Source organism: Flavobacterium sp. GNP002, from assembly GCF_054343795.1.
In genome coordinates, this window is sequence record NZ_JBTGUW010000001.1 from 2,422,201 (window position 1) to 2,479,871 (window position 57,671).

The window sequence follows — 57,671 nt, forward strand, 5'->3', positions numbered from 1 at the left end:
ATGATATTAGACCTAAATATAAATTAACAATACAGTTGATATTATCTTTTATAATTGCTTTATCCGGAATTAGAGTTTTTTCCTTTTATGGCTTATTTGGAGTATATGAAATTACTATTTGGGCACAATATATTCTTACTATTTTAGTCATTACTGGTGTGGTAAATGCTTTTAATCTAATAGACGGTGTTGATGGATTGCTTGGTGGACTATCATTGTTGGGGTTTACCATGTTTTTACTGGCCGCAATTTATTATAAAGACTATCATTTAGGATTGTTGTGTGTTATATTTATTGGAGCGATTATTGGTTTTTTAAAATTTAATTTATCAAAAGAAAAAATCTTCATGGGTGATTCCGGATCTCTTTTTTTAGGTTTTATTTTAGTGACCATAGGTATTCAATTTATGGGTAAACAAGAAATAGGTAAAGAGTATAGTTATGGGTATGTTTTTCTGATTCTAGTAGCTTTTTTCTCTATCCCAGTTTTGGATTCCATGCGTGTGTATATGGGTAGGATAAAACGAGGTAGTTCTCCCTTTATAGCGGATAAATCTCATTTGCATCATTTATTATTGGGAGCAGGATTGACACATAAAAAAATAGCACTTTCAGTTGTTATACTTTCTTTAATTTTCTTTTTTATTGGATTTGGATTAATCTCTTCTTTCTCCATTACAATAATTATTTTATCAATTATGATTGTGTTTTGGATAGTTATTCGGTTGTTATTAGTGATCAATGATTTACACAAATGGAAAGGAATTATAAAAAAGCTGGAGCAGAGGTAAAATTTCAGTGTTATTTTCTTTCTATTCGAATGAGTTTAAAAAGCCAAGTTTTTTAGGCACATCAAGATTGTAAGTAAGTCGAAAGTTTAAAAAGCCTAAAAACTAAAGAAATAATAATATGTAATAGTTTAAAAGTAGTTACTTGTAATCGCTCGTGATTTTAGAATACAACATTATTCGATTACTACTAAACCTATTTTAACGATTGCGTGATAATTTTTGGGAAAGTATAATAGTTGTTTAAAATTTTTTTTTTCCACTCTTGCACTCATTCAATAATTTTTTGACAGAAGCTATAAAAACTCTTCCGTATTTTGGAAAAAGAAAACAATTACTAAATAGTAAATTAACTGATAGGCAACGTGTTGTTTTTTTTAGGTATAGTTTTTACTTAAAGATTTAATAGAAAATGTTTTAATAAAGTAATAAATTAATCAAATTAGAAATGAAAAATTGTATTGAATATATTTTGTCAAAAAATGAACAAAGAAATATAGGATTAGATTTATTAAGATGTTTTGCCATATTAGTAACCGTTTACGGACATGGAGTTTTATTGGTTTCTCCTAAATATCGTTCGATTCATAATGTGTTCACTTCGGCTTTTGACGGAGTATCGCTATTCTTTGTTTTGAGCGGGTATCTTATAGGTGGGATTTTAGTAAATGAGTTAAAAAAAAATAATTTTTCAATAGGGCAATTTTGGATGAGGAGGTGGCTTCGTACCTTACCTGCTTACCTTTTTACTTTTTTAATTTTGATATTGTTTGCTTTTGCAAATGGTACATTTCAAGTTGCTTATCTAAAATATTTGTATTTTTTTCAAAACTTATTTAGCCCGGCATTATTCTTTTTTTCAGAATCCTGGAGTTTATCCATTGAAGAATGGTTTTACTTATTATTTCCTTTATGTATTTTATTTTTTTTATTTTTTATGAAAAAAATAAAATCAGCTCTTGCCATTACTATTGCCTTATTTTTTATAGCTCCAATACTTTATACTTTCTATCAATATCATAACGCAATAGGTCTTGATAATTGGGATGCTTATTATAGAAGAATTGTTGCCACGCGTTTGAATTCAATATCATTAGGGATTTTATTAGTTTATATCCAAACGTATTTGCCATCGATGTGGTCGAAATTAAAAAAAAGCGGTCTCATGTTAGCGATTTTTTGTACTGTTTTATCATTTATTATACCAAAAATTAATTTTCACACATTACTTTATAATGTCTTTATACGAGCACACTTGGAGTGTTTGATCGCTTTCTTCGCCATTCCATATTTAACGACTATTAAAGAATTATCCAATCCATTTTTGACAAAATGGGTACGATTAATCAGCATAATATCTTATTCTATGTATCTTTTAAATCTATCCTTTATACTTCGAAATGTATTAGTTCCTTTTCAAAAAACTATGTTTTTTGTTGAACTCGGGAGTTTGGGGTATTTTTTGATTTATTTGGTCTATTGGGTTTCGCTTTTTGTGTTTTCAATTTTAATGTATCGGTACATAGAGTTCCCGTTTTTAAAACTTAGAGATAAAATAAAGATAAAACCTTTTTTTAAGAGCACACAAAGTCAAAATAGTAATATAAATCGTACAGTTGTTTGATTAACTATTTTTAAAACATCTAATTATGTAAGGTTTAATAATATACATGAATTTTAGGGAATCAACACCTTTTTAATGGTGCATTCGTAATTATAAAATACTCCAATAGTCATTAGAGCGCAAGGCCATTAAGTTAAGAGATTTTAGATTGAAGATTAACGATTGCTGATTTTTGATTTGGTGTTGGTAAATATAATACCGTTTGAGTTTTGAATTTACTGTAAAAGGATTTCAACAATTATAATTATTCTCGCAAAGTCGCCAAGACGCAATATAGAATATCTTGATGGCTTTGCGGCTTTTCTTCTTTGTGAGATTTCTTTCTCAAAACCTTTGTAAAAAAAGAATACCGGTATTTTCAAAGATAAATTGGTGTAAGATTGTTATTTTACGGGGCCTATCATATCTGAAATCAAAAATAAGCAATCATTTTAAATGTTTTTCCCTTAACTTAATGGCATTGCGCTCGATGTGACAAAAAAACAATTGGACCTTAATGAACTAATAAATGGTATTATCCTACGGATATTGTTATCTAATCAATGAAAAGTGAGATCGATATTCTTTAGCAATTCCGTTTTCTAAGTAAGTTATAACAAACCAATAATCATCTGTTGGTAAAGGCTGACCGTTGAAAGTACCATCCCAACCATCGCTGTTTATTATTAGTTGTTTTATTAGTTTGCCATATCTGTCATAAATGAATAATTTAGGATTATCTTGATTTTGTAATCCTGCAATATTCCAACTATCATTATAACCATCACCATTTGGGGTAAAAGATTTTGGACTACTGATTAACTTTATTGGTATCAGCATGGGAGTAGAACCACAACCATTGGCATCACTAACCGTTACTGTATGCGTTCCGGAACGAACATTTGTAAAAACATTACTTGTTTGAGGTGTTTCATTATCTATTGCATATAAAAAATTACTTTCGTACCCTGGATAAGGAACCGCATCCATTATAATCGTTTGACTGTCTGAAAACCAAGCGCTTGTTGTGAATGTCACTTGCGCTGGTCTTGATGATATTAATATTGTAAAAGGTATAACTTCTGAGGAACATCCTGAAACAGCTAAGTCACTGACAACTAGTGTGTATTTACCGGGTATTTTAGTCGAAAAATCAAAAGCTGTACTAACTGTCGTGCCATCTTCACTTTTCCATTCAAAGGAATACAAGGAGGGGCTATAATCACAAGTAACATAAGCGTCAATTATTACTCCCGTTTCTATATCAACACATATTGGTAAAAGTGTAATCGTTGGTTTGGGTTTGGATTTTATAGTAATTAATAAAGGCTTTTCATCAAAACATATTTTTGTTGTTGAAGTGCCAGTATCTGCATAGACATAAAGGGTAGTTGACGAAGTAATTACATCTCCCATAAATTTTTCAGTATTAGCTACATTAGGACCTCCAGGTGATGTGAAATATCTAGTCGCCGGAAGAATTAATGCTGGTAATGTGTAAGATTCACAGGCAATTACAGGGTTGACAGTTGCGATTACTGGAGTGTTGTAAATTGTTACTGTAAAAACATCTTGATCTGAACAAGCTATTCTATTATTGTCTTCTGCATATACATATAAAGTGGTGGTAGTTGTTAATGGTGTATAGGGCGGTGTTAGTTTTGTACCAGTACCATTTGGCCCGTCAGGAGCAGTATAATAATCTCCTATACCTATGATTGTAGGTAAATTATAAGTATCACAGGCAAAAATATCATCAATAGGATTGACTTTAGTATTTACAATAGTAACCGCTATACTATATTCTGAAATACAGGTGTTTGGTAAGGGAGCATCAGCATAAACATAAATATTTTTTGATGTTTTTATTTCATAACCAGGGGGTAAAACGGGATTTGTAATTGAAGGTCCGCCTGAGAATTCATAATACTCCCCATTTGTTAAATCATCAAGAGTATAACTCTGATTGCAATTTAAAACCTCTATAGGCCTTGCATCAACTAATGGAGATGGGTTAATAGTAATAAGAAAACTAGACTCTACGTAACAGGACCCAATTGAAGCTTTATCATAAAAATAGATGGTTTGAGTACTGGTAATAGGATAACCTACTGGTCTTATCACTCCAGTTCCTAAAGGTTTCGTATAATAATTTCCTGTATGCGCTACTGGGGGTAAATAATATACATCACATTGTGGGGGCGTATCTGTCAGGACAGGCAATGGTGAAATTTTGATTGTAATTGTAAAAGAGCGATTGTAAGTACAGTTTTGTCCAGTAAAATAAAACCAAAGTGTTGTAGTGCTATTTATAGGAGTTCCCGCCGCTACTGCTACACCGCCACCAGCAGCAGCTGTTCTATACTCACCTACTACCAAACTAGGTAATACATAAGTAGAACAGGAATTTATATCCGATGGGATAGTGATATTTGAAATCCCTACATACGCTGTAAATGATTTTTGAGAAGTGCAATTAATTGGTATTGAACCACTTTCTTTATATACGTAAATAGGTGTTGTGCTGTTTATGACTGTACCCGGCAAAAGTAAAGGAAGCCCTTTGTTAGGACCAGAATAGTAAACACCACCATTTGGGTCTATAGGTAAAGTATAATCATCACAACCAAATTGATTGATATAATCAGGCAATGGAGTAAACGGTAATATTGTGACTTTAAAAGAAGCCTCTTTGGTACAAGAAGGAATAACAGATGTATCTTCAAACCAAACATATATTTGATTTATTCCAACGGTATTAATAACTGTGCCTGCGGTTAATTTTGTATTGCCTATAGTGTTTGCGCCTCCACTTTGCGTATAATAATTTCCATAAGGTAACGCTGGAAGTATGTATTGAGTACAATACGTATTGCTTGGCGGGGTTACTAAAGGTAGATTAACAACAGTTACCTTAAAAAGATCTTGATTAATACAAGAACCAGATTTATTATAAGTATATAAATTTTTTGTTGTATTGATTACATTTCCAGCAAATAATTGGGTTCCGGTACCGTTTAATCCATTCCAATATTCAGTTCCAGGATTAATTAAAGCGGGTAATGTATAGGAGGTGCAAACAAATACATCCGGTAGGATATCTACTTTTGGGAGTGGTATTACACTAAGTTGAAAGCTTGTAGTAACAAAACAACCCGTATTCGAAGCGTTTTGTAATCGCGCCCAGATTGTTCGTGTTGCCGTTCTAATTATTCGAGTTGGAGACGTAGCTAAAATATTAGTATTACTATTAGCAGAAGCTAAAGTGGTGTGAAAGGAAATAATATTATAAGTAGAAGATTGTGACCCCAATATCAATGCTATTTGAGCAGTTAAATCAAAATCAGCTCTTAAATCAGCTAATGTTCTGGCACAAAGAGTATTTGGGCCGGGAACTGCAGCAATATATGGTTTAGGAACTATTTGCAACTGAAAAGACCGAATTTCAAAACAGGGAGACGTAGCACTACTTACTCTCACATAGATTGTTAAACCGTTTTGAGAATTTAAAATGGTATAAGGACTTGATAATGCCCCTATATTAGAAACGGCATCTGTATTAGAAAGATGATAAGTAACGAGTGTATTAGCGGGTAAATCATCCAAAATTCCTGCAGGTGTTGTAGCGGGATTAATCCCAGCCATTATAATAGGGGTGTTATTTGTCAAATCAAAAGCATAGTTTGGATTTCCAATATCGCATTTATAAATATTGGGTAGGGTTGTATTAATGTTTAATTTTGGATACACCTCTACCATAATTTCGTCAGTAATAGGCACGCAACCGGGCTCCGTATAAGTAACGCTGTAAGTTTGATTCCCAGTAGTAAGTAATGGTAAAACGGTGTTCAAATTTAAAGTATTACTAGTTTGTGCAGGAGAAAAAACAATACCAGCTTTTTTCCAAACAAAAGTAGTGCCTGGACTTAAACCTGTAGCTGATAAAGTTGGCAAAGGAGTACCAGAGCAAATACCAGTATTATTTGCAGCACTATAGTCAAGTCCCAAAACATTTTGCCCAATATTAAAACTATTGGCATTTAAAAATATAGCAGAATCATATCCTTCATTATTTCCACCATCAGCTATTACTAGCTTTATGTGATACGTATGGGTAATATCTAATCCTTTTGCCGAAGCGATCATTTTTACTGTTTGTCCGTTAAAATTTATCGCAGGCCCAAATCCAACGCCATTAAATTTATCGAAAAAACTGGCATTAACCGATGCACAATTGGAATTATAGAGATTATTTCTTATCGTTTCCACTGATATTGGGGTGTTGGGTAATGCAGGAGAAGGAACAACGGCTAAATTTTGATTTCCGCCTCCAGTTGTAACATCTTTTAAAAGAAATGCAAATGCATCAGAAAAATTACATTGAGAGGTTCCATATTCTTCAGAAGCAAAAATAAATTCAAAATCAAAATTGGAGGTCTTAGGCTTAAAATCAAACTCTATATAACTAGCATTGACAGACTTAATTGTAATTCCAGATTGAGAAAGTAAATTAGCCTCTAAATCACTGTCTCCTGTCCAGGTTGTACTTCCGTCACTAAGGATTGAAGTGTTAGGGCTAGGAATTTTTGTTACATCTCCCGTTGTTAATACCACACCTCTTGCAAAAGGAAAATTTGGATTTGTATTTTCAAAATAACCAATACCATTTGTCGATTTAAAATCAGTTCCCGTTATAGAAGTCACATTTGTACCAGAAACGCAGGGGGAATTAATTAATACTGAATTTACTAACTGATTTACGGTATAAGTACTAGTATTTACTGTCACTGACTGTGAGCAAATTTTTAAACTAAACAATAATGTTAGTAGAAGATTAGTTATTTTCATGCGTAAACTCTTTTATTGAAACTCTTTATTTAAAGCTAAATCCAATCTTGTTTATCTTTGTTACATTTTATAAATCAATCCACATATTGCATTTATAGCAATTTATATTTTGTTTATTATTCTAAAACAACTTTTTTGATTTTAGTCTAAATCCAAGAATCAATTAATATTCCTTTTTTTTAAATGCTTGAAAATTAGAAAATTAAAAAATCGATGTGATTGAAAATTTTCCAAAAAATGGAAATAAATATTGTTTTGTAGAAAGTAATTTTAGAACGAAACGTATTATATGGCATCACTGTGAATGCTGATAGTTATTATTTGATACTAATTTTCATCAACAATTTTTTTGTAGACAATCTATTTATAATTAAATTTTTTATATTAATATTAATAAATTAAAAAATATGTTTTGTGTTTTTAAACTTTGAACCTTTGTGTCTTAAAATATATCTTTGAAAAATGCAATTATCCGTCATCATTCTCAATTACAACGTTCGCTATTTTTTAGAACAATGTGTTTTAAGTGTTCAAAGCGCTTTAGAGGCCATTGACGGCGAAATCATTGTAATTGATAATAATTCTTCCGATGAAAGTTGTGAAATGATGAAACAGCGTTTCCCAAACGTAAAACTCATTCAAAACAATGAAAATCTTGGTTTTCCAAAAGGTAATAACATAGGAGTTGCTCAAGCTCAAGGAGAATTTATTTGCATTTTGAATCCTGATACCGTTGTCGCCCAAGATACGTTTACAAAAGTATTGGCTTTCGCCCAAAAACAATCGGATTTAGGAATCTTGGGTTGCAAACTCATCGATGGAGCCGGGAATTTTCTACCAGAAAGCAAACGCGGCATTCCAACGCCTTGGGTCGCATTCACAAAGGTTACGAGTTTATATAAATTAGTTCCTAAATTTAGAATATTTGGGAAATATTACGCGCAGTATTTAAGTGAAAACCAAACTGGAAAAGTAGATATTCTCGTGGGCGCTTTTATGTTCATGAGAAGAGATTTATACCTTGAAGTAGGAGGATTTGATGAAGATTGTTTCATGTATTCTGATGATATTGATTTGTCTTATCGAGTTTTGAAAGAAGGAAAAGCCAATTATTATTTTCATGAAACGACTGTAATACATTATAAAGGAGAAAGTACCATTAAGGATGAAACGTATATGAAACGTTTTCAGGAAGCAATGAATTTCTTTTACAAAAAGCATTTTAGTCCTGATGGTTCGGGATCTTTATTTTTCTCGCTTTTTATGAAACTGGGGATTGTATTTTTCTCTCTGGTAAAAATGTTTCAAGGAAAATCCTCCCAAAATTTTGGGGTAAAAATAACTCCAAAATCATATCAGCTGTATTCGGCTAACGAAAAATTAGCAAAAAAACTGGCTTTCGTTTTGCAAAAAAAAGTTGTGTTTCACGATTTGAAAACAGAAAAAATGGTAATTTCGTCTTCTATTAAAAGTAAAATAGGCACAGAAGTTATTTTAGATAACGAATTCATTTCTTTTAAAGAATGTATTGCAATTCTCGAATCTTCAAGGAATAAAAGGTTTACCTTTAAAATTATACCAAAAAACGCTAATTTTTTAATAGGAAGTAACAATAGTAACGGGAGAGGTGAGATTATAGAAATAGAGTAAAAAATTACATTTAATGTAATTTATATTTGAAATATTTAGTAATTTCGCAAACTGAAAATCAATATCACCTTTTAGGTTAACAATATGGCAAGATTTGAATTAAAACTTCCAAAAATGGGAGAAAGCGTTGCTGAAGCAACCATAACAAACTGGTTAAAAGAAGTTGGAGACAAGATTGAAGCTGACGAAGCGGTACTAGAAATTGCTACTGATAAAGTAGACAGTGAAGTGCCAAGTGAAGTTTCGGGAATCTTGGTGGAACAATTGTTTGGTAAAGACGATCTGGTTCAGGTTGGTCAGACTATCGCAATTATTGAAACCGAAGGTGGAGAGCTTGTATCAATTGTTAAAGAAGTCGTAGCTCCTGAGGTTATTGCTGAAGTAACAAAAACAGTGGATGCCGCTAAAGAAGCAGCTCCAGCTGATTTCTCTGATTCTGAAAAATTCTTATCGCCTTTGGTAAAAAACATTGCCAAAGAAGAAGGTGTTTCTGTAGCTGAATTAGCAGCGATTTCAGGAACAGGAAAAGAAGGAAGAGTAACTAAAAATGATATTTTAGAATACGTAAAAAATAGAACAAGCCAGCCTGTAGTTGCGGTACCAGCTGCAGTAGTTCAAAAACCAGTGATAGCTCCAGTAGCGCAAAAAGCGGCTCCGGTATCTGTAAGTGGTGGTGATGAAATTATAGAAATGGACAGAATGCGCAAGCTGATTGCGGGTTATATGGTCGCTTCGGTACAAACATCGGCTCACGTACAATCATTTATTGAAGTTGATGTGACGAATATTGTAAAATGGAGAGAGAAAAATAAAAATACTTTCGAAAAAAGAGAAGGGGAAAAATTGACCTACACGCCAATTTTTATGGAAGCTGTTGCTAAAGCCCTGAAAGATTTTCCTGGAATGAATATTTCTGTAGATGGTGATTATATCATCAAAAAGAAAAATATCAATCTTGGAATGGCGGCTTCGTTACCAAACGGAAACTTGATTGTTCCTGTTATTAAAAATGCAGATCAACTGAATTTGGTAGGAATGGCAAAAGCGGTCAACGATTTAGGAGGTCGCGCAAAAGCTGGAAAACTAAAACCAGACGACACACAAGGCGGAACCTATACGGTTACGAATGTGGGGACTTTTGGAAGTGTTTTTGGTACGCCAATTATCAATCAGCCACAAGTGGGAATTTTAGCACTTGGGGCAATCCGTAAAATGCCGGCAGTAATTGAAACGCCAGAAGGAGATTTTATCGGGATTCGCCAGAAAATGTTCTTGTCGCACAGCTATGACCATAGAGTGGTAGATGGCGCACTAGGAGGCAGTTTTGTAAAAAGAGTTGCTGAATATTTAGAAGCATTTGATGTAAACAGAGATGTTTAATATTATATAATTACAATTTAGACCCGATTGATTTTCAAAAATCAATCGGGTTTTGTTTTTTTGAGGTTTATGGGAACTTTAAACGTAGAACTTTAAACGAAATTAAACCCAAATTTCTATATTTGTATCCACACAAAATTTAAAAATGGAACTTAAACTCAATAAACCAATTTGCTTTTTCGATCTTGAAACCACAGGAATTGACATCGGGAAAGATAGAATTGTAGAAATCTCAATATTCAAAGTTTTTCCAAACGGAAATAAAGAAAGCAAAACCTGGTTAGTGAATCCTACGATTCCAATTCCCGCTCAAACTACTGCTGTTCATGGCATCACCGATGAAAAAGTGGCGAATGAGCCTACTTTTAATGAACTAGCGGCGCAAGTTTACAATATGATTAAAGACAGTGATTTGGCAGGATTTAATTCAGATCGTTTTGATATTCCGTTATTGGCCGAAGAAATGTTACGTGCCGGAGTAGATTTTGATATGAAAGGCAGAGTTTCAGTAGATGTGCAAACTGTTTTTCATAAAATGGAAGAGCGAACTTTAAGCGCGGCACATAAGTTTTATTGCGGAAAAACGCTTGAAAATGCACATTCAGCAGAAGCGGATACTATGGCGACTTACGAAATATTAAAAGCACAATTAGACCGTTATCCTGAACTGGAAAACGACATGAAATCACTATCAGAATTTACTACAAGAAAGAAAATTGCTGATTTTGCAGGAATGATAGCTTTTGATAAGGATGATGAAGAGATTTTTACTTTTGGAAAACACAAAGGAGTGAAAGTGGATAAAATTCTGGAAACAGAACCTGGTTATTTCAGTTGGATACAAAATGCGGATTTTCCGTTGTATACCAAGAAAGTTTTAACTGCAATAAAACTTCGAAAACTGAATAATAAATTAAGCTAATTTTAGAATCAATAAGAAATGAAAATAATTTGCATTGGTAGAAATTACACCAATCATATAGAAGAATTACAGAACGAAAGACCAACAGAGCCAGTTGTTTTTATGAAGCCGGATTCGGCCGTTTTGTTAAAGCAACATCCATTTGTGATTCCAGAATTTTCTGAGGATATTCACCACGAAATTGAAATTATTGTCAAAATAAATAAAGTTGGAAAATACATCGAGCCTAAGTTTGCGCATAAATATTATGAAGAGATTAGTGTGGGGATTGATTTTACAGCCCGTGATTTACAGGCAAAGTTAAAATCAAAAGGCTTGCCTTGGGAAAAAGCAAAAGCGTTTGACGGCTCGGCAGTTATAGGTGAATTTTTGTCAAAAAATCAATTTAGTTCATTAGAAAATATTACTTTTGAATTAACCAACAACAATAAAACGGTACAAAAGGGTAATTCTAGTCATATGTTGTGGAAAATTGACGAACTGATTTCATACGTTTCTCAATTCTTCACACTAAAAATTGGAGATATTATTTTTACAGGAACTCCGGAAGGAGTAGCTGCTGTAAAACCAGATGATGTTTTGGAAGGATTTTTAGAAGGACAACAACTATTTAGAATACAAGTAAAATAATGGCTATAAACTACAACCTTTCAAAAGTGTACGCACTTTCAGACAACGATGCAGAATTTGTAAATGAAATTTTGACATTGTTTGTCACCGAAGTTCCAGATGATTTAGTGCAAATCAAAGAAGGAATAAAAAAGAAAGACCATAAGCACGCTTATGCTTATGCGCACAAGATAAAACCTACGCTTGATTTAATGGGGTTAAACGTGGCTTTTGAGGAGATTCTTCAAATCGAAGCCTGGACTAAAGCAGAAGGTAAAAAGAAAGACATCAAAGAAACTTTTAAGAGCGTAAAAAACCAAGTTAATGACGCTATCAAAGAAATCAAAAAAGATTTCGATTTGTAATATTGGGGCGTGACCCGCTTTAAAAGCGGGTCGGGCTATCCGTTACAAACGAAGTTCACTGAACTCCTATGAAAATAATTATTAGGTAAAGTAATCTCTCTCGTTAAAAAAATCAGAGAGGATTTTCATTATTATTCCTCACGCAAAAAAAAACGGAATGTGCTGTTTTACACATTTTTCTTTTAAGATTGCAATCCCATAAAAAATATCACAAAAAAAATGAAAGCAACCATAGTTACCATTGGTGATGAAATTTTAATAGGCCAAATTGTCGATACAAATTCGGGTTTTATAGCCAAATCATTAGATAAAATTGGTGTTGAAATCAACGAAATGATTTCGATTAGTGATGATAAAAAACACATTTTAGATACGTTTGCAGCACTTCAAAACAAAGTCGATTTAGTTATTATAACGGGCGGTTTAGGACCAACAAAAGATGATATTACCAAGAAAACATTTTGTGATTATTTTGATGATGAATTGATTGTTGATCAAAAAGTATTGGCTCATGTTACGCAACTTATTGAAGGCTTTTATAAGCGAACAATTACCCAAATCAATAAAGATCAAGCGCTGGTTCCGTCAAAATGCATGGTCCTTCACAATCAGGTGGGTACTGCGCCAGGAATGTGGATGAAAAAGGAAAATACCGTTTTTATTTCTCTTCCAGGAGTTCCTTACGAAATGAAGTATTTAGTGGAGCATGAAATCATCCCAAAAGTAGTTCGGGAATACAAACGCCCTTATATTATCCATAAAACAATTCTCACCTACGGACAAGGAGAAAGTATGGTGGCGGAACGGATAGAGGATTGGGAAAATAATCTTCCTGAATTTATTAAGTTGGCTTACTTGCCTGCACCGGGAAGAGTTCGTTTGCGTCTTTCAGCCCGGGGCACAGATAAAGAAAAATTAGAAGATGCTCTTGAGAGAAATGTAAACTCGCTGGATGCTATAATCCATGATATTATAGTTGGTTTTGATGATGATGAAACTTTAGAGGTTGTGGTAGGAAAAATGCTTACAAAGCAAAATAAAACGATTTCCACTGCCGAAAGTTGTACAGGAGGTAAGATTGCGGCAGCATTGACATCGGTTTCCGGGGCTTCAAAGTATTTTAAAGGAAGTGTGGTTTCGTATGCAACTGAAGTTAAAATCGATGTTTTGGGTATTCCGGAAAGCCTCGTAAAAGAAAATTCTGTGGTGAGTAGAGAAGTAGTTTCTGCGATGGCTTTGAATGTAAAAAACATGATGAAAACAGATTATGCTATTGCGACAACCGGTAACGCTGGACCGTCAAAAGGAGACTCAAATGCTGAAGTTGGGTCAGTTTTTATCGCATTGGCAACACCAACCGAAGTAATTGTTGAAGAATTTAATTTTGGTCAACCACGTGAAAAAGTGATAGATAGAGCTGTAATTAAAAGTTTAGAACTATTACAGAAAGAAATTTTAAAAAATGTGCAATAAATTTGTTGCTTAATAGGTTTATTTTTCTTTTCTTTGCACCCTGATTTTGAATAACGATAAAAGATAAGTATAATGTCAAGAGTTTGTGACCTTACAGGTAAAAGAGCGATGGTAGGAAATAACGTTTCTCACGCTATGAACAAAACTAAGAGAAAATTTTCTGTAAACTTAGTTAAAAAGCGTTTTTATCTTCCAGAAGAAGATAGATGGATTACTCTAAGAGTAGCTGCATCTACGATAAAAACAATTAATAAAAATGGAATCGCTGCAGTTTTGAAAAAAGCGCAGTCAGAAGGATTTATTAAATAATCCATTCCAAAATAAAAAAATAGCAAGATGGCAAAGAAAGGTAATAGAATCCAGGTAATTTTAGAATGTACTGAGCACAAGACTTCGGGTGTTGCAGGAACTTCAAGATACATTACAACAAAGAACAAAAAAAATACACCAGACAGATTAGAGATTAAAAAATTTAATCCTATCTTGAAACGTGTAACTGTTCACAAAGAAATTAAGTAATAATTAGAGATTTTGATAAAATCTCAAATGTTCTACATTTGAAAATTTTATTTAAATTTAAATAACATTTTAATCATGGCAAAGAAAACCGTAGCATCGTTACAAACAGCTTCTAAGAGATTGTCAAAAGCCATCAAAATGGTGAAATCTCCAAAAACAGGTGCATATACATTCGTAGAATCTATTATGACACCGGAATCAGTTGACGAATTCTTGAAAAAGAAATAATTAACAATCACATTATATAGAAAAGCTACTTTCATTCGGAAGTAGCTTTTTTATTTTCTATATTTACCGTTAGAAAAACGTATTGGTTCTTTGGACTAAAATACTTCATTCTTAATACTATTTATACAATGAGTTTTTTTAAAAGAATATTTTCATCAGAGAAAAAAGAAACATTAGACAAAGGTCTTGAAAAATCAAAAACAAATTTCTTTTCGAAGTTAACCAAAGCGGTTGCCGGAAAGTCAAAAGTGGATGATGAAGTCCTGGATAATTTAGAGGAAATCTTAGTAGCCTCCGATGTTGGTGTGAATACAACCTTAAAGATTATTAAAAGAATAGAAAGCCGTGTAGCTTCAGATAAATATCTTGGAATAGTAGAACTTAATCAAATCCTCAGAGAAGAAATTGCTGCTTTATTATCAGAGACTAATACGGGTGAAGCTAGTGAATTTTTAATTCCAATTCAGACGAAGCCTTATGTTTTAATGGTGGTTGGGGTAAATGGTGTTGGTAAAACGACTACCATTGGTAAATTAGCATATCAATTTAAAAAACAAGGTTATAATGTTGTTCTTGGTGCAGCCGATACTTTTCGTGCCGCAGCCATCGATCAGTTGCAAATATGGGCGGATAGAGTAGGCGTTCCTATTGTTCGTCAAGATATGGGAAGTGATCCGGCTTCGGTAGCTTTTGATACATTGCAATCAGCTGTGGCGCAAAATGCCGATATTGTTATTATTGATACGGCAGGTCGATTGCATAATAAGATTAATCTAATGAACGAATTGACCAAAGTGAAAAGAGTGATGCAAAAAGTCGTTGGTGACGCGCCACATGATGTGTTATTAGTTTTGGACGGCTCAACCGGTCAGAATGCTTTTGAACAAGCAAAACAATTTACAGCAGCTACTGAGGTTACTTGTTTAGCAGTTACTAAACTAGACGGAACGGCAAAAGGTGGTGTTGTGATTGGAATCTCAGATCAATTTCAAATTCCTGTAAAATATATTGGTGTAGGCGAAGGAATTGAGGATCTTCAGGTTTTTAATAAGTATGAGTTTGTAGATAGTTTTTTTAAATAATAGTTAGAATGGATTTCTCTTCTTTAAAAAATACACCTCCGATGTATCTTTATTTAGTGAGTATTATTTCTTTTATATTGGCAAATCTTGTCCGAGATAAAAGTCTTGGTTTCTATTATTTTTTATTAATAATAGGTTTAGTTTTCTTTGTTTTGGGTTTTATGAGACGGTTGAAAACCAAGTAATTTTATTGATACAAAGCACTGATTTTTTGCCATAAAGTTTCATCAAAATCGGATAAAGCAAAAGTTGGATTATCTGGATTAGCAACATCTCCCATTCTGATAACAACCATTTTCTTGCTTGGAATAACATAGATTTTCTGGTCATTTTTCCCTAAAGCCATATACATATCGGCTGGAGCTGTTGGTATTAAATTACCGTTGAACTGAAGTTGGCTTTGTGGTAAATGATAACTTGATTTTCCGTTTAGCCACCATAAATAGCCGTATCCTAGATTTATATTTTGTGAGGTATTAGTAGCTTCATTAAGATAATTCTCATTCACAATGTTAGCGGTTTCCCATTTTCCTTTGTTGTAGATTAACAAGCCAAATCGCGCCATGGAGCGAGTATTGCTTCCATAAACGGAATTATTGCCTAATTGAAACCACGTACCATCCATTCCTATTTTATCTTTCAATTTGGTGTTGAAATAGGAATTCCAGGTTTGACCACTGGCTTGAGCAATCACATCCTGTAATTTTACATATACATTATGATACGCCCAACGTGTTCCTGCATCGGCTTTGTACTTTAGGCTTGCTGGATCAACATCATCCGTGCTATCATCTAATCCGCAAGTCATATTGAGCAGGTGCTTGTTTGTAATCAAGTTTTCTTTGGCTAAAGGCAAACTCGTCCAACCGGTTCCTATGTATTGCGAAACTTTATTGTTGATATTGATTAGGTTTTCTTGTTGTGCAATTCCTGTTACTGTTGAGGTCAGTGTTTTTCCGGCGCTTGCCCAATACCAAAAAGCATTGGCGTCATGACCATTGAAATAATTTTCCATTACGATTCTTCCGTTTACAAGAATGATGAAAGATTTAGATTTTTTTAGATGCAAATAATCTAGTAATGGTTGAACGGCGGTTTGTTTCCAACCTAAACTTGCAATAGATTTTGTTTCCCAAGTTGTACCGTTTAAAGGCGGGAAATAGAGTGTTTCTGCAGTTGTTGGACTAGGAGTTGGTTCGGTAGTATCGGAACTGCAGCTACTACAAAATAATACGATTAGGAAACTGTAGATTATTTTTGACATCTTGCTAATGATTTATTTCTAATTCCTTTAAGACCAAAAATATAGAAAATAGTTTAATGTGTTTCTACTATTTTTGTTTTCTTTGAATTTAATAAGAGTAACTTTGTATTTAGAATAACGTGATATAACTCGAATTCCCTAGCCCTGATGGAAGCGGCATCCCATCTCGTTCTCAAAACGAGATGGATATAGCGTACAGCAGGAAATAGCTCCTAAAAATAATAATTATATGAAAAAAACATTTAGCATTCTTTTTATAGCATTCCTTTTTGTAGGATGTCAGCAAAATATTAAGCCCGCAGATATTGCAAAAATAAATGGATATTGGGAAATTGAGAAGGTTGTTTTTGAAAAAGGAAAAGATAAGGAGTATGGGATGAATGAAAGTTATGATTTTTTTAAAATAAGCGACAATAAAGGGATTCGGAAGAAAGTAATGCCGCAATTGGATGGCACTTTTTTGGTGAATGATGTTTACGAAAACGTAACGGTGCGATTTGCCGATGATAAAGTATTTTTGGATTATTCGACACCTTATATGAAATGGAGTGAGGAATTGATTGCCGTATCAGCGGAAGAATTAGTATTGCTAAACAAGGAAAAAACGGAATATCATTATAAGAAAGCAACATCAATAAATTTACTAGGGGATGGCAAAACGACTAAATAATCAAAGTACAATAGGGGATGTTTTGAAGCAAATAATCCAGGTGAATAAACTGCAACCCGGAATGGACCAAATTGACGTGAAAGATGCCTGGAAAAATCTGATGGGAAATGGTGTAAATAATTATACTAAAAATGTGGTTTTGAAAGGAAGCACTTTGTATGTGGAATTGAGTTCTTCAGTATTACGGGAAGAATTAAGCCATGGGAAGTCTAAAATCGTCGCGATGATTAATGAGGAATTAAGGCGTGATGTGGTAAAGGATGTAGTTTTAAGATAGAGATTTGAGATTGTTGATTAACAGTTTGTAGATTTAAGATTTTTGGTATAAAAAAATCCCGTTTCAATTTTGAAACGGGATTTTCTATTTTTTACTGTTCAGATTAATATGTCACGGAACACTAAAAACGGAGCACTGTATACTAGAACTGCTCTCTTCCAGCAAAATGGAAAGCACCTTCGATCGCTGCATTTTCATCGCTATCAGAACCGTGAACTGCATTTTCTCCAATAGAAGTTGCGTATGCTTTACGGATAGTTCCTTCAGCAGCTTCAGCTGGGTTTGTAGCACCAATTAAAGTTCTGAAATCTTCAACAGCGTTATCTTTTTCTAAAATAGCAGCAACAATTGGTCCTCTTGACATGAATTCAACTAATTCACCGTAGAAAGGTCTTGCAGCGTGAACTTCGTAAAATGCTTGCGCATCAGCAACAGTTAATTGCGTTAATTTCAAAGAAACGATTTTGAAACCTGCATTAGTAATCATTGCAAGTATGTTTCCGATGTGTCCGTTAGCAACAGCATCAGGCTTAATCATTGTAAATGTTCTATTAGTAGCCATTTTTTTGTTTTTTAAATTTTTCGAATTGGGTGCAAAAGTAAACTTTTTTTATGTGTTTGTTTTAATAAATCACCAATTAAAAGGAGTTTATTTAAGATTAAACAGGTTTTTTTTAAAATTAAACCTTAAAAATTAATTTATGTTTATAAAAAAGCCCTAAAATTAAAGACCAAATAGTTACATAAATCAAAGCTCCGGCTAAGGATGCCGTCATAGGATTATTGAAAACCGGTGCAATCCAAAAACTATACAGATAATTTTGAAGATTGATTTGTTCAGAAGGAATTTCTGGATTTTGAAATTGAATCATTTCCAATCCTTGTGGGATTATTTCCGAAAAGAAGAATACAATCATTGGATTTACGCCCCAAACAAGAAATAGCTTTGTCCATTTTTTATAGTTTTCAATATCAATGACATAATAAAAAAGAGTTAAAGAAATTATTGCCAAACCGGATGTGTATAAAACAAAAGAGCTCGTCCACAATGATTTGTTTAGTGGAAATACGATAGACCATAAAAGTCCAAGAATAATAAGAATGATCCCAGCGATTCCCATTCTTTTTGCAATTTCCAGTTTTGGTAATGGACGATTGAGCAATTGACCAATAAGCAATCCTATTATTCCGGAAGCTATTGCTGGAATAGTACTTAGAATTCCTTCTGGATCCCAAGTTTTTGTAACTGCCCATACATGATCTTTTAATAAAATACTGTCAATCCATGATGCTAAATTAGTTCCTTTTTCAAGGTTTGCTAAACCAATTCCATGAACAGAAATCAGTGTCATTATTACCCAATATCCTAATAAAATCGTTGAAGCTACTATAAGTTGTGTTTTTTGAGTAGTTTTTAAATACAAAAGAGATATTATAAAATATACAATTCCAATGCGCTGTAAAACGCCCGGAAGTCTTACGTCTTGATAAGCTTCAATACCACTGTAAGCCAAGAATAGATAAACAACAAATATAGTTACGGCTAAATAGGTTTTGACTTTTGAATTGAAACTTCCCATCAGTGCATAGCCTACGCCAATTGTTATGATTAATCGTCCTATTAATAACGGGATTCCTTCCAGTCCGAAGAGTTGTATTTTTCCAAAAAAATTAAAAAACACCCCTAAACAAAACATGCGCAGTGAACGAACCATTATTTTATTAAAAGTAGCACCGTCAAAATTTTTTGTAGGCATTGCGAAAGAAACAGCTACGCCCATAATGAAAATAAAAAACGGAAAAACTAAATCGGTGGGAGTGCAACCATTCCAATCGGAGTGTAATAAAGGAGGGTAGACTGTTGCCCAGCTTCCTGGATTGTTGACAATGGTCATTAATAAAATAGTAAATCCTCTAAATACATCCAGTGAAATCAGGCGTTCTTTGATCATTAGTTTTTGGGTGGTTTTAAGGAAGTGTAATTATATTAAAATTAGAATGCAAAGGCTTGAGTTGATTAACCAATATAGGAATCAGATTTTCACCGAATTCCAAATAAAATTCCGAAAAATTAGTTTGTCGTTCCTGTAAGCTTTGGTTGGGGAATAACTTGTTTTGCAAGTCGGTAATGCGTTGTAAAATATCACCCAATTTTCTTTTTTGTGCTTTCAGCAAACGTTTTTCCAAATTTTCTAGACCTTTAATTTGTTTTACTTCCTGCGCTTTTAAAGCTCCAAGGAAAGATTCATCTGTTTTATTTGCCACTTCATAAAGCTCTTGAAATTGTTTTTGCAATTGTTTTTTTAGATGCGTTAAATCGACTGGGAAATCTGATAATTCTATGGTTTTAGTAGTTACTAAATGGGCTTGTTTCGAAAACAAATCTGACCAATTCAATTCTAATTTGTCTGCTTTTTTAGCTTGTTTTTCAGTAGCCAATAGTACAGAGTTTCTAAGCAAAAGCATTGGGAAAGTCACTTTTGCAGCAGCAAAAAAGGATTTTAATTCTAACCAATAAGCAATTTCTCCGCCCCCACCAATGTAACACAAATTGGGTAGAATCACTTCTTGATATAGCGGACGCATAATCACATTAGGGCTGAATTTCTCAGGATGATTTTCTAAAAGGGATAAAATTTCTGTTTCAGAAAATTCAATTTTAGTGTGGTTTACTTTGTATCTATCATTTTCAAAGGTGATTCGTTCTCGTAAATCATCTTCAATATAAAACAAATTGATTTCACGTGGATTTACCTGAACCGTATAATCTTTTAATTTTTCTGCAGTTTCCAATACCAATTTATGGGAGGATTGTTGCAGCAATTCTTCTTTTGCAAAAGGGATAAAGCTACGTTTTAAATCTTGATTATCAGCATCCAAAATAACTAAACCATACTCGCCAAAAAGTGCATTTGCCAAAAATCTTGTGGCATCGGCTAGATTATCGTGATTGATATATGAATTTTCAAATAATTTTTTTACAGTGTTTGCATTTAAATTGGAACCAATTTCTAATGTAAATATTTCAAGAAATTCATCCAGACCTTCAGTAGACAAACGACCCACAGGACCAGTGCTTTCTTTGTTCCAGCGGAATTTTTTGCCTTTAAAATTGAAATAATTGATTTCTTCAAAATCATGGTCTTCGGTTGCCATCCAGTAAATGGGTACGAAATTAGAGGTTGGATATTTCGCTTTTAATTCTGTTGTTAAATTAATAGTCGAAATGATTTTATACAAAAAATATAAAGGTCCGCTGAAAAGATTCAGCTGATGACCTGTTGTGATGGTGAATGTATTTGGATTATTTAAAGCTTCGATATTTTGTTTAGTTAAAACGGAAGTTTCAATTTTTGAATATTGTTTTTGTAAAGTAGAAACTAAAATGGATCTGTTGTTATTGTCGTAGTTGTTTTGCTTTTCAAGGATTTGATCTTCAAAGTTCTCAAGCTTTGGAAATCTATTGTATAGAGAATCTAAATTGTTCTTTTGATCTAAATAATCGTTCATCAAAGAAGAGAAATATCCGGAATTTTGATAGCTGATACAGTCGGTTGGCATATTTTGAGTTTCTAAATTTGTCGCTAAAGTAAGAAAAAGTAAAGTTATGTTTTTTTGGTTTAAGATATGTTTAGGAAAACTCTATTTTTAAATGACAAAGAATCCATTTTTAACCTTTATTTTTGCAAAAAAAAATCCTTTGAAAACCAAATTATTCGTAATAACGCCGCCTTTTACCCAACTGAATACACCGTATCCGGCAACCGCATATATCAAAGGGTTTCTGAATACTAAAAATATTGAATCTTTTCAGGCGGATTTGGGTATTGAAGTGATTTTGAAATTGTTTTCAAAAGAAGGATTAGAAGATTTGTTTCAAGTTTCAGGTTTAAAGTTTGAAGTTCCAAATAATACTATTTCGGATAATTCCAAACGTATTTATGCTTTGCATGACGAGTATCTAAAAACGATTAATCCTGTTATTGCTTTCCTTCAAGGAAAAAATCCAACATTGGCACTCCAAATTTGTCAGGAAGATTTCTTACCGGAAGCGTCCCGATTCACACAATTGGAAGAACTTGATTGGGCTTTTGGAACGATGGGAACGCAGGACAAAGCGAAACATTTGGCGACTTTGTATCTGGAAGATATTTCTGATTTTATCGTTGAATGTGTCGATGCTAATTTTGGTTTCAGCCGCTATGCGGAACGTTTGGGACGAAGTGCGAATTCTTTTGACGAGTTGTATGAAGCCTTGCAACAAGAACCAACGTACATTGATAACATTCTTCTTTCGATTCTAAAAGAGAAAATTGAAATCGTTCAACCTACATTATTCCTGATTTCGGTTCCGTTTCCAGGTAATTTATATTCAGCTTTTCGTTCCGCGCAATGGGTCAAAAAGCATTATCCGAATATTAAGATTTCAATGGGCGGTGGTTTCCCAAATACCGAATTGCGTTCACTTTCGGATGCTCGCGTTTTTGAGTTTTTTGATTTTATTACATTGGATGATGGCGAAACACCAATTGAAGAGTTAATTTCCAATATTGAATCCCGAAATTTCGGGACGGATTACAATTCCTATAAAAGAACTTTTCTGTTGGAAGAAGGAAAAGTCGTTTATAAAAATAATTCCCTAAAACACGATTACAAACAATCGCAAGTGGGAACTCCGGATTATTCGGATTTGCTTTTGGATAAATATATTTCAGTTATCGAAATTGTGAATCCAATGCACCGCATGTGGAGCGATGGACGCTGGAATAAACTCACCATGGCTCACGGTTGCTATTGGGGGAAATGTACGTTTTGTGATATTTCATTGGATTATATAAAAATTTACGAACCCGTTGCTGCCAATTTATTGTGCGATCGAATGGAGGAAATGATAGGCCAAACAGGCGAGAACGGATTTCATTTTGTAGACGAAGCGGCACCTCCGGCTTTGATGCGCGCTCTAGCTCTTGAAATTCTTCGCAGGAAATTAGCAGTGACGTGGTGGACAAACATTCGATTCGAAAAAAGTTTTACAAAAGATTTGTGTTTGCTTCTAAAAGCTTCCGGTTGTATCGCCGTTTCTGGTGGTTTGGAAGTTGCTTCGGACAGATTATTAAAACTAATAGATAAAGGTGTTACGGTGGAACAAGTAGCGAAAGTGACTAGAAATTTCACAGAAGCAGGCGTTATGGTTCATGCCTACTTGATGTATGGTTATCCTACACAAACCATTCAGGAAACGGTGGACAGTCTCGAAATGGTGCGTCAATTATTTGAAGTGGGTGTATTGCAATCCGGATTTTGGCACCAGTTTGCGATGACCGCGCACAGTCCTGTTGGCTTGTATCCAGAGAAATTTGGTGTGGTAAAGGAAACCGAAGCGATTGGAACTTTCGCCAATAACGATATTAATTATACCGATTCAACAGGAATCGATCATGATAAATTCAGTTTTGGACTCAAGAAATCCTTATTCAACTTCATGCACGGAATCTGTTTTGATTACGAATTGCAGGATTGGTTTGAATTTAAAATTCCAAAGTCGAAAATTTCTCCTGATTTTATTTTTGATGCTTTGCAAGAAGACGATGATTTCAATAGTAAACCTACGGCCAAAATCGTTTGGTTAGGAGGAAAGCCATTTGTAGAACATTTTACCAAATCCAAGAAAGGAAATTCATGGGAAATGATGACTTTGACTTTTCATGATAAGAAAGAAAGTTTTTCCATTCAAAGTAATAAAAATGAAGGAGAATGGTTGGTAGAAATGCTACAAAAAATTTCTGTTTCGAATGCTAAAATTTATAATTACCAAGAAATTAAAGCTGATTTCGAAATAAAATTGGAAGATTTTGAATTGTTTTGGTACTCAAAGCCAATTAAAACCCTTAGAGAGTTTGGATTATTAGTCTTATAAATTTATTTCATATAACTATATCTATTTAGCATAAAATTTAATTTTAGGTTTACGAAAACGTTTTCTTTTACTTATTTTTACGATTCTAAAATAGAAACAAATGAGTATTGGTTATAAAGTTAATGTAAACGACACTTTTCATTTTGATTTGGAAAAGGAAAGTGTTTCACAACTGGATGCTGTAAGTGTGGAGACTAACAAGTTCCATATTTTACACGAAAACACACCTTATCAAGCGGAAATCGTTACTTCTGATTTTCTTCAAAAAAACTACACCGTTAAGGTAAACAACAACACCTACACCGTTGCCATTTCAAATCCTTTGGATATTTTGATTAAGGAAATGGGATTCGAAACGGGACATACCAAACAAGTCAATTTTATCAAAGCACCTATGCCCGGATTGATTCTGGAAATCAGTGTGGTGGTGGGACAAGAGGTAAAAGAAAACGACAATTTAATTATTCTGGGTGCTATGAAAATGGAGAACAGTTTTCTTTCTCCGCGAGATGGTATTATCAAGTCGATTTCGGTTGCTATGGGAGATGCTGTAGATAAAGGTCAGTTGTTAATTGAATTCGAGTAGAGATAAAAGATACTAGATAAAAAGAACCAAGAATTTATATTTCTTTGCTCTTGCAGTGAAGCGGTCTTTATTCTTTTAGTCTTATTAAATATGAAAAAAATATTAGTTGCCAATAGAGGGGAAATCGCCATTAGGGTGATGAAAACCGCACAAAAAATGGGCATAAAAACTGTAGCAGTTTATTCAACTGCCGATAGAAATGCACCGCACGTAAAATTTGCTGATGAAGCCGTTTGGATTGGAGAAGCACCTTCGAGTCAATCGTATTTATTAGGAAGTAAAATCATAGAGGTTGCCAAATCTTTAAACGTGGATGCGATTCATCCCGGTTATGGATTTTTGAGTGAAAATGCAGATTTTGCTGAAGAAGCCGAAAAAAATAATATCATTTTTATTGGTCCAAAATCGAAAGCAATAAAAATCATGGGAAGTAAATTAGCGGCGAAAGATGCCGTTAAGCAATACAATATTCCAATGGTTCCCGGTTTTGATGAAGCCATTACGGATGTCGAAAAAGCAAAAGTCATTGCGAAGGAAGTTGGTTTTCCAATACTGATTAAAGCTTCTGCCGGTGGTGGAGGAAAAGGAATGCGTGTGGTAGAAAGCGAAGCTGATTTTGAATCTCAAATGGATCGTGCTATCAGTGAAGCGATTGCTGCTTTTGGAGATGGTTCGGTTTTTATCGAAAAATATGTGGGTTCGCCAAGACATATCGAAATTCAAGTTATGGCAGACAGTTATGGCAATGTGTTGTATTTATTCGAAAGAGAATGTAGCATACAGCGTCGTCACCAAAAAGTAATTGAAGAAGCTCCTTCTTCCGTTTTAACACCGGAATTGCGTAAAAAAATGGGTGAAGCGGCCGTTTTGGTAGCTAAATCCTGTGATTATTTAGGAGCTGGAACTGTTGAGTTTTTATTGGACGAAAATAATAATTTCTACTTCTTGGAGATGAATACGCGTTTGCAAGTGGAACATCCCGTTACCGAATTAATTACTGGAACTGATTTAGTCGAACTGCAAATTAGAGTGGCAAGAGGAGAAGAATTAATAATCAAGCAAGAAGATTTGAAAATAAAAGGACATGCGATGGAATTGCGTGTGTATGCCGAAGATCCTATGAATGATTTTCTTCCTAGTGTAGGTCATTTGGATGTTTATCAATTGCCGGTTGGTGAAGGAATTCGCGTAGATAACGGTTTTGAGCAAGGCATGGATATTCCTATTTATTACGATCCGATGTTGGCCAAATTAATCACTTATGGAGAAACCCGAGAAGAAGCGATTCAAATTATGATTAAGGCCATTGAAAATTATCAAGTGGAAGGCGTGCAGACAACATTGCCTTTTGGGAAATTTGTTTTTGAACATGAGGCGTTTCGTTCCGGAAAATTTGACACGCATTTCGTGAAGAATTATTACAATGCCGATGTGTTGAAAAAACAAATGGCTAAAGAAGCCGAAATTGCAGCTCTTGTGGCAATGAAACAATATTTTGAAGATCAAAAAATCGTACGCTTACCAATTCAATAAAGTATTGCATAAAAATTGAGCCACATAGAATCATAGAAAAAATAGTAGTAAAGTGTTTATTAAAAAAGAGATTGATAGATTTTTTTTTTGCACATAGAATTATGAAATCTATGAAAAAGTGAAACGTCTTAATATTCTAATTTATAAAAATCTATGTTTCTATGTGGTTATATTTTTTCCAGTAGCTACACGGAAATCAAAAAATAATAATTGACAACTGATGGATTCTAAAATAAAAACATTAAACGATAAAATTGCCGAAGCTCATTTGGGTGGCGGTAAAAAACGTATCGAAAAACAACATTCGAATAAAAAACTAACCGCAAGAGAACGCGTCAATTATTTGATGGACGAAGGTTCTTTTGAAGAAATTGGGATGTTGGTGACGCACCGAACGTCTGATTTTGGAATGGAAAAAGAACTGTACTATGGTGATGGAGTCATCACAGGATATGGAACCATAAACGGGCGATTAGTTTATATTTTTGCTCAGGATTTTACGGTTTTTGGAGGTTCTTTATCTGAAACGCATGCTGAGAAAATCTGCAAAGTTATGGATATGGCGGTCAAAATGGGAGCGCCCATGATTGGACTAAATGATTCTGGTGGAGCACGTATTCAGGAAGGTGTTCGTTCTTTGGGTGGTTATGCTGATATTTTTTATAGAAATGTACAAGCCTCTGGAGTTATTCCGCAAATTTCTGCGATTATGGGACCCTGCGCCGGTGGAGCTGTGTATTCCCCTGCAATGACTGATTTTACGATGATGGTTGAAGATACCAGTTATATGTTTGTAACCGGGCCTAATGTTGTAAAAACTGTAACCAATGAAACCGTGACTTCGGAGGAATTGGGTGGTGCAAGTACGCATTCCACTAAATCGGGTGTGGCGCATATTACTTCTACTAATGATGTGGAATGTCTGGAGGATTTGAAGCGCTTGTTGAGTTATTTACCACAAAGCAACAAAGAAAAAGCACATAATTTACCTTATGAACTGAATGATGAAGTTCGTACCAAATTAGCGACTATTATTCCGGATAATCCAAACAAACCCTACGATATGCACGAGGTGATTGGTGGAATTATTGACGAAGATTCCTTTTATGAAATTCATAAAAATTATGCCGAAAATATCTTGGTGGGTTTTGCTCGATTGGGAGGAAAAAGCATTGGAATTATAGCTAACCAACCGATGATTTTAGCGGGTTGTCTCGATGTTAACAGTTCAAAAAAAGCGGCTCGATTTACTCGTTTTTGTGATTGTTTTAATATTCCGTTATTAGTTTTAGTGGATGTACCAGGATTTTTACCAGGAACGGATCAAGAATGGAACGGAATTATCGTTCACGGAGCGAAATTGTTATACGCTTTAAGTGAAGCAACTGTGCCAAGAGTGACTGTAATTACACGTAAAGCCTATGGTGGTGCATATGATGTAATGAACTCGAAACACATTGGTGCCGATATGAATTTTGCTTGGCCAACTGCTGAAATTGCCGTGATGGGAGCCAAAGGAGCCTCAGAAATTATCTTCAAGAAAGAAATTAACGAAGCCGAAGATCATGAAGCGAAACTCTTGGAAAAAGAAGCGGAATACGCCGATTTGTTTGCGAATCCTTATACAGCAGCACAACGTGGTTTTGTAGATGAAGTAATTTTACCGCAAGACACAAGGCGTAAACTGATAAAAGCCTTTAGTATGCTCGAAAATAAAGTCAGTGTAACTCCGAATAGAAAACATGGAAACATTCCTTTGTAGCATTTTACAAGAATTGAAAAACCACCTGATGAAGGTGGTTTTTTTATTATGATGTTTCTAATACAAATCGAAACCCAATCCCGTGTAAATTTTCTATGGCGATTCCTTTTTCATTAATCAAAATTTTGCGCAAGCGAGAAATAAAAACATCCAGGCTGCGTCCCATAAAATAATCGTCGTCGCCCCAAAGTGAAGTTAGGATTTGTTCCCGTTTTAGAACTGCATTTTTATTGTCCAGAAATAATTTCAAGAGTTCGGATTCGCGTTGCGTGAGGGATATTTTTTCGTTTTCGTTGTATAGAATAAAATTTTTGGTGTCAAATTGGTATTTTCCAATTTCATAAATCGATTTCTCAACAGTATTATTTTTATGGGAACGTTTCAGGAAAACCTCTATTTTTAGGATTAATTCTTCAATACTGAAAGGCTTTACAAGATAATCATCGGCGCCCAAACGCAATCCTTTGATGCGATCTTCCTTTAAGGTTTTTGCCGAAAGGAATATAATAGGAATATCAATATTAACCTTTCTAATTTCAGTTGCTAATTCGAATCCGTCCATTTTTGGCATCATAATATCCAGAATGCAAATGTCGAAATCGCCTTTTTTGAAAATTTCCATACCTGTTTTTCCATCGCAACAATGTGTCACTTCATAATGGTTTTGCTCCAAATTATCTTTGGTAAGGAATGCTAATGTCGCATCGTCTTCGGCATAAAGAATTCTGGAAGTACTCATTATTTATTTGGAATTAAAATGGTTAGGGTAATGCCTTTTTCGAGATTATTGGTGGCGTTAATTTTCCAATGATGTAAATTACAAATCTTCTTTACGTAATACAAACCCAATCCAAAACCATTGACTTCATTACTTTTCTCACTTGGAATTCGGTAAAACTTATCGAATATGAAAGAGAGGTTTTTGTTGGGAATTCCGATTCCATTATCAATAAATTCAAGCTTTAGCATGTGATTTTCTTTTGATAATCGGATGACAATTTCGGATTTGCCATTACAGTATTTTGCGGCATTGTCTAGGAGATTGTAAACCAAATTGTTGAAATGAAAGGAGTCTGCAATTATTGTATAATCAGACGAATCTGATTTGATTGTTGTTGTAACTTCAGGATATTTTAGTTTGATATTTTCGATAGCATTTTCAATTATCGGAACTATCGCAATGTTTTCTGTATTCAATTCCAAAGGAGAATAATCGGATTTGGCTATTGTCAAAATCTTTTCAATATGCTGGTTTAGTTTATTGCTTTGATTGATAATAATTTCAGCGTAGGTGTAGAGTTTTTTATCCTTTTTGATGGGTTCTTGCTTGATTAAATAATTGGAAGCAATCAAAATTGATGATAACGGCGTCTTGAATTCATGAGTCATATTATTAATAAAATCCCGTTGCAAGTCGGAATATTTTTTTTGCTGTAAAAGCGTAAAAATCGAATAAACATAAATCAGTAAAATTAGGATTAACACCATTGAAAGTACAAACCAAAAACGTAATGAACTAAACAAATAAGTGGTTTCATTGGGGAACCGAATGGCAAAATAATATACTAAATTTTTATGCTTTGGGAAATAAATAGATTGTTTTCCTTTTGATTTGTCCGATAAAGAAATATAGTTTCCATACACCATTTCATCGCTTTGGCAATTGTACATAGCATATTCAAAATCGGTCGTGAGATTCATTTTCTTGAATTCAGATTTTAAATAGAATTCTAAAATTTCGGGTTCAAAATCATTATCAATATTCACTACATAATAATCATTTGAAATTTTTTTCACCGGATTTTCTGTGGGTAAATCGTGGTTGGTACCTTGATATAATTTTTTGGCAACTTCTAGTAAGGCGATATGTGTTTTTTGGCTGAACTTTTTTTCCTCAATAGTGAAAGCTTCTTTGGTCCAAAGGAGTTGTGCCACCAGAATACCAACGATGGCAATGATTCCAAGAATAATGATACTATTGAGTTTGTTTATTTTCAAGTAAAAAATGAGTTTAGAAAGTGTAATATTAATCAAAATTTCATTCAAATATAACCATTAACAAGTCGTTAACAAACATTTGAAACCGCTTAACAGGAAGTGAAAATTTTCTAATCTACTTTTGGTATGTTCAAATGAAATAATCTATTGTATAACTATTATAAAAATCAAATTATGAAAATTATGAAAATTTCAATGTTGGCATTAACTCTAGGATTAATGTCATTTTCAGCTATCGCCCCAGCAAATGCTTTGACGTCAAAAGTTTCGTCTGTTGCTTCGTCCATTTTATGGAAAAGTGAAAGTATAGATGTTGGTCAAATTCCTCAAAACACGCCAAAAGCCATTAATTATGAATTTAAAAACACAGGAAAAACTACATTAATAATCACCAACGTCAATGGTTCTTGCGGTTGTACGGCAACAGATTATACCAAAACGCCAATTCTTCCAGGAAAATCAGGAAAGGTTACCGCAACATACAATGCAGCTAGTAAAGGTGCTTTTACAAAAACAGTTACAGTTACAACAAATGTTGAAACAACACCAAAAGTATTGACACTTAAAGGAATTGTTATTTAGGTTTTAAAAGTTATTTATAATGTTGAAAACTCGATTTGTCTTAGATAAATCGAGTTTTTTTGTGGTTGAATCTGAATTTGTTTTTGATTGCAATGTGATGGTTTTTATATAAATCATTTTTAAATAAAATGTTTATCTTTCCTTTTTTAAATTAAAAAAATGAAATACAACAGATGTGGAAAAAGTGGTTTGTTACTGCCACAAATTTCTTTGGGATTATGGCACAACTTCGGTTCGGTGGATAATTTTGAAAATGGAGAGAACATTGTCAAAGCCGCTTTTGATAAAGGAATTACCCATTTTGATTTGGCCAATAATTACGGTCCAGTTCCGGGTTCAGCTGAAACTAATTTTGGGAAAATACTGAAAAATAATTTTCAAGGAAACCTGCGTGATGAAATCGTGATTACGACCAAAGCTGGTTACACTATGTGGAACGGTCCATATGGTGACTGGGGTTCCCGAAAATATTTGTTATCAAGTTTAGACCAGAGCTTGAAGCGTATGAATCTGGAATATGTAGATATTTTTTATTCGCATCGTTTTGATCCGGAAACGCCTTTGGAGGAAACCATGATGGCTTTGGATTATGCCGTACGAAGCGGAAAAGCATTGTATGCAGGAATTTCGAATTATAATGCAGAACAAACTAAGGAAGCTACTGAAATCTTGAAACGATTGGGAACACCTTGCTTGATTCATCAGGTGAAATATTCGATGTTTGTGCGAGAACCTGAAGCGGGTTTATTAGATGTTCTCGAAGAAAAAGGAGTGGGGTGTATTGCTTTCTCTCCTTTGGCACAAGGACTTTTAACGGACAAATACTTGAAAGGGATTCCTGAAAATTCAAGAGCTTTTAATCCAAATGGTCATTTAAAAACAGATGAAGTTTCGGCGGAAAGAATTCAAAAAATCATTCAACTGAATACTATCGCGCAACAGAGAAACCAATCATTGGCACAAATGGCTTTGGCTTGGCTATTAAAAGACAACCGAATCACTTCTGTTTTGATTGGAGCCAGTTCCGTAGGTCAATTAAATAATAATATTGAAAGTTTACAAAATCTGAATTTCTCCACATCCGAATTATTGGAAATTGGAAATATTTTGGGATAATTTGAAAAATTTGAACAAAAGTAGAAATATAGATTTTGAAGACCCAAAAACCAAGGTTTGGTCGCTTTTGCAAAAGTATAGTGTTGATAAATAAACCTTTATTATAATGAATTCCATCGGTTTAAACGGATGGAATTTTTTTTTATAATAAAAAAGGCTAACTTGCGCTACAGAAAAAAAGTGATATATCTTACAAAATGCGTAGTGCATTTTAGTTCTATTTCTTTTGATTCGAGTTTATTCCATGAAGAGATTGATTAATTTAAATACGTATTCTAAACTACTTTTGTTGATAATTTCGACAAGTATTTTCTTTTTTCTAATTTACATCTCGCTTTATCTTTATACCGTTCAAGAAGAAAGTAATTTTTACAAAACTACTTACAATCAGTACGATAAGGAAGTTAAGTCCTTGTTTAGACTTAACTCTAAAACGGCAACAGCCACTATTATAGATGTTACGTATTGGAATGAGTTGGTTCATTTCACAAAAACAAAAGATGAAAAGTGGTATAATCAATATATTTTAAGTGAATTTGAATCGTACGAAGCTGATTATATTGGCGTTTACGGTTTAGATAAAAAAATAATCAATAAAACAGTTTCTTCTAAGATTAAAACCTTTGATTTTATCCCAAAAGAGATGATGTCAGAGCTTTATAAATTTAAATTTAAAAGATTTTATATAAAAATCCCAGAAGGTATTGTTGAGGTTTTTGGAGCAACCATTCACCCTTCTAATGATCCTAAAAAGAATAAAACGAAGCCCTCCGGTTATTTTTTTATTGCAAGACTTTTAGACGAATCTTTTTTGAATACTTTAGGGAACATAAGCAGTTCAAAAGTTTACTTGGCTTCAAGTGATTATGTAATTGCAAATGAAGATGATTTTGTTACTGTTGGCTTAGATCTAAAAGATTGGAAAAATGAAGATGTAGTCAGATTACTTTTTAAAAGACCTTTCAATTTAAATTATACGAACACAAAAGAGATTCTTTTTATTGTTGTTCTGGTTTCCTTGATAAACATTTTTGTCTATGTTTATTATACTAAAAGATGGGTTTATAATCCATTAAAGTTAATTAAAAGCATTCTGGAAACGGGTAATACAAATTCAATAAATAGTTTAAAAAGGTCCGATGGAGAGTTTGGATACATTGGATACTTATTTGAAGAAAATAGCAATCAACGGAAACAACTAGAAATTTCCAAGCAAAAAGCTGAAGAAAGCGATACTTTAAAATCATCTTTTTTGGCTAATTTATCGCATGAAATCAGAACACCCATGAATGCTATAATGGGATTTAGTGATTTACTACATGATACAAATTTGGAAGAAAAGGAGAGGTTAGAATATTTGAAAATTATAAAAAACAGTGGTAGCAGCCTGGTTTCAATTATCGAAGACCTTATCGAAATGTCAAAGATTGATGCAAAACAAATTATGCCTAATTATAAAGGATTAGATGTAGAAAAGTGTATCACAGAATTGTATAATTCCATCAAGATTACGATTCCTAAAGACAAAGAAATTCAATTTTATATTCTTAAAAATCCAGAGAAACTTCAAGGAAATATTCTAACAGATGAAACAAAACTGAAACAGATTATCGTTAATTTAATCACTAACGCGTTAAAATTTACTGAAAGAGGTTTTGTTGCTTTTGGATATTCAATAAACAAAGAAAAAGAAGTTTTAGAATTTAAGATAGAAGATTCAGGTATGGGAATCAGCGAAAATTATTTAAAAGTAATTTTTGATAGGTTCAGAAGAATTGAAGGCGATGGATCTGTGGAATTATCGGGATTAGGATTGGGTTTGTCAATTACAAAAGCTTACGTAGAAATGTTGGGCGGAGAGATATCAGTGCGCTCTACAATTGGGTTAGGTTCAGTTTTCTCATTTACTATACCATTAAAATTTGATCAAACGAAAAAAGCAATAAAATCCAAAAAAGTAAAACCTTTTTACAGGAACTATGATAATGAAATTATTTTAGTCGCAGAAGATGATATCATTAATTTTATGCTGTTGAAAAAAATTATTGAATCAAGAAATCATACCGTTCTAAGAGCTAAAAACGGACAAGAAGCTGTAGATATTTGTATAGAAAATCCAAACATTATTTTGGTGTTTATGGATATAAAAATGCCTATTTTGGACGGCTATCAAGCTTTCGAAAAAATAAAAGAAATAAAACCAGAACTTCCAGTTATTGCCCAAACTGCTTATGCCTCATTTGAAGATAAAGAAAAAATGATGCAATTTGGTTTTATGGACTGTATTACAAAACCATTGGATAAGGAAAAAGTATTCGAAATGTTGGATACTGTTTTTATGGGAATTAATAAATAAAGTTTAGGGTATTTAAACTTGTATACTTTTGATTGTGCTCTCTTTGTTGATTTCTAATGTTTTCGAAATTTTTAGAATCTAACTTCTTTCACTCTTGCGATTTTTTAAACTTTTCCTCTCATTTATAGCTGTATTTTTACTAGATTTAAAACATTACTAAGCGTGCGTGAATCGTTAATCAATGTTTGAAATGATTTAGAACTGCTGCTTAATTTTCTAACATTTATATTTCAAAGAATTTAAATTACAAACACATGGTTTTTAAATCGATAAATCCGTTTACACAACTAATTATAGCTGAACACGAGGTTTTGACGAATGCGCAATTGAATCAAAAACTGCAATTATCTGAGCGAGCATTTAAAAATTGGAGGCAAGCCACATTTGAGCAAAGAGCTGATATGATGAAAAAGTTAGCTAACATTCTGAGGGAAAACAAAGCAGCGTTAGGATTGTTAATAACCAATGAGATGGGTAAAGTGCTATCTGAAAGTATTTCTGAAGTAGAAAAGTCAGCTGGAAATTGTGACTTCTATGCTGAAAATGCTGAAAAAATGCTGAAAGATGAATATTATGATACACCTTTCAAAAGCATGTCAGTTTATGATCCAATGGGAGCAGTTTTTGCAATAATGCCTTGGAATTATCCTTTTTGGCAAGTGCTGCGTTATGCGGCTCCGGCAATTATGGCTGGTAATGTGACACTTTTAAAACATGCGCCAAACGTTATTGGTTGTGCTAAAGCTATTGAGAACGCGTTTTTGGAAGCTGGTTTTCCTAATGGTGTTTTTCAACAAATTACAATTGATATTCCTCAGGTCGAAAGTGTAATTGCATCAGATATTGTACATGGAGTTACTTTGACTGGAAGCGAATTGGCGGGTTCATCTGTAGCTTCATTGGCAGGAAAGCATATTAAGAAATCTGTTATGGAATTGGGAGGCTCAGATGCTTTTATAGTTTTGAATGATGCAAATCTTGAAAAAGCGGCAACTGTTGCGACGCAATCCAGAATGCTAAATGCAGGTCAGGCGTGTATTTGTGCCAAACGATTTATTGTTACTGAGAAAGTAGCGGATGAATTTACGTCGCTTTTTACTCAAAAAATAAAATTATTGCAACAAGGAAATCCATTACAGGAAGGAATTAATATGGGACCGCTGGCTCGGCTTGATTTAGCGGAGAAATTAGCAAATCAATTGGATAAATCACTGCAACAAGGAGCAAAATTAATAGTAGGCGGGGAATGGGAAAATTGTAATTTTCAACCAACGCTAATTGATTTTGTTGATTCAAATAATATTGCTTTTCAGGAAGAAACATTTGGACCGCTAGCAACTATTATTAGAGCTAAGGATGAAAATGATGCTATAATTATTGCCAATAATCATAGATATGGATTGGCTTCTGCAATTTGGACTGAAGACCGTGAAAATGCGTACAGACTAGCACGAAAAATAGAAGCGGGAAATGTGTTTGTGAATTCATTAGTACGATCAGATTCCAGAGTTCCATTTGGAGGGATTAAAAAATCAGGTTACGGAAGAGAATTAGGTACAATAGGAATCAAAGAATTTATGAATATGAAATCATTGATTATAGAATAATTGTATTTAGGACATATTATAATAAAGAATCGAGAACAGTAATTGTGTTTATACAAATCTGTCCTCGATTTTTTTATTCAATCTATTTCTATTTATGAAAGGTCAATCTATGAATTTGTTACTTGATTTGCCTTTTTATTAATAGGTATAAATGACCGCCTTTAAATCTTTTGGTTTATTGGAAAGAATAACAATAAATTGAGATCCTTTGAGCGCGGCATTTTGTTTTAATCGTTTCTCACCGTTATCAGTAAACGATAATGAAGATTCTCCTTTCGTTCCTCCGTAAAAACTGGTAATCACCCCAGATTCTTTCAATCCAATAGTTTGGTGTTTTTTTAATACGACAACTTTTTTATAGTCTGATTTTCCATTCAGTTGAATTTTTTCAGATAAGATTTTAGAATCACTTTTTAATTTTTGGTTCAATTGCGCCACTGCATATTGACTGATCGTCTTTTCTTCAGCGCTTTGAGGTAAAGTGTAGTACACTAAATTATTTGCTGTTTTAATAAAGTTTATATCAATTGTTTCTCCATCATGTTTGATAATTTGATGTGTTTGCGCAATTAATGATGTGGTAAATAAAATAGTGAAGGCTATAAATAAATTTTTCATGTGTTTAGATAATAGTAAAGGTGTATGATGCCATTTTTAAATTGGGACATATTTTAATTATGTTTTTAGTAAAAAAAAAATAAGGACTAGACTATTTCTGGAGGAGGAGTCAAATCTTTCAGCACAAACTCTTTAACTACAAATGAATCGAAAGAATTAATTCGTTTTTTATTGAAAGGGTAAAATTCGAAACAATTAAAAATTTCAATTGAATCAATAAAAAGTAGTTTTAGTTTGCTCTCTAAATTGTTCTCTTGAGTATTGTTTTCAGCTAGTTCATAAAAATCATATTGCTTCTCATGAATAAGTATTGAAAGTTTATCACTTATCCAAATAATGGAAAAAGTGAGGAATACAAGTAAAACGGAGATTTTAAGTACTAAACGAAACATGTTTTAAATGTACTAAAAAAGGAATCTTTACACAATTAAAATTTTCATAAAATAAGTGTTAATAATAATGGGTTGTAGTTTTTTATAAGTGTTGATTCAGTCGCTTTTTCAATGTGGTGTAAATTGTACTTCTAAAGATGAAAATGTTGGATATAGATTTCTTAGTTAAAAAAAATCAATGAAGTTGTGTTTTTTTTTTTTTTTTTTTAATTACATTAAAAATATTTAAGTATACTTATTATTGGGGGTATGTGTGATATTTTATATAAAAACGATGTTAAAAAATGATTTTAAAATTTATTTTAGATGTTTAACTTAAAAAAATAGGGGGTGTTGTGTAAAAACTCATTATTGAATTTTTAAAATTGATACTTTAAAATACGGAATATCCATTATTTTTTATTCATTTTTCGTTATTAATAATTCTTCTCAAAACAAGGCAAAAAAGTGTCAAATAGTAATTCAAGTGAAATAAAAGTTAATAAATTCGCTTCAGAAACAAGAAAATTTCACATTAAAAAAAGTGCATTTCAAAGCAGTTTTCTTGATTATAAGTATCAGAATTTTTAAACCGTATAAACTAAGACCAAAATAATAACCAAACTAGATTACTAACTAAAATCAACTAAAGATGAAAAACCAATTAGCAGCCATAGCATTATTGCTAACAACAAGTTTAACTTTCGCACAAGACGCTCCAGTCGCACCTTCAACTACTTTTGCAGGATCTGCTGTTGCATATTATAAATATGATTTTTCTGGTGTAGACAACAGTTTGACCAGTTTCACAAATTCTCACAATTCATTTGAGTTAGGTATGGCCTCTATCGAAGCATCTCATAAAATGGGGAAAGCATCTGTTTTTGTTGATTTAGGGTTTGGAAACAGAGCTGCTCAATTTGCTTATAATGATGGTACTTCAACTTTCATGATTAAACAATTGAATTTCACTTACGAGTTTTCAGATAAATTTAAAGTTACTGCAGGTAGTTTTGGAACTCATGTGGGATATGAATTATTGGACGCAGTAGATAATAAAAACTACAGTATGTCTTATGCATTTACGTATGGTCCGTTCTTTAATACTGGAGTAAAAGCGCAATATACCTCTGGAAAATTCACTTTTATGGCTGGGGTTTCAAATCCAACAGATTTCAAAACAACAATTGAAGCGGGTTCAAGCCAAAAAACGTTCATAGGTCAACTAGGTTATGTTGGGGATACTGGAAGCGCATATTTCAATGTTACTTCTGGAAGTAGTAATCCTGCATCTGATGAGAACAAAACACAATTTGATTTTGTAGGTTCGAAAAAAGTGAGTGATTCATTCTCTTTAGGATTCAACGGTACTTATGCAATGACTAACAATGACTTTGATAGTTCTTTGGATGGAGAATGGTTTGCTTTAGTTGGATATGCTAATTTCGCATTGAAAGAATCATTAAGCTTAGCTTACAGATTAGAGTATTTAGATGCAAAAGATGCTACTGCTGGATTAGGTTCACTTGCTGGAACTAGTGTTGTAGGTAATACTTTATCACTAAACTACAAAGTAGGAAACTTGACTATTATTCCTGAGTTCCGTGTTGACACAGCATCAGAAGATATTTTTACAAACAGTGATGCAGCTCCAAAAGGTTTAACAGCTTATGCATTACTGGCGACTACTTATTCGTTCTAGTATTGAAATAATATTTTTTTTTTGCTGCCAAGATATTCTAAAATATTTTGGCAGTTTTTTTTAAAGTTTTCCCTGTTGGAACAAACTACATAATGTAAAGACTAGAGTTTCATGTGACTTTATTGCAAAAGAAAACGGTTTTTTGAAAGATTCAAAAAACCGTTTTTTATAGTTTGATTGTACTACTCGTTATTGTTTTTTATAAATAGAATAAATGGTGTTTCTTGTTTTTTCATCTAATACATCATTAACTTCTGTTTGAATATAATGTAGTTTAAAAGCAGTTATTGCCGCGGGTAGATTTTTAGTGTCATACCCTATAATTCGCAATCCTTGTTCAACATTAAAATCAATTGGAGCAGTTACTAAAAACTCATCAGACCAAAGACCAAAACCTTTCTCTGCTAATATTTTCCACGGAAACAATTGGCTTGGATCTTTTTTTCTGGTTGGTGCAATATCTGCATGACCAATAATGTTTTGAGCAGGAATATTGTAATCTTTTTTTAGCTTCGTTAAAAGTGCCAGTAAGCTATTGATTTGTAATTCAGAAAAAACTTCAGATCCATTGTTGTCTAATTCAATTCCTATGGATGTCGAGTTAATATCGGTATTTCTCCCCCAAGTACCAGCACCTGCATGCCAAGCTCTTAAATAATCATTCAACATTTGGACTACTTTACCGTCATCTGAAATTACATAATGGGAACTCACCTGAGATTCTATTTTAGTGAATGTCTTTAGCGTTTGTTGTAATGAATCCTGCGCAGTATGGTGAATAATAATAAAATTGGGCTTTCTTAAATTAAAATTTACAGTTCCTATCCATTCTGTATTAACACCGTTTTGCAAAGGCGTAGATCCCATTTTGAAAATAGTGTCTTTATAAGTATGCAGCTGTTTTTTGTATAGTGTGTCAATGTTTATTTCTACATGAGGAATTACAGGTAATGGCTGCGGATCTTTATTAGAAATGGTTTCTTTTAATGATTTAAGCTTAGTGTCATAAATTTTCTCACTCTTTTTATAAGGATTTGTTGAGCAGGATGCAGAGATAACTGCTAAAATAAGGTAATAAAAAATTTTTCTCATGAAGGTTTTCATTTAGCAACGGACTAAAATCGATTAATTGGATTTCTTTTTAGCTTTAGATTTTTTAGGATTTTTAGCTTCTTCATTCAAAGCAATATATTTTTCCTTTTGGTCTTTGTTTAGCAATTCCATTATTTTTCTATCAGTAGTTTCTGAAAGAGCTTTGATATTTTTTATTTTGTCATCTTGGCTAACTTCTGCTTTTATTAGCATGCCTTGTGTTTTTATGCTTTCGGTCAGTATGTTAGAGATTGCAATAACCTGAAGCTCATCAAGAGTGAGTTCTGGTTTTATGCGCTCTATGATTTTTTCAACCGTTACTTCAACAGGAATTTCTTTTGGTTTGTCCTGAGCTCTGGATTGATCCATTCCACTATTCATTCTGCGATTACTTCCATAACCATTGCCGTAACCGTTTCCATATCCGCCATTACCGTATTGTGCAGAAATTATATTTGTAGATAATAATACAAAAGCGATGATAAGTAGTGATTGAAATAGTTTCATATTTAGTTTTTAAAATCGATTAAAATCGTCCTAAGAAAATTATGCTGGTTCTCCGTACAGATCAAATTCTGTTGCTTCAATAATTTTTATCATTACAAACTCACCCGTTTTTACATAATGTTTTGATGCGTCAATCAATACTTCATTATCTACATCTGGGCTGTCAAATTCAGTTCTTCCTACAAAATGTCCACCTTCTTTCCTGTCGATGATGCATTTGAATGTTTGTCCCACTTTCTCTTGGTTTAAATCCCACGAAATTTGCGACTGTAATTCCATAATTTCGTTTGCACGTTCTTGTTTTACGTTGTCTGGAACATCATCTTCCAGTGCGTAAGCATGCGTATTTTCTTCATGAGAATAAGCAAAACAGCCCATTCTGTCAAACTTCATTTCTTGAACAAAATCTTTCAAGATGTTGAAATCTTCTTGCGTTTCACCTGGATATCCTACGATCAAAGTCGTACGAATAGCCATTCCGGGAACAGCAGCACGGAAATCTTTCAATAATTTTGTTGTTTTTGCTTGAGTTGTTCCACGACGCATTGATTTCAAGATAGAATCTGAAATGTGTTGCAACGGAATGTCAATATAATTACAAATTTTAGGCTCGCGCTTCATGATTTCCAAAACATCCATTGGGAAACCGGTAGGGAAGGCATAATGCAAACGAATCCATTCGATTCCTTCGACTTTTACTAATGCTTCCAATAATTCTCCAAGAGCTCTTTTCTTGTAAATGTCTAAACCATAATACGTCAAATCTTGAGCAATCAAGATCAATTCTTTCACGCCGTTTTTAGCTAATCCTTCTGATTCTTTAACTAATTTTTCAATAGTTTGCGAAACGTTTTTTCCTCGCATTAACGGAATAGCACAAAAGCTGCAAGGTCTGTCGCAACCCTCTGAAATTTTTAAATACGCATAATTTTTTGGCGTCGTAGTCAGTCTTTCTCCCAGTAATTCATGCTTATAATCCGCTCCTAAAGCTTTCAATAATTGCGGTAACTCTGTAGTTCCAAAAAACTGGTCTACATTTGGTATTTCTTTTTCTAAATCGGGTCTGTAACGTTCGGATAAACATCCGGTAACGAATACTTTATCAACCAGTCCTCTTTCTTTCTTGTCAGCATATTCCAAAATCATATTTACTGATTCTGCTTTAGCATTATCAATAAATCCACAAGTATTTATTACAATAATATTTCCCTCTTCTGCTTCCGGAGCTTCATGCGTGACGTCTTTTCCGCTTGCGCGAAGTTGTCCCATTAGCACTTCACTGTCATACACATTTTTCGAACACCCTAGAGTGATTACGTTGATTTTATTCTTTTTTAAAGACTTAGTTCTCATAACATTAGAATCCCGATAATTTGGGAATTTTGCAAAATTACAATTTTTATTTTTAGGACCATAAATCTTTGTGCTTTTTATGGAGCTATTCCTGCTGTACGTTACAATCTCCCGAAAAAAATGGGAGGATTTTCCCCGACGCTTCGGGACCATCAGGGCTAAAAAAAATCCGTTCCATGATAACGAAACGGATTTTAAGGTTTATTTTTCGGATTGATTACAATTCAAACAGTAATGTTACTGAAACATTGTTGTTTATGGCCTCAATACTAGCACCATCTGTAAATCCTTGGTTAAAAAATCCTTGTTGTGAGTTTCTCTTGGCATAAGAATACGCTAAATCTACTTTGGTAGAACCAAAATTGTATCCTAAACCTGCTGAATATCCGGTTAAATCACCTATTGTTACAGCGTTTTTATAAGGACTTTGTTCGTAACGATATCCTGCTCTTAGGCTCAAAGCTTCAATTTTATACTCAGCACCTATTCTTAGTTCGCCAGTAGTGTCTAAGATTGAATTCATATCGCTGTTTAAATCATTAAAATAAGGATCGTTTTCAGGTTTAAATTTAGTGTTTCTATAATCTTTAATAGCGTAATCAACGCTTATTAAGCCAGATTTTCCAAAAACATAAGCAAAACTTCCCGTTAATTTGCTGGGTGTTTGTAATTTATAAGGTTCGTAAATAATGGTGTAATTAGAATCTGGATTTACAGAAGTTAGACTTGGATTTGCAGAGGTGTTGTAATCATATATATTGGTTACAATATTTTGGTTTAATTCATCATTAAGATGGTACCATGTAGGAGATTCATATGCCAAACCCAAACGAACTTCATCGGTTACTTTCGCAATGGCTCCCAATTGAAATGAAAAGCCAGTTCCGTAGGTATATAAATTGTTATCAAAAGTTGCATTTACTAAATCAATTATATTTGTGTTTGCATTGTCATTTTCTTCGTAAAAGTTGGAAGATTGTCTGTAATCCGTAAAATGGGAGTTTAAGTTTATTCCCAGATACAATTTGTCTTTAAAAGAGGTTGCGGCATTAAATGATAATTTTCCATTATAACCGTTAGAAATTAGGGTGTTTTCATGATAATAATTCCCACCTGCTGGAACATTTGAAGTGTATTGTGTGTTATTTGGGTTATTCTCATCTACGGGGTTTATTATATAACCTTCGTAACCTAAAAAAGCTTGTTGTCCTCTGTGATCTAAATCTTCAAAGTTTGAATTTTGTATGACATTTAAAGGAATCCCATTGGCATAAGCTAAAAAATAGTTGTCAACTGAATTATTTGGATTCGTTCCGGCAGAAAAAAATCCGTTGTCAAAATTAGTAATGTTTTCATAATTAACGGCCAATGAAATCTTTTTCCAATTGCTGTTTGGGTTTCTGTTATTAAAAACAAAAACGGCGCCTGCTTGGTTCAAATCAAACGAATTGTTTTTTTCGCTTGCTGTGCTACCAAAATAAGTAGACTTATTTTTTGTGTCAAAATTACTTAAGGTAAGAGCCATTTGGTTGTTTGTAAATACTGCAGAACCCGCAGGATTTACATTTATAGAGGATAAATCACCTCCAAGAGCTCCAAACGCACCGCTCATAGCTCTAAATCGAGCTGTCCCGTTCAGGTTGTCCTGCGCGTAACGCATGGCATCTGCTATTTCTTGTGATTGTGCAACGCTTGCAGTGAAGCCTAAAGCTAATAAAAATATATATTTTTTCATTTTTAATTCGTAAGTTTTAATTTAAAATCAAAATTCGTAGGTGTATAGCGGTTATCATCCTCTTCCGCCTCTTCCGCCACCACCTGATGATCTTCCGCCACCACCAGAATTCCCGGAACTACTTGAGCTAGGGCTGTATGATCTTGAATTGTTGTCATTCCTTGAACTTGGAGTGTAAGATCTTTCGGGTCTGTTGTTTTCGTTTCGAGTGTTATTCGTGTTCGATCTTCTGCTAGGAGTACTATTGGAATTGTTTTGATATTGTCCTTGATTTCTTGAAAATGTTGGACTTGTTCTATTGAATCCGTTTGTAGTACTTCTACTTCTTAAATCAGTATTTGTATTTCCTCTGTAATTTGAATTGTTTCTGCGACTAACGGTATTGCTTTGGTTTCGAGAGTAATTTGCTGAATTTCGGGTGCTGTAATTTCTATCACTACTTGTGTTAGTAGTGTAGGAAGAACCTCTTCTGCTTGCGTTATAGGAATAGGCTCTGTTATTGTAGTAATTAGAGTGTACCCAATTATTGCCATACCAGTTATTCCAGCCCCAATTGTTTCCATACCAATTATTCCAACCCCAATTATTTCCGTACCAATTGTTTCCGTACCAATTATTCCATCCAAAACCAACGTTCAATCCCCATCCATAACCGGCATTCCATCCCCAGTTATTTCCATACCAATTATTCATTCCCCATCCGTTGTCGTAAATATTTACACTTACAGTTTGAGGATTACTGCCCCATCCCGGATAGTTGGTGTAGTCTTGCAGGCTGTCATTTTCGATGTTATAATCATTGTAACTATCTACATTTGTGAAAATTTCCACAGGCTGGTTATTGTTTTGTAAAGACCCGAAGTAGTCTTTGTATTGATTGTTTGGAGCATTTTGCGTCTCTACTTCAACAGCTCTTTTTGGAGCGTTACCATATATTCCATCAGAATCATAGTAAGAACTGTTTTGGTACGAGCCACAGGATGTCAACAGGACGCTCAAAAATCCAACAAAGTAATATATTGTTGGGTTTCGCAAGGAAAGAGTACTAGTTTTCATATATATGGAGTTTTTTATTGTTGCACATTACAAAAATAGTTAGTTTTGCTGAACTATTTACTTAAAATTATTAATACAAAATTTGTGCCAAACTATTCAGTATGAGTAAGAACTTAACTACAAGATCAGAAGATTATTCAAAATGGTATAACGAGTTGGTTGTCAAAGCCGATTTAGCCGAAAATTCAGGAGTTAGAGGCTGTATGGTTATCAAACCTTACGGATATGCGATATGGGAAAAAATGCAAGCTGAATTAGATCGAATGTTTAAAGAAACAGGGCATCAAAATGCCTATTTTCCACTATTTGTTCCTAAAAGTATGTTTGAAGCTGAAGAAAAAAATGCGGAAGGATTTGCTAAAGAATGTGCAATTGTAACTCATTATAGATTAAAAAATGATCCAGACAGGCCAGGAAACTTATGGTTGATCCTAATGCAAAATTAGAAGAAGAATTAATAGTTCGTCCTACAAGCGAGGCTATTATTTGGTCTACTTACAAAGGATGGGTTCAGTCTTACAGAGATTTGCCTTTGTTGATTAATCAATGGGCGAATGTAGTGCGTTGGGAAATGAGAACTAGATTGTTTTTGCGAACAGCAGAGTTTTTATGGCAAGAAGGGCATACTGCTCATGCAACAAAAGCAGAAGCAGTTGAAGAATCAGAAAAAATGATGAATGTATATGCTGATTTTGCTGAGAATTTCATGGCAATTCCAGTTATAAAAGGAATCAAAACCGAAACAGAACGTTTTGCAGGAGCTGAGGAGACCTATTGTATCGAAGCTTTGATGCAAGATGGAAAAGCGTTGCAAGCTGGGACTTCACACTTTTTAGGTCAGAATTTTGCTAAAGCGTTTGATGTTAAATTTGCAAATGCCGAAGGAAAGCAAGAATATGTTTGGGGAACTTCTTGGGGTGTTTCTACTCGTTTAATGGGTGCATTAGTAATGACGCATTCAGATGATCAGGGATTGGTGTTGCCTCCTAGTTTAGCGCCTATTCAGGTAGTAATTGTTCCTATTTATAAAACAGACGAACAATTGGCTGCTATAACTGCTGAGGTGAATGTTTTGACAGCGGCTTTACGAAAATTACACATTTCAGTAAAATTTGATGACAGAACCACTCAGAAACCTGGTTTTAAATTCGCAGAATGGGAATTAAAAGGTGTGCCTGTTAGAATTGCCGTAGGTCCAAAAGATTTAGAAAATGGAACTTTTGAGGTGGCAAGAAGAGATACGTTGACTAAAGAAGTAGTTTCTAAAGATGGAATTACAACTTATATAAGTGATTTATTAGAGCAAATTCAAAAAGAATTGTTCGAAAAAGCATTAAATTATAGAAATACGCATATTACTGAAGTAAATAGTTTTGAAGAATTTAAAGAGGTTTTAAATACTAAAGGAGGTTTTGTATCAGCACATTGGGACGGAACTGCAGCAACTGAAGAGAAGATTAAAGACCTGACTAAAGCTACCATCAGATGTATTCCTTTAGACAGAGTAGAAGAGGCGGGAAGCTGTGTTTTTACTGGGGAAAGCTCAGCGGGTAGAGTGTTATTTGCGAAGGCGTATTAAAAAAAAATAATTTTTTTTGCATGTACTATTGTACGTTTCAAAAATAGTTGTATTTTTGCATCCGCATTAGAGAAGCAGGGCCCGTTCGTCTATCGGTTAGGACGCATGGTTTTCATCCATGTAAGAGCGGTTCGATTCCGCTACGGGCTACTATTTTTTTGCATGCTAAAGTTTTCCTGAACTTAGAAGGAGAAATGGCCCGTTCGTCTATCGGTTAGGACGCATGGTTTTCATCCATGTAAGAGCGGTTCGATTCCGCTACGGGCTACAATTTCAATTTATATTGATAAAAACTTAGGAGGATAAGGTCCGTTCGTCTAGGGGTTAGGACGCCAAGATTTCGTCTTGGTAACAGGGGTTCGATTCCCTTACGGACTACAATTAGTTGTAAATAAGTTTTGTAAAACAGAGGTTGGTGTCTCCAATCGTTGTTTTATTAGTTAAAACCAAAGTGATTGATTAACAATTGTGGGAGGTTTTTCTTTTTTAACTAATAGTTTATAACAATTATTACAATTAAAAAAAAATAAAGTAAAATGGCAAATCATAAATCAGCTCTAAAAAGAATTAGAAGTAACGAAAAGAGAAGAGTATTAAACAGATACCAACATAAAACTACTCGTAATGCAATAAAAGCATTAAGAATAGCTACTGATAAAGTAGATGCTACATCTAAATTATCAAGTGTAATTTCTATGATTGATAAGTTAGCTAAGAAAAATATCATTCACGATAACAAAGCTTCTAATTTAAAATCTAAATTAACTAAGCACGTTGCTAAATTGTAATCAATATAATCGTTAAGATATAAAAAAGCTCTCATTTATGAGAGCTTTTTTTATATCTTAAAATTTTTTATTTTTCCATTTTGCTCTTAAGGTATTCAAGCATTGAACGAGTAATTGGTTTAGATAAGAAGTCAATTACCATTGGGTATTGTTTTGCTTTTTCTAAGTCTTCAGGATCTATGGTTGAGGACAGTACAACGACTTTAATAGTCTTGAATTCTGAAAATTCCTGGCTATTGAAATAATCCAAAAATTCCCATCCACCCATTACAGGCATATTCAAATCTAAAAAAATTAATTGCGGATGTTCGTTTGGTTTGTTTTTGGTATATCTGAAGGTGTTGAAGTAGCTTAGTGCTTCTTCTCCGTTTTGAGCTGTTATTATTTCATTAGAAAACGATGATTTGATTATTACTTTTTTGCATAACATAAGTGTTATAGGGTCGTCATCAATGCATAAAATTTGATCTAACATTATTGTTTGTTTTTGAATGTTAATGTAAACGTAGTTCCTTTATTGACTTCGCTTTCAATTTCAATTGTTCCTCCCATTGTTTCAACTTGTGATTTTACTAAGTAGAGGCCCAGTCCTTTGCTGTCAGGGTAATTGTGGAAACGTTGATAAAGCCCGAATACTTTATCTCTATTTCTTTCTAAATCGATACCTATTCCGTTGTCTTTAAATATTAATACCACAGTATCGTCCATTTCTTGGGAGGTAATAGTTATTTTGAGCTTTCTGCTTTCGGATTTGTATTTTATTGCATTTGTTAAAAGATTTAAAAATATACTTTCTATATATGCTTTATTAATGTTTATGATAGAAACTTTTTCGAAATTCAGTTTTATGATTGGTTTATATAATTCGATTTGAAAATTAAGCTGGTTAAAAACATTTTCAAAGATTTCTTTTATTAAAACTGCTTCTTTTTGAATCGAAGGATTGTCTTTTATGATAATAACTTTTACTAAATCATTGATTGTGTCATTTAATAAATGAGTAGATTTGTTAAAGCCGTTTACTATTTCTTTTAATTCTTGGTTTTCAATAGGGATGTCTTCCAATAGATTCAGTAATCCAGTTAAATTTGATAATGGAGCCCTCAGGTTGTGGGACGTTATATATGAAAACTGTTTTAAGTCTTTATTGTTTTGTGTTAGTTCACGAATAAGTTGTTCTTTTTCTTTTTCTTGCTTTTTTTCATCGGTAATGTCTCTTTGAATCGATATCCAGTGAGAAAGTTCATTCTCAGTATTATAAATTGGTATCATGGAGAAACGAACCCAATATTCTTCTCTTTTTTTGTTTAGGCTGATTGTCTCTATAAGACATTCCTGTTTGTTCTTAATGGAGCTTAAAAGTTTTTCAAGTTCGTTAATATCGGAATTTGGACTATTGAAAGGATCTGCAGGTTTTCCAGAAATTTCTTCAAAGTCATATCCTGACATAGAAGAAAAAGCTGGGTTGGCATAAATGACGTTAGGAATTTTTTCGTCAAAGGAATTGGCTTCGGTTATGATAATTGAATCTTTTGATTGCGTAAATACCGTTTCTAGTAATTTAAGTCTTTGCTCTTCTTCTTTTTGTTTTGTGATGTCTTGTATAGCACCAATCATTCTGATGGCTTTTCCATTTTCATCTTTCAAGAGAAAGCCTCTGTCTAAAACGTATTTATAGGAATTATTCGCGCATTTAAAGCGATATTGATCCTGCCAGTTTTCAGTTTTTTGTTCTATAAACGAATAAAGTCTGATGGACATCTTAATGCTGTCTTCTGGGTGAATTTTATCAAACCACCATTTTGAGCTATTGCCAACTTCATCTTCAGTGTAGCCAAAAACATTTTCAATTCCTTTGTTCCAAGAAAAGCTGTCTTCTTGTATTTTCCAGTCCCAAATTGTATCGCTGGTAGCTTTGGCTACAATATCGTATTTTTCATTCGACTCCTTGATTTCGTTATTTGTATTTTTAAGTTTTTCGAAAATGGATTTATTTCGGTTGTCGTTTTTTGATAAAATAAGTTTAAAAATTATTCCAGTCAAAAATATAAAGAAGATGTCTTTAGTAAAAGTATAAAATTGATGGTTTGAATCAGAAATATATTGTGTTAATAATTTATGACTAACAATGGCTACAAACATTGAGATTAGAATGTAGACGGTGATTACTTGATTGGTTTTGCTTTTCATTACTCAAATATAAATAATTATTGCTGAATTATTAAAGAACATTCATAACTTATTTTTTAGAGATTTTTTTAAAAGCCTATTTTTGTGTCTAATGCGTTAAGAATATGTAAACTATTGCATAAATATTTTTTATATCAAAATAAAGTGTACCTTTGCACCCATTAAAAATCACAGATGGAATCTATTAGAAACATTGCAATTATTGCCCACGTCGATCACGGTAAAACAACTTTGGTTGATAAAATTATGTATCACTGTCAGTTATTTCGTGATAACGAAAACACAGGTGACTTAATCCTTGATAACAACGACTTAGAGCGTGAAAGAGGTATTACCATTACTTCAAAAAATGTTTCTGTAGTTTACAAAGGAACAAAAATCAATATTATTGATACTCCTGGTCACGCCGATTTTGGAGGAGAAGTAGAACGTGTATTGAACATGGCGGATGGAGTTTGTCTACTTGTAGATGCTTTTGAAGGTCCAATGCCTCAAACTCGTTTTGTATTACAAAAAGCTATTGACTTAGGTCTTAAACCTTGCGTTGTAATCAATAAAGTTGATAAAGAAAACTGTACTCCTGAAGAAGTACATGAAAAAGTTTTTGATTTAATGTTTGAATTAGGTGCTGAAGAGTGGCAATTGGATTTTCCAACTGTTTACGGTTCTGCTAAAAATAACTGGATGTCTGACCATTGGGAAAACGTAACTGATAATGTTGAAGCATTGTTGGATATGGTTATAGAAAATGTACCAGCTCCTAAAGTTTCTGAAGGAACACCACAAATGTTGATTACATCTTTAGATTTCTCAGCATTTACAGGTCGTATCGCTATCGGTCGTCTTGAAAGAGGTGTTTTGAATGAAGGTATGCCAATCTCATTAGTAAAAAGAGACGGTACTGTAATTAAATCTAGAATTAAAGAACTTCATACTTTTGAAGGTCTTGGTCGTAAAAAAGTACAACAAGTAATTGCTGGTGATATTTGTGCGATTATTGGTGTTGAAGGATTTGAAATTGGAGATACTATTGCTGATTTTGAAAACCCAGAAGCTTTAGCAACAATTGATATTGATGAGCCTACTATGAGTATGTTGTTTACAATTAATGACTCTCCTTTCTTTGGTAAAGAGGGTAAATTTGTAACTTCTCGTCATATTAGAGATCGTTTGACAAAAGAATTAGAGAAAAATTTAGCAATGAAATTAGGTGAAACTGATTCAGCTGATAAATTTATGGTTTTTGGTCGTGGTGTACTTCACTTATCTGTTCTTATTGAAACAATGAGAAGAGAAGGGTATGAATTACAAATCGGTCAGCCACAAGTAATCATCAAAGAAATTGATGGTAAAAAATGTGAACCAATTGAGGAATTAACAATCGATTTACCAGAAACACTTTCTGGAAGAGCGGTAGAGTTTGTTACTATGCGTAAAGGTGAAATGTTGAGCATGGAAACTAAAGGGGAGCGTATGATTGTTAAATTCAATATCCCATCTCGTGGAATTATTGGATTGCGTAACCAGTTACTTACTGCAACTGCAGGTGAGGCTATTATGGCACACCGTTTTATAGGATATGAGCCTTACAAAGGAGAAATTGCTGGACGTAACAAAGGTTCATTGATTTCTATGGAAAAAGGAAAAGCTATTCCTTATTCTATTGATAAATTACAAGATCGTGGAAAGTTTTTTGTTGAACCAAATGCTGAAATTTACGAAGGTCAGGTTATTGGAGAAAACTCTCGTGGAGATGATATGTGTGTTAACGTAACGAAAGAGAAAAAACAATCTAACGTTCGTTCTTCTGGAAATGATGAAAAAGCAAGAATCATTCCTCCAATTATTTTCTCATTAGAGGAAGCTTTAGAATACATTCAAAAAGATGAATATGTTGAGGTTACACCAAAATCTATTCGTTTAAGAAAAATATATTTAACAGAAACAGATAGAAAAAGATTTAAAATCTAATTCTATTTTTTATAAAATTGAAAGCCATTCGTTGATTCGAATGGCTTTTTTTTTAGGCTTTTTACTTTTTAGTAATTTGATATTTTGTATCCAAGTGTCTATAAAGAAATTATTTTTTTAGTGCTTTAAATTACCTAAAATTATTGGTTGAAATGTATAAGAAAGGTGTTTAAGTAATAAAATAGATTCTATATTACCTTTTCAGGCTAAAATGGCTTTTAGCTTCTCTTCCGTCTTCAAGTTTTATGGTGAACCAGTAATCATCTGCAGGTAATGGTTCCTTAAGGAAAGTTCCATCCCAGCCAAGGCTTGAAGGAGATAACAGTTTCAATAATTTTCCATATCGATCAAAAATGTATATTATTGCATTTTCGTAAATACTGCTATTTATTCCTTTCAGGTTCCAATAATCATTGTATCCATCACCATTAGGAGTAAAGAATTTAGGAGCATTTAATACAGCAAAGGCTTTTTTTATTTGTCCACATCCATTATTGTTTTTCACAATTAATTCGTGAAAACCACCAGGTACGTTTTCAAAAAGAGTTGAAGTTTGAAAAGAAGTTTCATTTCCATTTTCGTATTGAATCATATAATTATAATCACTTGGATTATCGAGTTCAATTATAACTTGATTTGTTTGCTGTAAATCATGCACAATTATATTATTTATTTTTGCCAAATAAGATAGAGTTACAATGCATTTTCGTGTAGTGGTACAGCCTGATTTATTTTTTACAGTTACGTTATATTCACCTTCTTTGTTAATAGATATGGTAGGAGTTGTCTCGCCTGTTGACCATAAATAAGTGAAATCACTAGTTCTAGTTGGGGCTGAAATCCCTGCATTTAATTGTATTGAGGGATTTGTTAATCCTTCGCATAGAATAATATTTTCTAAAAGATTAATTTTTGGAGAAGACTCGACTATAATTTCAAAATTTCCGGTTCCATAACAACCTTCAGCATTTTCAGCCCGAATGAATACTGTTTTAGATTCAGAAATAAAAGGCTCTTTCAGCTCATTTGTTCCCATAGCGGCATCTTCTGCACTTGAATAAAAAAACAAACGCACATCTGAAGGTAAATTCAATTCGGTTTTTATTAAATCTTTTTTCTGTTCTAAGTCAAATGATGCTTTTCCCTCACCAAGATCACACGCATGAATTGCTTCGGGTAATAATGATATGTTTTTATTAGCATGTAAAATAACTGTTCCAATGCTATAACAACTTGAATTTGGTTGAGTGACTTTTGCATATATAAGTTCATCTGGAACACTATTTCGATAATTTACAGGCATAGATTGAGTGTTTGTTAAATCATTTTCTGCATCTGTAATACTATGGTAATAATATACTTCAAAATCTTTTTCACCTAAACAAATAGGCTCATTAGCTAAAGCTAAATTAAATAAAGCTAATCCATCAGTAGGAGTACTGTCTTGTATGTCACATTGTGTTAACTTGTATGTTGTTGAAAGTATTTTCGGAACATCATAAATTGTAATTGTTTTTTCAAGAGGCTCTCTGTTTTCACCGTTTACAGTTTTTATTAGCGTTACTTTATAATCACCAACTTGAGCATAAGTATGATAGGCATCAATATCGGTGGAGGTAAATCCATCACCAAAATCCCAAAGTACACTGTCAATTTTTTCGACAGAGTTACTAAAAAAATGAGTAGCGTCACCTAAACAATTGAATTCATAATTAAAGGCATATAAGAATAAAGAAGTGATGAATGGGGGTAAGCCTAATTTGGCTTTTTTTCCACCTAAATCAATTTCGTTTTGTAAGTAATTACAGTTAGAACCATCTAATTCAGGGTTGTTTATAACAGATAGCTTATCGCTACTATCATTTCTAGTAGGATATCCAGAACGATATATTTTTTCGTCAAGTGCTAGTTGTAAAGCACCTGCAACGTTTGTGGAAGAGTTGATGATGGTTTTTGAACCTATAATATTAGCACTTTTAAGATCAAATTGAATTAATGAGCTTCCTAAAGAAATTCCTTCAGAATCGAATAAATTTACTGTGATATATAACTTTTTTGATTTTGAAGAAAATTCTACACCGTATGGATTAGTTCCGTTAAGAATAGAAGAACCATTACTTACTTTCCCTGTAGCTGCATCAAAATCAAATAACCATACATTACCGGTATTTCGTCTAATTTCACCTTTAGGACCTAATTCATCAGTCGCTTTCAAGGAAGAATTTGCCATAGCAATTTTTTTTCCATTTGGAGATGTTTTTAAATAGCCTATAGCATTAGAAATATAACCGCCTGTTGGTACATTTAAAGATGTGGTCGTTTGAATAGGTTTTTTATCAACACCAGACGTGCTTATTTTAAAAGAGTAAAAAGTGTTTTTAAAATGGGTTATCACCCAAAACGAAATGCCATCACCATGTTGAACAGCAGTAATTTTTTCGGAGCATTTAAATTTCACATCATCACTATCACTGGGGTCATAAGTAATGAGATGAATGTTCTTTTCTTTGACAGAGATATCTCCTAAGCCATTATTCAACCTCAAATCAACTAACGAATAATTTAATCCATTATTTGGTGGGTCCTCGTCATTTGTGAGATTATCGTCTACATTTTTTGGATTAGGCTGATCTACTGTAAATATATAATATAAGTTTAGATTGCTCGGATGTGGAACAATTATAGCTGACTGAGTACTTGAGTTATGGCCTAATAGACCATAGCCATTTGGCATTGCCTGATGTGATTTATCATATACTATTGATCCATCAGTATAAAATAATAGTTTTCCATTTTTATCAGAAATGGTTGTGCATCCTTCGGCAGTATTTAATTTACCATTGGTTAAAGCAACTGGACTTCCTGAATTGAAATCGAGACCGGCATTATCACCAAAATACCATATAGCCGCTTCTTTTTGTCCAAAAGAGGGGGTAGTTAGAAAAAGGAAAATAAACAGTAAATGGTAATAATGTTTCATAACTAACAAATATAGTCAATATCCACAAAAAAAAGTAATAGTACGAATCATGAATATGTTTTGTATATTATCTTTTCAAACTGAAATGTCCTTTGACTTCTCTACCTCCATCTAATTTTATGGAGTACCAATAATCATCTGCGGATAAAGGCTGACCTACAAATGTACCATCCCATCCTTGACTAGAGGGAACAATTTGTTTTAAAAGTTTACCGTAACGATCAAAAATATAAATGATTGAATTTTTATTGAAATTTTCATTTACTCCTTTTACATTCCAATAATCATTGTAACCATCTCCATTTGGAGTGAAAAATTTTGGAACACCAATCACAGCAATTGTTTTGCTTACAGTTCCGCAACCATTTTTATCATTAATGTATACTTCATGAATTCCAGCAGTTACATTATCAAAGAAATTAGAATCTTGAAAAGGCCCTGAAGGAGCGTCCAGACTATATTGATATTTTCCTTGTCCAGTTACATTAACTGTAACTGAGTTTACATCTGATAAATCAACAATTGAAATGGTTGTTATTTCTGCTATATCAGAGGCCGTGACTTTTATAGTTCGGATTCTGCTACAACCTGCTAGAGAGCTAACTTCTACCGTATAATTACCTTCTGCGTTTACATTCAATGTTGAACCAGTTTCAGACGTTAAAATTACATTGTCTTTTGTCCATACATAAGTATAGTCAGTACTGGGAGTTCCATCTTGAATTCCCGAATCTAATCTCACAAAGAAAGTGGGAAGGTTTGAGCAAACTAATTCGTTTTCTTCTAAATCTTCATTAGTATCAATATTTGGTTTTGGATTTACGGTTAATGTAACCTTTGGACTCAAACCATAACAGGCATTATCAGCCGTACTTTCTACGCGAACCCATATTTTTTGTTGATTTGGATATCCTTCATTTCTATAGTTTGAAGTATTTGTTATTGTATCATTTTCTGATAAAGCATCTTGCTGATTTTTGTAATATTGAATGGAGTAAGGTGTTGCGGAGGGTGGGAGAATGGCTATGATTTCTGCAGTAACGTTACTAAAATCAAAAGTTGCGATTCCGTCAGTATCATTATTAGCAACTCCTAAATCATCACACGTAGAAAAAGTACGACTGAATGAAGCTGGAATTTGAGTAGTAGAAACTATTAAGTTAATTCGAACTATACTAATGCACTCATTAGTGTTTTTTACCCTAGCCCAAACAGTCATACCTCCTGAAGTAGTATTTGTAAATGCTAAAGGATTAGAAATTAATTTCCCAGTATCAGCAGTTTCAGCTCCTAAAAGTGAAGTATAATACGTAAATGTTTCGGAAGTATAATTAGTTGATATCTCGTTGTTCTTTACCGTTAAATTAAAATCAGAGAAACCATCTGTATCGTCATCACATTGAACTATTGTGACCGTATTGACTGCAGGTAAAGTATAAATTGTCAAAGTAGTTTCGGAAGAAATCAAACCACATGAGTTTCCAATTTTATCCAGTTTCACTCTGTATTTGTAACCATTCATTTCGTTTTTTACGCTTGTTATAAGTAAAGTATTGGTTTTTCCTCCGGTATAAGTTGTGCCATCTATAATATCAGTCCAAATTCCGCTGGTTAAAAGTTGCCATTGATAAGTGTTTCCTCCGTTATCTACTAACGTAATTTCGGCGTTTTGTAATTCGCATGTAGAAGCAACTGTGGGCTGTTTTGATATTATAATTGGTGCCGAAATTAAATAATCCGGATTGGGTATTGTATACGGAGCCCCAATGACAAGCCCTTTTAAATCTACAGATATTGGTGAATTTCCAAATTTCCCATCATTATTGGGGTCTGAAAATCCCGCTTCATTGACATCATTACAAAGGTCGTTATCACTGTCCAGATCGCGGTAATTTCGTATTCCATCAGTATCAGTATCAACTCCCGTTTCTACTAAATCTAGAATTCCGTCGTTATCACTATCTAAATCTAGATAATCTTTACTACCATCATTATCATTATCAATAGGTGTAAATCCGGGTTCGAACGCATTGTCTAGCCCGTTATTATTAGTGTCTGAATTTGAAAAGCTAACTGAAATATTTTGTTGCGCTTCAATTGTATCGGGAATACCATCGTTGTCGCTATCTGTGTCTAATTGGTCGGGATTTCCATCACCATCAGAATCTTTGGGAACACAAGTGGCAAAAAACTTTAAAGTAGCTTTATTCGATATGTCATCTGTTAAATTTTTGTGTGTAAAACTGATCGTATTTGTTAAGTATGTTAAAAATTTAAAAGTACCAGTTCCAGCCGCTAATGCAGTTACACTGTTTAATCGAAATCGTATTTCAAAGGATGAATATTGTGTTATGCCACTTTCATAAATTCCATCATAATTAGTGTCAATCAGTAATTGATTGTCTGTATTGAGGATAGTTATGGTTTTGTCAATATCAGAATTTACAATATATTCTGCATTTGCATTCAATAAATCAGTAGGATTTGCAGTAGAAGCGTATTCAACTCCTACGCTCATTGGTTTGGCAAAATTCATTTTGTAAGTTACACTATTCCCTTTACCAGCAGGAACTTCGGTAATAAAACTACCGTTAGTATTTCCAGTAAATGTTCCCGTTGGCAATCCAGTTCCGAAGGTTATAACAGTTCCGGTAAAGGAATTGGAGTAACTTCCTACTGATATAGTGCCGGTTGCAGGATTTAAAAGATTTAAATTTTGATCGCCATAGGATTCAGTACAATTAGTTATTCCATCATTATCATTGTCAATATCAATATTATCATTAGTATTGTCATTGTCTAAATCAGTGGGACAACTGCTAACGGGGATTTTATCAGATGAAACATCACTGAGACAGCCAGAAATACTTCCTTTCACTTGATAAAAGCCTGGAGTGCTAGGAGTATATGTATTTGTAATTGCATCGGGATGTTGTATTGGGTCGATTGCTACGTCATTAAAATACCATTGAAAAGTATCATAAGCAGTTAAAGCACTGATTTTTAAAATTACATTAGGAATGCAATTAGAACTTGCTCCAATTTTTATTTCGGAAATAATTTCAGGCTTGGTGTCAAATCCTGAATAATAACCGCCATAAGTTGCAGCGCCATTTGTCCCAAAGTAAGAAACATACACTTGTTTCGTTGATTTTACGGCAATATTCCCTATTTGATTAAAGACTGTATATCTCACATATTGTGTATTACCTGTTACTGCTACAGGAAGGCTCGATATAGGAGTGTTGTTTATAGTTACAGTAGCACCCGCTTCTGTCACAATGTTTAACCCACCATTGTAAAACGTATTTCCTATCGATTCAATAGAAGGAATATTATCAACAATGCTAGGTGTAGCACAATTTAAGGGTGGTACAAAAAATAAATTTTGATTTGCGGATGAAAAATCCCCACCAATACTCTGATAAGCAGATACGTTTTCTGAGGTTGAAACATATAAATTACCATCTATGAATTGGCTTCCGTCAATAACGGTATATTGTCCTTTATTTAGAGTGGCAATAGGTACCGCAGAACCATTAACGAATACTTTAGTCATGTCGACATTTGCAATTAATAAGACCCGTTCTAATTCATCAGTTCCAAGTCCTTTTACAAATATATACTCTTTGCCCGTTTTTTCTGTTGGAACAATTTGATCAAAACCTACATCTCTACCAAGAGGATTTCCTTGCGCATTAACAATAGTACTGTTACTACCTCCAAAAGAACCTGAATTGACAACTACTGGTTTGTCTGATTCTACTAACGCACCAATCATTTTAGAGCTATTGGAAACAGTATTGATGTCGTTTTCCAAAGCCAAAACATAACTTTCATTTTTGTTTAAAATAACTTCTATTGGTCCAGTAATAGTGGTGCCATCTGACAGTTTTGACCCTATTGGAATGTTTGAAATAGTGACTTTATTATTATTCTCTGTTGACAGTATGGAAGCAAAATTTAATACAATTTGATCGTAAACTGGATTTAGCATTGCTCCTAATCTAAATTCTCTTCCCAAAGCACTATTTCCTTTTGACACCAGTCCACCAGCATGATTATATGAATTATTTTGAGAAGCAAATCCAGCATTAACTCTAACACTTACATAAATTAAATCTTCGGCTTCAACGATATATCCTTTGTTTTTAATAATTCCAATAGTAGTTTTTGGAGTGAACAATTGTGTATCTTGTCCTTGACCAATAGAATATCTATATGGAGTTGTATTTTTGACTACACCAGTTATTATGTTGCCTCCGTTTGCTATAATTTTAAAATTAACATTAGTAGTGCTTGGTGTAGATATGTATAAATAATGATCTCCTGCTAAATTTGTAGCACAGGTTAATGGCGGAATATAGTGTGTTTTGCTAAACTGCGAAAAACAACTTATCGAAAAAAGTGTAATGAGTAAGAGTAATGTTTTTTTCATGTGCTAAAAATAGCGAAATTTAGATTATCTCTTTAATGAAAAATGACCTTTTATTATTTTGCCGTTTTCTAAATTCAGATGAAACCAATAATCATCAGTGGGCAATGTAAATCCATCGAAAGTTCCATTCCATCCTAGGTCTGAAGCGATTAATTG

43 protein-coding genes, 3 tRNA genes and 1 pseudogene (2 of these 47 only partly in view) are annotated in these 57,671 nt (G+C 33.4%); 29 read left to right on the forward strand and 18 right to left on the reverse strand.

Features of this window, described 5'->3' with window-relative positions; genetic code table 11:
• Nucleotides 1–791, forward strand: partial view of an MraY family glycosyltransferase gene (locus ACXX80_RS10635; protein WP_458553162.1) — the 3' portion only. 289 nt of this gene lie to the left of the window's left edge; 791 of the gene's 1,080 nt are visible here — the last part of the coding sequence; its start codon lies beyond the left edge, outside the window; its stop codon occupies nt 789–791.
• 445 nt (nt 792–1,236) lie between these two features.
• Nucleotides 1,237–2,412 (forward strand): acyltransferase family protein, encoded by a 1,176-nt coding sequence (locus ACXX80_RS10640; RefSeq protein WP_458553163.1) that lies wholly within the window; start codon nt 1,237–1,239, stop codon nt 2,410–2,412.
• Between the two features lie 531 nt (nt 2,413–2,943).
• On the opposite strand, the gene ACXX80_RS10645 is transcribed toward ACXX80_RS10640, so the two are convergent.
• The gene (locus ACXX80_RS10645) at nt 2,944–7,179 is read right to left on the reverse strand and encodes a T9SS type B sorting domain-containing protein (RefSeq protein ID WP_458553164.1); all 4,236 of its coding nucleotides are present in this window, start codon (nt 7,177–7,179) and stop codon (nt 2,944–2,946) included.
• Between the two features lie 522 nt (nt 7,180–7,701).
• Between ACXX80_RS10645 and ACXX80_RS10650 the strand changes: the two genes are divergently transcribed.
• From ACXX80_RS10650 to ftsY, 10 genes are all read left to right on the forward strand, one after another.
• Nucleotides 7,702–8,889, forward strand: a complete 1,188-nt coding sequence (locus ACXX80_RS10650; RefSeq protein WP_458553165.1) for a glycosyltransferase family 2 protein — start codon at nt 7,702–7,704, stop codon at nt 8,887–8,889.
• An 84-nt stretch (nt 8,890–8,973) separates the two neighbouring features.
• Complete coding sequence (locus tag ACXX80_RS10655; RefSeq protein WP_458553166.1) at nt 8,974–10,269, forward strand: dihydrolipoamide acetyltransferase family protein; 1,296 nt, start codon at nt 8,974–8,976, stop codon at nt 10,267–10,269.
• A 145-nt stretch (nt 10,270–10,414) separates the two neighbouring features.
• Nucleotides 10,415–11,191, forward strand: coding sequence for an exonuclease domain-containing protein (locus ACXX80_RS10660; RefSeq protein WP_315210272.1), 777 nt, complete (start codon nt 10,415–10,417; stop codon nt 11,189–11,191).
• Nucleotides 11,192–11,209: 18 nt separating this feature from the next.
• Nucleotides 11,210–11,821, forward strand: a complete 612-nt coding sequence (locus ACXX80_RS10665; RefSeq protein WP_458553167.1) for a fumarylacetoacetate hydrolase family protein — start codon at nt 11,210–11,212, stop codon at nt 11,819–11,821.
• Nucleotides 11,821–12,165, forward strand: a complete 345-nt coding sequence (locus tag ACXX80_RS10670; protein ID WP_099715939.1) for an Hpt domain-containing protein — start codon at nt 11,821–11,823, stop codon at nt 12,163–12,165. Before ACXX80_RS10665 ends, ACXX80_RS10670 begins: the two co-directional genes overlap by 1 nt.
• A 219-nt stretch (nt 12,166–12,384) precedes the next feature.
• Entirely contained in the window at nt 12,385–13,638 is a 1,254-nt protein-coding gene (locus ACXX80_RS10675) for a CinA family nicotinamide mononucleotide deamidase-related protein (RefSeq protein ID WP_458553168.1), read from the forward strand.
• Nucleotides 13,639–13,710: 72 nt separating this feature from the next.
• A complete protein-coding gene (gene rpmB / locus ACXX80_RS10680) occupies nt 13,711–13,947 on the forward strand; it encodes a 50S ribosomal protein L28 (RefSeq protein ID WP_024980263.1) in 237 nt (78 codons plus the stop codon).
• A gap of 27 nt (nt 13,948–13,974) precedes the next feature.
• Nucleotides 13,975–14,157: a 50S ribosomal protein L33 gene (gene rpmG / locus ACXX80_RS10685; protein WP_017495179.1), complete on the forward strand. Its 183-nt coding sequence runs from the start codon at nt 13,975–13,977 to the stop codon at nt 14,155–14,157.
• A gap of 75 nt (nt 14,158–14,232) precedes the next feature.
• Entirely contained in the window at nt 14,233–14,385 is a 153-nt protein-coding gene (locus ACXX80_RS10690; RefSeq protein ID WP_072987107.1) for a DUF4295 domain-containing protein, read from the forward strand.
• Between the two features lie 128 nt (nt 14,386–14,513).
• Nucleotides 14,514–15,467, forward strand: a complete 954-nt coding sequence (gene ftsY, locus ACXX80_RS10695; protein WP_458553169.1) for a signal recognition particle-docking protein FtsY — start codon at nt 14,514–14,516, stop codon at nt 15,465–15,467.
• 187 nt (nt 15,468–15,654) lie between these two features.
• Here the strand turns inward: ftsY and ACXX80_RS10700 are convergent, their stop codons facing one another.
• Nucleotides 15,655–16,731 carry a serine hydrolase domain-containing protein gene (locus tag ACXX80_RS10700; protein WP_458553170.1) on the reverse strand — a complete coding sequence of 359 codons (1,077 nt, stop codon included), beginning with the start codon at nt 16,729–16,731 and terminating at the stop codon, nt 15,655–15,657.
• 229 nt (nt 16,732–16,960) lie between these two features.
• Between ACXX80_RS10700 and ACXX80_RS10705 the strand changes: the two genes are divergently transcribed.
• The gene (locus ACXX80_RS10705; RefSeq protein WP_417952313.1) at nt 16,961–17,401 is read left to right on the forward strand and encodes a hypothetical protein; all 441 of its coding nucleotides are present in this window, start codon (nt 16,961–16,963) and stop codon (nt 17,399–17,401) included.
• Complete coding sequence (locus ACXX80_RS10710; protein WP_282715726.1) at nt 17,382–17,678, forward strand: DciA family protein; 297 nt, start codon at nt 17,382–17,384, stop codon at nt 17,676–17,678. Before ACXX80_RS10705 ends, ACXX80_RS10710 begins: the two co-directional genes overlap by 20 nt.
• A gap of 142 nt (nt 17,679–17,820) precedes the next feature.
• Here the strand turns inward: ACXX80_RS10710 and ACXX80_RS10715 are convergent, their stop codons facing one another.
• From ACXX80_RS10715 to bshC, 3 genes are all read right to left on the reverse strand, one after another.
• The gene (locus tag ACXX80_RS10715) at nt 17,821–18,240 is read right to left on the reverse strand and encodes a nucleoside-diphosphate kinase (RefSeq protein WP_113634352.1); all 420 of its coding nucleotides are present in this window, start codon (nt 18,238–18,240) and stop codon (nt 17,821–17,823) included.
• 118 nt (nt 18,241–18,358) lie between these two features.
• Entirely contained in the window at nt 18,359–19,630 is a 1,272-nt protein-coding gene (locus ACXX80_RS10720; protein ID WP_458553171.1) for an acyltransferase family protein, read from the reverse strand.
• 16 nt (nt 19,631–19,646) lie between these two features.
• Nucleotides 19,647–21,239, reverse strand: coding sequence for a bacillithiol biosynthesis cysteine-adding enzyme BshC (bshC, locus tag ACXX80_RS10725; RefSeq protein ID WP_458553172.1), 1,593 nt, complete (start codon nt 21,237–21,239; stop codon nt 19,647–19,649).
• 139 nt (nt 21,240–21,378) lie between these two features.
• Here bshC and ACXX80_RS10730 point away from each other — a divergent pair, with 139 nt between their 5' ends.
• The 4 genes from ACXX80_RS10730 to ACXX80_RS10745 all read left to right on the forward strand — a co-directional run bounded on the left by ACXX80_RS10730 (nt 21,379) and on the right by ACXX80_RS10745 (nt 27,476).
• On the forward strand, nt 21,379–23,595 hold the full coding sequence (locus ACXX80_RS10730) for a B12-binding domain-containing radical SAM protein (RefSeq protein ID WP_458553173.1): 2,217 nt from the start codon (nt 21,379–21,381) through the stop codon (nt 23,593–23,595).
• A gap of 100 nt (nt 23,596–23,695) precedes the next feature.
• On the forward strand, nt 23,696–24,181 hold the full coding sequence (locus ACXX80_RS10735) for an acyl-CoA carboxylase biotin carboxyl carrier protein subunit (RefSeq protein WP_458553174.1): 486 nt from the start codon (nt 23,696–23,698) through the stop codon (nt 24,179–24,181).
• Between the two features lie 90 nt (nt 24,182–24,271).
• Nucleotides 24,272–25,714, forward strand: coding sequence for an acetyl-CoA carboxylase biotin carboxylase subunit (gene accC, locus ACXX80_RS10740; RefSeq protein WP_458553175.1), 1,443 nt, complete (start codon nt 24,272–24,274; stop codon nt 25,712–25,714).
• 220 nt (nt 25,715–25,934) lie between these two features.
• Entirely contained in the window at nt 25,935–27,476 is a 1,542-nt protein-coding gene (locus ACXX80_RS10745) for an acyl-CoA carboxylase subunit beta (RefSeq protein WP_458553176.1), read from the forward strand.
• Nucleotides 27,477–27,522: 46 nt separating this feature from the next.
• On the opposite strand, the gene ACXX80_RS10750 is transcribed toward ACXX80_RS10745, so the two are convergent.
• Nucleotides 27,523–28,215, reverse strand: a complete 693-nt coding sequence (locus ACXX80_RS10750; RefSeq protein WP_417990949.1) for a response regulator transcription factor — start codon at nt 28,213–28,215, stop codon at nt 27,523–27,525.
• On the reverse strand, nt 28,215–29,474 hold the full coding sequence (locus tag ACXX80_RS10755) for a sensor histidine kinase (protein WP_458553177.1): 1,260 nt from the start codon (nt 29,472–29,474) through the stop codon (nt 28,215–28,217). Before ACXX80_RS10755 ends, ACXX80_RS10750 begins: the two co-directional genes overlap by 1 nt.
• Nucleotides 29,475–29,657: 183 nt before the next feature.
• Here ACXX80_RS10755 and ACXX80_RS10760 point away from each other — a divergent pair, with 183 nt between their 5' ends.
• The 4 genes from ACXX80_RS10760 (at nt 29,658) to ACXX80_RS10775 (ending at nt 35,135) form a co-directional block, all read left to right on the forward strand.
• Nucleotides 29,658–30,056: a DUF1573 domain-containing protein gene (locus ACXX80_RS10760; protein WP_458553178.1), complete on the forward strand. Its 399-nt coding sequence runs from the start codon at nt 29,658–29,660 to the stop codon at nt 30,054–30,056.
• 159 nt (nt 30,057–30,215) lie between these two features.
• Nucleotides 30,216–31,172: an aldo/keto reductase gene (locus ACXX80_RS10765; RefSeq protein ID WP_458553179.1), complete on the forward strand. Its 957-nt coding sequence runs from the start codon at nt 30,216–30,218 to the stop codon at nt 31,170–31,172.
• Between the two features lie 244 nt (nt 31,173–31,416).
• Nucleotides 31,417–33,528 carry an ATP-binding protein gene (locus ACXX80_RS10770; protein ID WP_458553180.1) on the forward strand — a complete coding sequence of 704 codons (2,112 nt, stop codon included), beginning with the start codon at nt 31,417–31,419 and terminating at the stop codon, nt 33,526–33,528.
• Between the two features lie 254 nt (nt 33,529–33,782).
• Nucleotides 33,783–35,135 carry an NAD-dependent succinate-semialdehyde dehydrogenase gene (locus ACXX80_RS10775; RefSeq protein WP_458553181.1) on the forward strand — a complete coding sequence of 451 codons (1,353 nt, stop codon included), beginning with the start codon at nt 33,783–33,785 and terminating at the stop codon, nt 35,133–35,135.
• A 138-nt stretch (nt 35,136–35,273) separates the two neighbouring features.
• Here ACXX80_RS10775 and ACXX80_RS10780 read toward each other — a convergent pair whose 3' ends face one another.
• On the reverse strand, nt 35,274–35,753 hold the full coding sequence (locus ACXX80_RS10780) for a hypothetical protein (protein WP_458553182.1): 480 nt from the start codon (nt 35,751–35,753) through the stop codon (nt 35,274–35,276).
• A gap of 1,023 nt (nt 35,754–36,776) precedes the next feature.
• Between ACXX80_RS10780 and ACXX80_RS10785 the strand changes: the two genes are divergently transcribed.
• The gene (locus ACXX80_RS10785) at nt 36,777–37,826 is read left to right on the forward strand and encodes an outer membrane beta-barrel protein (protein WP_458553183.1); all 1,050 of its coding nucleotides are present in this window, start codon (nt 36,777–36,779) and stop codon (nt 37,824–37,826) included.
• Nucleotides 37,827–38,015: 189 nt separating this feature from the next.
• Here ACXX80_RS10785 and ACXX80_RS10790 read toward each other — a convergent pair whose 3' ends face one another.
• From ACXX80_RS10790 to ACXX80_RS10810, 5 genes are all read right to left on the reverse strand, one after another.
• Nucleotides 38,016–38,918, reverse strand: a complete 903-nt coding sequence (locus ACXX80_RS10790; RefSeq protein WP_458553184.1) for an N-acetylmuramoyl-L-alanine amidase — start codon at nt 38,916–38,918, stop codon at nt 38,016–38,018.
• A 33-nt stretch (nt 38,919–38,951) separates the two neighbouring features.
• On the reverse strand, nt 38,952–39,425 hold the full coding sequence (locus ACXX80_RS10795; protein ID WP_458553185.1) for a hypothetical protein: 474 nt from the start codon (nt 39,423–39,425) through the stop codon (nt 38,952–38,954).
• Nucleotides 39,426–39,464: 39 nt separating this feature from the next.
• Nucleotides 39,465–40,778, reverse strand: coding sequence for a 30S ribosomal protein S12 methylthiotransferase RimO (gene rimO / locus ACXX80_RS10800; protein WP_458553186.1), 1,314 nt, complete (start codon nt 40,776–40,778; stop codon nt 39,465–39,467).
• A gap of 217 nt (nt 40,779–40,995) precedes the next feature.
• Complete coding sequence (locus tag ACXX80_RS10805; RefSeq protein WP_458553187.1) at nt 40,996–42,513, reverse strand: OmpP1/FadL family transporter; 1,518 nt, start codon at nt 42,511–42,513, stop codon at nt 40,996–40,998.
• A gap of 54 nt (nt 42,514–42,567) precedes the next feature.
• Nucleotides 42,568–43,569, reverse strand: coding sequence for a hypothetical protein (locus ACXX80_RS10810; RefSeq protein ID WP_458553188.1), 1,002 nt, complete (start codon nt 43,567–43,569; stop codon nt 42,568–42,570).
• Between the two features lie 101 nt (nt 43,570–43,670).
• Here ACXX80_RS10810 and proS point away from each other — a divergent pair.
• From proS to rpsT, 5 genes and pseudogenes are all read left to right on the forward strand, one after another.
• Nucleotides 43,671–45,148 (forward strand): annotated as a pseudogene (proS, locus tag ACXX80_RS10815) (proline--tRNA ligase).
• A 78-nt stretch (nt 45,149–45,226) separates the two neighbouring features.
• Nucleotides 45,227–45,298: transfer RNA gene (locus ACXX80_RS10820), tRNA-Glu, on the forward strand.
• A 46-nt stretch (nt 45,299–45,344) separates the two neighbouring features.
• Nucleotides 45,345–45,416: transfer RNA gene (locus ACXX80_RS10825), tRNA-Glu, on the forward strand.
• Between the two features lie 38 nt (nt 45,417–45,454).
• A tRNA-Glu gene (locus tag ACXX80_RS10830) sits at nt 45,455–45,526 on the forward strand.
• Nucleotides 45,527–45,684: 158 nt separating this feature from the next.
• Nucleotides 45,685–45,936, forward strand: coding sequence for a 30S ribosomal protein S20 (gene rpsT / locus ACXX80_RS10835; protein WP_039109573.1), 252 nt, complete (start codon nt 45,685–45,687; stop codon nt 45,934–45,936).
• A 67-nt stretch (nt 45,937–46,003) separates the two neighbouring features.
• On the opposite strand, the gene ACXX80_RS10840 is transcribed toward rpsT, so the two are convergent.
• Nucleotides 46,004–46,411 carry a response regulator gene (locus ACXX80_RS10840; RefSeq protein ID WP_458553189.1) on the reverse strand — a complete coding sequence of 136 codons (408 nt, stop codon included), beginning with the start codon at nt 46,409–46,411 and terminating at the stop codon, nt 46,004–46,006.
• Nucleotides 46,411–48,126, reverse strand: coding sequence for a PAS domain-containing sensor histidine kinase (locus ACXX80_RS10845; protein ID WP_458553190.1), 1,716 nt, complete (start codon nt 48,124–48,126; stop codon nt 46,411–46,413). The genes ACXX80_RS10840 and ACXX80_RS10845 overlap by 1 nt, the downstream gene beginning before the upstream one ends.
• 174 nt (nt 48,127–48,300) lie before the next feature.
• On the opposite strand from ACXX80_RS10845, the gene typA reads away from it, so the two are divergent.
• Nucleotides 48,301–50,097 carry a translational GTPase TypA gene (gene typA / locus ACXX80_RS10850; RefSeq protein ID WP_458553191.1) on the forward strand — a complete coding sequence of 599 codons (1,797 nt, stop codon included), beginning with the start codon at nt 48,301–48,303 and terminating at the stop codon, nt 50,095–50,097.
• Nucleotides 50,098–50,290: 193 nt separating this feature from the next.
• Here typA and ACXX80_RS10855 read toward each other — a convergent pair whose 3' ends face one another.
• From ACXX80_RS10855 to ACXX80_RS10865, 3 genes are all read right to left on the reverse strand, one after another.
• Nucleotides 50,291–53,077 carry a T9SS type B sorting domain-containing protein gene (locus ACXX80_RS10855; RefSeq protein WP_458553192.1) on the reverse strand — a complete coding sequence of 929 codons (2,787 nt, stop codon included), beginning with the start codon at nt 53,075–53,077 and terminating at the stop codon, nt 50,291–50,293.
• Nucleotides 53,078–53,144: 67 nt separating this feature from the next.
• Nucleotides 53,145–57,515, reverse strand: coding sequence for an FIDD domain-containing protein (locus ACXX80_RS10860; protein ID WP_458553193.1), 4,371 nt, complete (start codon nt 57,513–57,515; stop codon nt 53,145–53,147).
• A gap of 24 nt (nt 57,516–57,539) precedes the next feature.
• Nucleotides 57,540–57,671, reverse strand: the 3' portion of a protein-coding gene (locus ACXX80_RS10865; protein WP_458554096.1) for a choice-of-anchor L domain-containing protein. The gene runs 2,196 nt beyond the window's last position; 132 of the gene's 2,328 nt are visible here — the last part of the coding sequence; its start codon lies off the right edge, out of view; it ends in the stop codon at nt 57,540–57,542.

What these genes read in the sequence shown, in the direction of transcription:
- ACXX80_RS10810 (WP_458553188.1), bottom strand. Translation starts at nt 43,569, where the DNA reads ATGAAAACTAGTACTCTTTCCTTGCGAAACCCAACAATATATTACTTT.
- ACXX80_RS10715 (WP_113634352.1), bottom strand. Translation starts at nt 18,240, where the DNA reads ATGGCTACTAATAGAACATTTACAATGATTAAGCCTGATGCTGTTGCT.
- ACXX80_RS10710 (WP_282715726.1), top strand. Translation starts at nt 17,382, where the DNA reads ATGGCAAAACGACTAAATAATCAAAGTACAATAGGGGATGTTTTGAAG.
- ACXX80_RS10780 (WP_458553182.1), bottom strand. Translation starts at nt 35,753, where the DNA reads ATGAAAAATTTATTTATAGCCTTCACTATTTTATTTACCACATCATTA.
- ACXX80_RS10805 (WP_458553187.1), bottom strand. Translation starts at nt 42,513, where the DNA reads ATGAAAAAATATATATTTTTATTAGCTTTAGGCTTCACTGCAAGCGTT.
- ACXX80_RS10690 (WP_072987107.1), top strand. Translation starts at nt 14,233, where the DNA reads ATGGCAAAGAAAACCGTAGCATCGTTACAAACAGCTTCTAAGAGATTG.
- accC (WP_458553175.1), top strand. Translation starts at nt 24,272, where the DNA reads ATGAAAAAAATATTAGTTGCCAATAGAGGGGAAATCGCCATTAGGGTG.
- ACXX80_RS10785 (WP_458553183.1), top strand. Translation starts at nt 36,777, where the DNA reads ATGAAAAACCAATTAGCAGCCATAGCATTATTGCTAACAACAAGTTTA.
- ACXX80_RS10845 (WP_458553190.1), bottom strand. Translation starts at nt 48,126, where the DNA reads ATGAAAAGCAAAACCAATCAAGTAATCACCGTCTACATTCTAATCTCA.
- rimO (WP_458553186.1), bottom strand. Translation starts at nt 40,778, where the DNA reads ATGAGAACTAAGTCTTTAAAAAAGAATAAAATCAACGTAATCACTCTA.
- ACXX80_RS10640 (WP_458553163.1), top strand. Translation starts at nt 1,237, where the DNA reads ATGAAAAATTGTATTGAATATATTTTGTCAAAAAATGAACAAAGAAAT.
- ACXX80_RS10770 (WP_458553180.1), top strand. Translation starts at nt 31,417, where the DNA reads ATGAAGAGATTGATTAATTTAAATACGTATTCTAAACTACTTTTGTTG.
- ACXX80_RS10855 (WP_458553192.1), bottom strand. Translation starts at nt 53,077, where the DNA reads ATGAAACATTATTACCATTTACTGTTTATTTTCCTTTTTCTAACTACC.
- ACXX80_RS10860 (WP_458553193.1), bottom strand. Translation starts at nt 57,515, where the DNA reads ATGAAAAAAACATTACTCTTACTCATTACACTTTTTTCGATAAGTTGT.
- ACXX80_RS10795 (WP_458553185.1), bottom strand. Translation starts at nt 39,425, where the DNA reads ATGAAACTATTTCAATCACTACTTATCATCGCTTTTGTATTATTATCT.
- ACXX80_RS10660 (WP_315210272.1), top strand. Translation starts at nt 10,415, where the DNA reads ATGGAACTTAAACTCAATAAACCAATTTGCTTTTTCGATCTTGAAACC.
- ACXX80_RS10670 (WP_099715939.1), top strand. Translation starts at nt 11,821, where the DNA reads ATGGCTATAAACTACAACCTTTCAAAAGTGTACGCACTTTCAGACAAC.
- ACXX80_RS10700 (WP_458553170.1), bottom strand. Translation starts at nt 16,731, where the DNA reads ATGTCAAAAATAATCTACAGTTTCCTAATCGTATTATTTTGTAGTAGC.
- rpmG (WP_017495179.1), top strand. Translation starts at nt 13,975, where the DNA reads ATGGCAAAGAAAGGTAATAGAATCCAGGTAATTTTAGAATGTACTGAG.
- ACXX80_RS10665 (WP_458553167.1), top strand. Translation starts at nt 11,210, where the DNA reads ATGAAAATAATTTGCATTGGTAGAAATTACACCAATCATATAGAAGAA.
- typA (WP_458553191.1), top strand. Translation starts at nt 48,301, where the DNA reads ATGGAATCTATTAGAAACATTGCAATTATTGCCCACGTCGATCACGGT.
- ftsY (WP_458553169.1), top strand. Translation starts at nt 14,514, where the DNA reads ATGAGTTTTTTTAAAAGAATATTTTCATCAGAGAAAAAAGAAACATTA.
- ACXX80_RS10745 (WP_458553176.1), top strand. Translation starts at nt 25,935, where the DNA reads ATGGATTCTAAAATAAAAACATTAAACGATAAAATTGCCGAAGCTCAT.
- ACXX80_RS10790 (WP_458553184.1), bottom strand. Translation starts at nt 38,918, where the DNA reads ATGAGAAAAATTTTTTATTACCTTATTTTAGCAGTTATCTCTGCATCC.
- rpsT (WP_039109573.1), top strand. Translation starts at nt 45,685, where the DNA reads ATGGCAAATCATAAATCAGCTCTAAAAAGAATTAGAAGTAACGAAAAG.
- ACXX80_RS10775 (WP_458553181.1), top strand. Translation starts at nt 33,783, where the DNA reads ATGGTTTTTAAATCGATAAATCCGTTTACACAACTAATTATAGCTGAA.
- ACXX80_RS10675 (WP_458553168.1), top strand. Translation starts at nt 12,385, where the DNA reads ATGAAAGCAACCATAGTTACCATTGGTGATGAAATTTTAATAGGCCAA.
- ACXX80_RS10765 (WP_458553179.1), top strand. Translation starts at nt 30,216, where the DNA reads ATGAAATACAACAGATGTGGAAAAAGTGGTTTGTTACTGCCACAAATT.
- bshC (WP_458553172.1), bottom strand. Translation starts at nt 21,239, where the DNA reads ATGCCAACCGACTGTATCAGCTATCAAAATTCCGGATATTTCTCTTCT.
- ACXX80_RS10720 (WP_458553171.1), bottom strand. Translation starts at nt 19,630, where the DNA reads ATGATCAAAGAACGCCTGATTTCACTGGATGTATTTAGAGGATTTACT.
- ACXX80_RS10705 (WP_417952313.1), top strand. Translation starts at nt 16,961, where the DNA reads ATGAAAAAAACATTTAGCATTCTTTTTATAGCATTCCTTTTTGTAGGA.
- ACXX80_RS10650 (WP_458553165.1), top strand. Translation starts at nt 7,702, where the DNA reads ATGCAATTATCCGTCATCATTCTCAATTACAACGTTCGCTATTTTTTA.
- rpmB (WP_024980263.1), top strand. Translation starts at nt 13,711, where the DNA reads ATGTCAAGAGTTTGTGACCTTACAGGTAAAAGAGCGATGGTAGGAAAT.
- ACXX80_RS10655 (WP_458553166.1), top strand. Translation starts at nt 8,974, where the DNA reads ATGGCAAGATTTGAATTAAAACTTCCAAAAATGGGAGAAAGCGTTGCT.
- ACXX80_RS10735 (WP_458553174.1), top strand. Translation starts at nt 23,696, where the DNA reads ATGAGTATTGGTTATAAAGTTAATGTAAACGACACTTTTCATTTTGAT.
- ACXX80_RS10840 (WP_458553189.1), bottom strand. Translation starts at nt 46,411, where the DNA reads ATGTTAGATCAAATTTTATGCATTGATGACGACCCTATAACACTTATG.
- ACXX80_RS10750 (WP_417990949.1), bottom strand. Translation starts at nt 28,215, where the DNA reads ATGAGTACTTCCAGAATTCTTTATGCCGAAGACGATGCGACATTAGCA.
- ACXX80_RS10760 (WP_458553178.1), top strand. Translation starts at nt 29,658, where the DNA reads ATGAAAATTTCAATGTTGGCATTAACTCTAGGATTAATGTCATTTTCA.